Raw genomic sequence first — 57671 nt, forward strand, 5'->3', positions numbered from 1 at the left:
GCGGCGGGCGGAGGAGCGGCGGCGGGCGGAGGAGCGCGACGCCGCCGAGCAGGCCGAGGCCGAGCGCCGGTACGTCCTCGACTCGATCACCGCCGCGTTCGAGGACATGGGGTACGAGGTCCACGCCGGGTTCGAGACGCTGACGGCCGAGGACGGCACGGTGACGCTGACGAAGGGCGCCTGGCCCGACCACAGCGTCCGGATGCGGGTGGACGACGCCGCGCACGTCCGCGCGTCGATGGTGCGGGAGCGGCCCGCCGAGAGCGAGGACGACCGGCGGGTGGACGTCGAGCGGGAGCGGGAATGGTGCGAGGCGTTCGAGGCCGCGCGGGCGCGCCTGGCGGACGCCGGGATCCGCTCGGACGTGGCCTGGCGGCTGGAGCCCGGGGTGCGTGAGCTGCCCGTCTCCGCGCGGCCACGGCAGACTAGGGGGCGTGCCGGGCAACGCGAACGGCACCGCGAGCGTCATAACTGAGATGCCGGGGGCGTCGGAATGGAGTGGGTCGCACCAAATGACCGGAGCGGACCAGGTCCTTCCTCCATGGGGGAGCACAGATGAGCATTGAATCGCCGACCCTCGGGGGGCGGCTGCAGGGCTGGCCGCCGTTCGTCCGGGAGCTGGACGCGACGCTCTCCGTGCACTCCCAGTACGTCCTGTCGGGGAACCTGTACGACAGCTTCCTCACACCGCCGGCGGAGGGCGGGGCGCCCACGGGGCTGCTGCCGCTGCGCGCCCTGCTGTGGGAGGCGCTGCGCACCAGCGGCGCGTCGTTCATGGCCGTGTACGACCCGGTGGACGGCCTGCAGGTCATGCCGGGGGACGACGACTCGATGCAGGCCGCCGAGCGCCTGCTCGGCAAGATCAAGCCGGACGAGAAGCCGTCGCTGGAGGGCCTGACCCGGCTGCTGGCCGCGGTGGCCCGGCCGAAGGAGGACGTCCGCGCCGCCTTCGTGATCGACTCCGCGTCGCGGATCGCCCGCACCCCGACCGACCTGGAGCCGGCCGAGCGCGACTTCTTCCGGTTCTGCGCGAAGCTGTCGCGCACCGCCCGGCCCGTCCGGGTGACGGGGGCCCGGCCGAAGCCGCTCTACAACCCCGTGCTGTGGCTGGTGGAGCGGCCCGGCGACCTGCCGCCGTGGCTGACGGCCGACAACGAGAACGTCCGCGAGATCACGATCCCGCGCCCGCACCTCGGCGACCGGCAGGAGACGGCGCGGCTGCTGGCCCGTGCGTTCGGGGTCACCGACGTCGGCGGCGACGAGGCCGCCGCCGCCGCGTGCGACGCGTTCGCCGAGCAGGCCGACGGCCTCACCCTGCAGTCGATGATCGAGGTGACCCGGCTGGCGAAGGAGCGGGGCGTCGGCCTCACCGACCTGCCGGACGCCGTCCGCACCTACAAGCTCGGCGTGCTCGACAACCCGTGGAGCCGCGGCCATCTGCGCCGCCGGGTGCTGGAGGGCGAGAAGCGCGTCCCCGAGCGGGTGATCGGGCAGCCGCAGGCCGTCACCAAGACCCTGGACATACTGAAGCGGGCGGTGCTCGGCCTGTCCGGCGCGCAGGCGACCCGGTCCGGCAGCCGGCCGCGCGGCGTGCTGTTCTTCGCGGGCCCGACCGGCACCGGCAAGACCGAGCTGGCGAAGGCGATCACCGAGCTGGTGTTCGGGGACGAGTCGGCCTACCTCCGCTTCGACATGAGCGAGTTCTCCGGCGAGGGGTCCGGCGACCGGCTGATCGGGTCGCCGCCCGGCTACGTCGGGCACGAGGCGGGCGGCGAGCTGACCAACGCCGTCCGCGAGGACCCGTTCCGGGTGATCCTCTTCGACGAGATCGAGAAGGCGCACCCGCGGATCCTGGACAAGTTCCTGCAGATCCTGGAGGACGGCCGGCTCACCGACGGGCGCGGCAACACCGTCCACTTCTCCGAGTCCATCCTGATCTTCACGTCCAACCTCGGGATGTACGTCCCGGGCCGCGATCTCACGACGCGGGACGCGTCCCCGTACTCGGCGCCCGACCGTGTGCAGAACATCACACCCGGAATGTCGTACGACGAGGTCGAGCAGCGCATCAAGGGCGCGGTCGCCGACCATTTCACCGAGGTCCTCAACCGGCCGGAGCTGCTCAACCGGTTCGGCGACAACATCGTCGTGTTCGACTTCATCTCCGCCGAGGCCGCGCACAAGATCTTCGACCTGCAGTTCGCGAACATCTGCCGCCGGGTCACCGAAGAGCACCGGCTCTCCCTCGCGGTGAAGGGCGACGCGCTGACGACGCTGCGCGCGTGGTGCACGGAGGAGCTCGACAAGGGCGGCCGCGGCATCGGCATGGCGCTGGAGTCCCACTTCGTCAACCCGCTGGCGCGCGCGCTGTTCGACCGCGAGCTCGTCCCGGACGAGAAGGTCACCGTGACGGGCATCCGGCGCGAGGGAAGCATCGTCCATCTGGACCTCCAGTGACCGGCCCGGCCCCGGCCCTGCTGCTCGCCAAGGCGCACTACCCCGTGACCACTCTCGGCCCCGGGACGCGCGCCGGCATCTGGACGCAGGGCTGCACGCTGCACTGCCCCGGCTGCCTGTCCAGGGACACCTGGGACGCCGACCCGCGCCGCGCGGTGCCCGTCGCGACCGTTTTAGGATGGCTCGCGTCCCTGCCCGGACCGGTGGACGGAGTGACCATTTCCGGTGGTGAGCCGTTCGAGCAGCCGGCCGCGCTGGCGGCCCTGCTGCGCGGAGTCCGAGCGTGGCGGGACGAACCCGGCCGTGAGACGATTGAGTTGGACATATTGGTTTACAGCGGATATGCCTACTCGCGGCTCTCCCGCAGCGGTGAGACGCGCGAGATCCTGGACATGTGCGACGCCGTGATCACGGGGCCGTACGTCGACCGGTTGAATCCCGGGGGGCGACACTCGGGGGACGGCTCCCTACTCTGGAGGGGGTCGGCCAACCAGCGTGTCGTGCCGCTGTCCCCGCTGGGGCGCGAGCGGTACGGGGCAGTGGCCGGTGTCGGCGAGACTGGAGAAGGAACAGGGCCCCGAGTACAGGTGTCCGTGGACGAAGGGCCGGAGGGAAGGCGGGTGTACTACATCGGGATCCCGCGAAGGGGTGACATGGAGCACCTGACGTCGAGGCTCGACCGCGCCGGCGTGCGCTCGGGGGATGTGTCATGGCGACCTTGAACTGTCCTGTCTGCGGTGAGCCGCACCAGCAGGGCGATCTGCTCTGCATGAACTGCGGGGCCAACCTGGCGCGCGGCGGTGGCGCCCACCGGCAGGGGCCGGGCGGGTACGACGACCAGCAGCCGCCGCGGACGCCCCCGCCGCCGGGGCCGGGCGGCCAGTACGGCGGCCAGCAGGACCAGTACGGCGGCCAGCAGTACGGCCAGCCGCAGCAGCCCCACGACCCGTACGGGCAGCAGGCCCCGCAGCACCAGCAGCCGGGCCCGCCCGGCCAGCAGCAGGACCCGTGGGGCGCGCCGCAGCCGCAGCAGCAGCCCGACGCCTGGGGGGCGCCCATGCCCCCGCAGGGGCAGGACCAGCACGGCCAGCCCGGGCAGTACGGCCAGCCCCCGCACGGCTCACCCCAGCACGGCTCTCCCCAGCACGGCTCTCCCCAGCACGGCTCACCCCAGCACGGGGGCCAGCCGCCGATGCAGCAGCATCAGCAGCAGCCCGCGGACCAGTGGGGGCCGCCCCAGCCGCAGCAGGACCAGTGGGGCGCGCCGCCGCAGCGCGAGCAGCAGTACCAGCCGCCCCAGGACCAGTACGGCGCACCCCCGCAGGACCAGTACGGGTCCCCGCAGCAGGACCAGTACGGGTCTCCGCAGCCTGATCAGTACGGTGCCCCCCAGCAGGACCAGTACGGTGCGCCGCAGGATCAGTACGGCGCCCCCCGCGACCAGTACGGCGCTCCGCAGCCCCCGGCCGACCACCAGTTCGGCCAGCCGCCCCAGTACGGGCAGCCGCAGCACGGCCCGCCCCAGCACGGCGGCGGCCAGCACGGCGGCCCGCAGCACGGCGGCCAGCCGCCGCTGCCGCCGCACGGCCGCGAGGCGACGCTGCTGCCGCCCGACCACAACCAGGGCCAGCGTCCCGCCCCCGACAGCACGGCGTTCATGTGCCCGTACTGCGAGGCGGTGCTGAGCAATCCGGGCGCGGCGCAGTGCGACTCCTGCCTGCGCCCGCTGCCCAAGCAGGGCACACCCGTCCTGCGCGTGCAGTTCCCGACCGGCGAGCTGAAGGTCTCCGTCGGCCAGCACCTCGTGCTCGGCCGGGACGCGGGCCAGTCGCCGGTGGCGGCCACGTTCACGCAGTACGACAACGTGTCGCGGCGCCACTCGACGGTCTGGCTCGACCCGTCCGGGACGGCCTGGGTGCGGGACGAGGGCTCCACCAACGGGACGTTCGTCAACGGCGAGCGGCTCCCCCGCGGCGTCGAGGCGCCCCTCCGCGACGGCGACCAGCTCCGCCTGGCCGCCGACGTGACCGGGACCGTCCAGCTGAAGTGACAGGCGCGTAAGAAGGCGGCCCCGCGGTTCCCACCGGAACCGCGGGGCCGCCTCTTTCGCACGGCGGCGAGGCCGCTACCCGGCGCGCTTGGTGCGGGCGCGCATGCGCTCGCGCTCCTTGGCGTCCAGCACGACCTTGCGGATGCGGACGTTCGCCGGGGTCACCTCGACGCACTCGTCCTCGCGGCAGAACTCCAGCGCCTCCTCCAGCGACAGGATGCGCGGCGGGGTGAGCCGCTCCAGCTCGTCGCCGGTGGACGACCGCATGTTCGTGAGCTTCTTCTCCTTGGTGATGTTGACGTCCATGTCGTCGGCGCGGGAGTTCTCCCCGACGATCATGCCCTCGTACACCTCGGTGGTCGGCCCGACGAAGAACGTGCCGCGCTCCTGCAGGTTCGTGATCGCGTACGCGGTGGCGGCGCCGGCGCGGTCGGCGACCAGCGAGCCGGACGGCCGGGTGCGCAGCTCGCCGAACCAGGGCTCGTAGGCCTCGAACACGTGGTGCGCCATGCCGGTGCCGCGCGTCTCGGTCATGAACTCGGTGCGGAACCCGATCAGGCCGCGGGCCGGGACGAGGAACTCCATCCGGACCCAGCCGGTGCCGTGGTTCGTCATGTGCTCCATGCGGCCCTTGCGGACCGCCATCAGCTGCGTGACGGCGCCGAGGTGCTCCTCGGGGATGTCGATGGTGAGCCGCTCGACCGGCTCGTGCTTCTTGCCGTCGATCGTCTTCGCGACGACCTGCGGCTTGCCGACGGTCAGCTCGTAGCCCTCGCGGCGCATGTTCTCGACGAGGATCGCGAGGGCCAGCTCGCCGCGGCCCTGCACCTCCCAGGCGTCCGGGCGCTCGGTCGGCAGCACCTTGATCGACACGTTGCCGACCAGCTCCCGGTCGATGCGGTCCTTCACCATGCGGGCGGTGACCTTGGTGCCCTTCTCGCGGCCGGCCATCGGCCCGGTGTTGGTGCCGATCGTCATCGAGATCGCGGGCTCGTCCACCGTGATCAGCGGCAGCGGGCGCGGGTCGTCGGGGTCGGCGATGGTGTCGCCGATCATGATGTCCGGGATGCCGGCGATCGCGATGATGTCGCCCGGGCCCGCGTCGTCGGCGGGCTTGCGGGTGAGCGCGTCCGTCATCAGCAGCTCGGTGATCTTCACCTTCTCGATGCTGCCGTCGTGCCGGCACCAGGCGACCTGCTGGCCCTTCTTGATCGTCCCGGCGTGCACCCGGCACAGCGCGATCCGGCCGAGGTAGCTGGAGGCGTCCAGGTTCGTGACGTGCGCCTGCAGCGGCGCGTCCGGGTCGTAGGACGGCGCCGGGATCGTGTCGGTGATGACCGTGAACAGCGGCTCCAGATCGGCCGAGTTCGGCATCTCCCCGTCGGCGGGCTTGTCGAGCGAGGCCCGACCGGCCCGGCCCGACGCGTACACGATCGGGAAGTCGATCTGGTCCTCGTCGGCGTCGAGGTCCATGAACAGCTCGTACGTCTCGTCCACGACCTCGTCGATGCGCGCGTCGGGACGGTCGGTCTTGTTCACGACCAGGATCACCGGCAGCCGCGCGGCGAGCGCCTTGCGCAGCACGAACCGGGTCTGCGGCAGCGGGCCCTCGCTGGCGTCCACGAGCAGGACGACGCCGTCCACCATGGACAGCCCGCGCTCGACCTCGCCGCCGAAGTCGGCGTGGCCGGGCGTGTCGATGATGTTGATCGTCATCCCGTTGTGCCGGACGGCCGTGTTCTTCGCGAGAATCGTGATGCCCTTCTCGCGCTCGAGGTCGTTGGAGTCCATGACCCGGTCGTCGACGTCCTGGTTCTCGCGGAAGGCCCCGGACTGCCAGAGCATGGCGTCGACCAGCGTCGTCTTTCCGTGGTCGACGTGGGCGACGATCGCGACGTTCCGGAGGTCGTCGCGCGTGGAGATGGGCATGCGGGTTACCTTGTGTGAGATTTCAGGGAGACGCTGCGGAACCACGGCAGCACTCCATTCTACGCGCCGCGGCGCACCCCCCATCCCGAGCGCGTCCGCCCCACCTGTCACAGGGGTTCACACGGGCCCCGATTCGCATACTTTGCCGATCCTTTGTAATCTGCCCGAGATCCGGTCGTCCGAAGTCCCACCCCCCGGGGCTGCGTCCGGAACGCCGAATCTCCCGCCCGCCGGGAGAACCGGGGACCCACATCCCTGGGGTGAATCGGCGCCCGCCGCGGGCGCGCGCCGTAGGGCGACTCCTGGCCCGAACCCGTCAGCTAACCCGGTAGGCGCGCGAGGAGAGGAGAACACCGGCTTGGCACCGGACCCCCACCGGCGGCGCCGCGTCGCGCCCGCCGCCACCGCGGCCACCATGCTCCTGATCGGCCTCGGCGCCACCGCGCCCGTCGCCGCGCACGCCGCTGGACCGTTCCGGCTCGCCGCGGCCGCGACCGCGCCGACCCCCACCCCCACCACGGAGCAGGGCCTGCGCAAGAGCCTCGACGCGCTGAACGAAGAGGCCGAGATCCTCACCGAGAAGTTCAACAAGGCGCGGGTGGACTGGAAGGCGGCGCGGAAGGCCGAGCAGGACGCCACCAAGAACGCGGAGACGCTGCGCGCCCAGGCCGCCCCCGCCCGCGAGCAGCTCGGGCGGATGGCCGCCGCCACCTACATGGCCGGCGCCCCCGACGCGATCTTCGGTGCCGACGGCTCCCCCGAGGGGCTGTCCGAACGCGCCTACCTGACCCAGAACCAGGCCACCGCCGTCCAGGCGCTGAAGAAGCAGATCGACCAGGCCGAGGCCGCGCAGCGCACCGCCGAGGCCAAGACCGCGCAGGTCCAGAAGGCCTGGGAGGACGCCAAGAAGGCGCGCGCGGACGCCAAGGCCAAGGTCACCGAGGTGATGAAGCGCCTCGACAAGCTGACCACCACGAGCGCCCGCGACCCCCGCACCGGCCTCAGCGCGAAGATCAAGGGCTCCGGCCTGCCCGCCAAGATGGCCCGCAAGGCCTACGGCAAGATCGGCTCCCCGTACGTGTGGGCCGCCGCCGGCCCGAGCAGCTTCGACTGCTCCGGCCTCGTCGTCTGGGCCTACGCCCAGGTCGGCAAGCCCGGCCTCCCGCACTACACCGGCGACCTGTACCAGCTCGGCACCAAGGTGTCCCGCGGCGAGCTCCGCTCCGGCGACCTGGTCTACTTCGGCAGCAACCTCCACCACATGGGCATCTACCTCAGCGACGGCAAGTACCTGCACGCCCCGCAGACCGGTGACGTGGTGAAGATCTCCAAGCTCTCCGACCGCTCCGACTACGCGGGCGCCAACCGCATCTCCTGACCGGCCCGCCCACGCGGCCCCTCAGTCGTCGGGGGCTTCCTGCGGCGCGGCAGGAAGCCCCTGGCGTTTTTTCTGTATTTTTCTCCTCCTTCGGGCCTGGCGGCCCTCCATCGTCGAAAAACACGGTGCGATCGCTGCATCGCATCCGACTCGCCTAGCGGCTCGCTGCGCGATCAGGTTCTCGCTTCGCTCGAACCTGCCTCCGGTCGCGATCGCGACGCCTGAGGTCGCTGCGTGGTCGCGGCGGTGGCTGATGTCTCCGAAACGGGCCCCCGCTCCCCGATGGCGAAGCCCTCGCCAGCGATGGCGTCAGACTGAGGATGACGAGCTCGTTGCGTGGCTGCCGGCGGTTGCCAATGGCCCCGGGACCGGTCCCCGGCTCCCCGATGGCGACGTCCTCGCAGGCGAGGGCGTCGGACTGAAGTTGCTGCGTGGTAGCGGTAGTGGCTGATGCCCCAGGACGGGTTCCCCGCTCCTGGATGTTGGGGTCGTTGCTAGTCGCTGTGGTGGCCGGTGTTGTGGGGACGGGGGCTGCCGGCTCCTAGATGTTGAGGCCCTCTTGGGCGAGGGTGTCTATTACCGGGCGGTCGCCTGGGAGCCAGTCGACTTCGTAGAGTTCGTGTGGGGCCAGCCAGCGTAGGGCCAGGTGTTCTAGGGGGCGGGGTTCTCCTACGGTGATCTCGGCCGTCCAGATGCGGAGGACGGCCTTGTCGCTCAGGCGCCAGTCGGCGCCTATGCGGCGGTGCAGGCGGACTTTGATCGCCAGCTCCTCGTGGCACTCGCGGACCAGGGCGTCCTCGTCCGATTCGCCCGGGTCGACCTTGCCGCCCGGCAGCTCCCAGCCGCCCGCCATGTGCGGTGGCTCGGCGCGCTGCGCGCTCAGCAATCGTCCGTCCGCGATGATCGCCGCGCCCACGACCACGAGCTCGATCGCGATCAGCCCCTCTCCGTCACGGCGGCCCGCGGGCCGCCATTGCCGCGCGCGGCGTCGACCAGCCGCACCGCGTCCTGGACGATCTCCTCCAGGTGGCCGCCGTGCGCGCCGCGCCAGTAGACCTGCCCGCAGTCGGCGCACCGGCCGTAGACGTCGTAGCTGCGGCGCGTTCCCGCCTCCAGGCCGCTCTCGACCTCGCTCTTGTCGACCGGGACCAGCTCGCCGTTGCAGGCCGTGCAGCGCGTCCACGGGTGCAGGACGGGCGCGAACCGGTCGAGGAGGTCGCGGAGCTGGTCGTCCGGCCGGGAGCCGCGGACGTAGGCGCCGAACCATAGCGCGCGGCGGCGCAGGAGGCCGCGGTCCTGGGTGAGCAGGACGCGGCGCTCCGCGTTGGCCTGGACGACGAGCGCAGGATCGTCCATGTCGTTGTGGTAGGCCGTGTCCAGGCCGAGGAGGCGCATGCGGCGGGCGAGCGTGCCGAGGTGGACGTCCAGCAGGAAGCGCGGCGCGTCCTGGCCCGGGTCGAGCGGGACGGGCTGGGGGCGCGGCACCGCCGCCACGTCGGCCTCGTCGCCCGGCTCGGGGCGGACGGACGGTTCGACGCGCTCGCCGCCGAGCGTCATCGGGCCCGCCTCGGGCAGCGGCACGCCGAGCGACTCCACGAGATGCCCGAGCGTCGACGTCCCGTCGCACGGCACCCGATTCGCGGTCTCCCGCCGGGTCGCGGGCAGGAACATCAGCAGCTCGTCGGCGACGCGGATCGTCATCTCGGACTCCACGCCGATCAGCATGCCACGCCCCACCGACGTTCCCCGACGCATTAACGGCGGGTCAGGGGCGGCGCGCGGCCAGTTCGCCGACCTTCTTCTTGAAGTCGGGGCGCGCGAGCGGGCGGGTCACGCCGATCCAGTCCGACCGCTTGTAGGTCTTCACGCCGATCGCGGGGACGCATGTCGAGCAGCTCGCCACGATCATCTTGCCCTTGCCGATGACCATCCCGACATGGCCGGGGTTGTCCGAGGACGTCCCCGGGCCGGAGTTGAAGAACACCAGGTCGCCGGGCTGCTCCTTGCCCTTGGCGATCTTCACGCCGAACGGCCACTGCTGGAACGTGGTGCGCGGGAGGTTCAGGCCCACCTGCCGGTAGGCGGCCTGGATGAGGCTGGAGCAGTCCCACGCGTCCGGGCCGTTGGCGCCGAACACGTACGGCTTGCCGCGCTGCGCCATCGCGAACTGGATGATCTGCTCGACGAGGTCGCCGATGTTCGCGGGGAGTTCGTTGTCCTCGCAGTTGATGCCGTTCGCCTGGACGACCTTGAACTCGCCTCCGGCGTAGCGCTTCGCCCAGTCGAGGACGAGGTCGACGTAGTCCGACGAGTGGTTGTACTGGAAGATCGCCGTCCTCATCCGCTGCGGGGCGCCGTTGTGCTTGAGGTAGGCGGCCGCCGAGGGGATCGCGTCGGCCGGGTCGTAGCGGTCCTTCTTGCCGTCCTTGTTGCCGTCGACGCCGAACGCCTTGAACGTCGCGGCGAGGAACTGCATCGGCCCGCCGGCGCCCGCGTAGTTCTCCCCGCTGCTGACGCCGGCGAGCGTCGACCGGCCGTGGTCGGTCTCGACCTTGCCGATGCCGGCCAGCACGTTCCACGGGATGCCGTACTTCTTGCCGGCCTCCTCGTAGAGCTTCAGGTAGTTCGCGGGGACGGCCTTCGCGTCGTTCGCCGCGGCGGGCTGCGCGTCGGCGCCGGCGACGTCCACGCAGTTCCCGCCGCCGCCGATCCCGCCGCCGAACATGAACTGGCTCGCGCCGAACAGGATCGGGACGAACACCAGCGCGACGAACAGCGTCGCGGCGGCGCCGAGGCCGCCGGCGAACAGCAAGCGGCGCGGGCTCATCCGGTGTCACCCGCCTGACCGGCGTCCGCGGGCGCGAACGAGTACACCTTGAGCGAGCCGCCGTCGCGCGCGACGGTCACGGCGTACTGCTTGCTCTCGGTGCTGTCCTTGCCGCCCTTGGTGAGCTGCCGGCGGCCGGTCACCAGGAAGATGATCGAGTTGTTCTCGATGGTGCGCACCTGGTCGATGGACGCCGAGCCCTGCGCGACGACCTGCTCGCGGCGGCGCTCCTCCACGAGGCCGGGCGTGGCCGCGTCCTGGCCGAGCTGCTGGGTCAGGTCGTCGGTGGCCAGGCCGGACAGGCGGCCCATGTAGGTCTCGGGGGGCTCGTCGTAGCGGTACGTCCCGTACGCGGCGACGAACCGCTGGGCCAGGTCCGCCGCCGTGGCGAACTCCTGCCGGGAGAACGGCAGCAGCCGGTAGATGTCGAAGTCGCCCGGGTTCACGGCGTTCTGGATGCCGGGCGGCGGGGACTGCGGGCCCGGCGGGCCCGCCGTGGGCGTCGCGCTCGGCCTCGCTTCCCTGGCCCTGTCGTCGCCGTGGTCGGGCGAGGCGACGGTCAGGTAGACGCCGACGACGGCGAGCACCACGACGAGCCCCGCGAACAGCAGCTTGCGCCGGCGGTCGTTCAGGTTCACCGGTCGTCCCCGTCCGGCTCACCGGACGGACGGTCGACCGGCCGCAGCCAGAACGGGATCGGCGGACCCTCCTCGGAGCCGCGCCGGCCCCACAGCGGCGGGGGCTGCCGCCGCCCGCCCGGGCCCTGCGCGGGCGGGTTCCCGTTCCCGTTGGACGAGCCGCCGCCGGAACCGCCGCGCTGCCTGGGGACGTTCGCCGCAGGCGACCCGCCGCCGGACCCGCCGGAGCCTCCGCCCGAACCGCCGGAGCCGCCCGAACCGCCGCCGGAGCGGCCTCGGCCGCGTTCCACCGAACCGCCCGAGCGTCCGGCGCCGCCGAACCAGCCGCCGCCACCACCGGAGCCGCCGCCGTTACCGCCACCGGAACCGCCGGAGCCGCCCGAGCCGCCACCGCTGACGCCGCCGCCGTTGCCGCCGCGTCCCGACCAGGTGGTCGGCCGGACGGTGCCCGTGCCCGGCCCCGTGCCGGACGACGGTTTCCCGCCGCCGCCCGCGGCCCCGGCGCCCGAACCGCCGCCGCCCTTCGCCACCGAGACGCCGCCCGGCCGGTCGGCCGCGGCCGTCCCGCCGTCCGTGCGCCGGTCGCTGAGCGCGCCCGCGCGGGTCGGCAGGTTGAGCGGCGGCGCGCCGCGCCTGGTCCGTCCCTGCGAGGCGGCCGCGGCACCGCCCGCGCCGCGCGGCTTCGCGGCCAGGACCGGCGCCTCCTCCGGAGACGGGCCCTCGCCCGCCCCGGCGACCGCGCGCCGGTCCGCGACGGCGACCGCGGTGCCGGGAGCGGCATCGCCCTGCGTCGCGGGCGCCACGCCCTCAGAGGCGGCCTCGCGCTTCGCCCACCGGGCCAGCCGGTAACCGGCGGCGCCGGGCACGACGGCGCCCGCGACCCCGGTGGTGCTCCGGCGCGCCTCCGCGACCGACTTGTTGAGCTGCGCCTCGCTCTTCTCCCGCGACCCGACCGCCGAGTAGCCGACGGCGGAGAACAGGTGCTGGAACGGCTTGCGGTAGATGAACGCCGCGAACGTCACGAGCGCGATGAGCAGGACCTGCAGGCCCCACGGCAGCGTCTCGCCGAGGATGAGGCTGTAGGCCCACAGCAGCAGCGACAGCACGCCGATCAGCGCCGCCTGTTTGAGCAGCATCGACAGCAGCAGTTCCAGCCATCGGATGGCGATGACCCGTCCGATACCGGGATGTATCCCGATCCCGAGGAAGATCGGCCCCGCGACGAGCAGCAGCAGGAACGCGATCTTCACGACGATCAGCGCGATCGCGATGACCATGATGAGCAGCCCGGCGACCAGCGCCGCGAACAGGCCGCCGAACGCGACCGCCAGCCGGTTCTGCCAGTTCTTGCCCTGGTACAGGGCATAGGTCTGCGGGTAGTTGTCCTTGATGTTCTTGGTGACGTCCTTGTAGGCGTCGGCCTTCTTGCCGAGGTCGACCTTGTTATCGCCGTACGTCTCCGGCAGGTCGACCGCCTGCGACCAGAGCAGCTTGTCGGCGTTCTCCTTGACGATCTTGGCGTTGGGGTCGGTCGTGCCGAACTCTCCCTGCAGCCACGGCTTGCAGACCAGCGCCACCCACAGCCCGTTGGCGTTGCGGGTCGTCGCGTCGAGGTTCTGCGAGGTCGCCGGATCGGGCTTGCCGTCCGGCCTCGGTATGCACGTCCCGCCCTTGGTGTCGCTCTGCGGCAGCGCCGCGTTGAACGCGGCGCCGGTCGCCTCCGACGTCTTCGTCCCGAGCGTGGTGAAGTCGGCGGGACGCGCGACCAGCCACATGAGCGCCACCATCGCGGCGACCATCCAGATCACGCCCTCGGTGACCTTGCTCGCCCGCTTGCGGACCAGCCCCCACCAGGCGAGCCACATCGCGCTGAGGATGACCAGCCACGACCAGTAGCGCGCGTTGAACGTCTTGCCGATGTTGATGATGACGCCGTCGACGGTGTCCTTGAGCCAGCCGAGCAGCGAGTCGGACGCGGCGGCCTGGTAGACGCTGATCGTCGTCCGGTCGATCGCCCGGACGATGGTGAACGTGGTGTTGGCGAGGGCGTTGCCCATCAGCGCCATCGCGTCCGAGCAGTCCATGTCGACCGCGTACCAGGTCTGCCCGGCCATGCCGTAGCGGTCGTAGTAGGTCAGCTGATCGACGGACGTCTTCTGCAGCTTCTCGCTCGGGTAGTCGGGCGGCTTGATCATGCCGTCCGTCCCGGACCCGTACTGCTCGGGGGCGGGGCTGTCGGCCGGTCGGCACGGGCTGTTCGGGGAGAACGGACCCGCGCTCGCCATCGGCGAGAGGACGACGACGAAGATCGCCGCCACCAGCATCACGAGGACCGAGCGGCGGGTGCGCGGAAGCGGCCGGCGGCGCCGGCGGCGGCCGGGGCCGTCCAGGACCGCGCGGTCGAGCCCTTCGCCGGGCGAGCGCTGCAGGCGCGCGTTCGTCCGGTCGCGGGGACCCCTCATCGACTGACCTCCTCGACCTCGGCCCCCGCGACGGTGAGTTCGGACGCGCCCGGACGGGACCGGGTCGGGTTGGTGTCCAGCCAACGCTGCAGTTCCTCGGAGATCAGGTCGACGCCGATGCGCCCCGCTCGGCCGTCGAGGTCACGGAAGATGCATTCGCCGTTGCCGAGGTTGCGCAGCACGGCCTTGTGCTCGTCGGACGCCTCGACGCCGAGCAGCGACATGACGTTGCCGACCTCGACCCGTTCGGTGGAACGGAACGAGAACACCGACGACAGGCAGTTCGTCACCTGTTCGTTCAGCAGGTCCCCCGCGTTCTGGGAGACCAAGATCAAGGCGGTGTTCCGGGATCGTCCCATGCGGGACACCTCCGGCACCAGCTTCGCGCCCTCGGGTGTCGAGGTGATCGCCCACGCCTCGTCCAGGAAGATCGCCTTCGGCACCCGGCGGTCGAGGCCGTGCATGAGCCGCCGCGCGAACTGCGACACCAGGTACATCAGCGCCACCGACAGCCGCTGCTCGTAGGAGTAGTCCTCCCGCGAGATCGTGACGTCGGGCAGGGTGAGGCCGCCGAGCGTGAACACGGTCGTCCAGCCCTGCGTGTCGATGCGCTCCCCGCCGGACGGGTCGAAGCACAGCCGTGCGAGCCGCATCTCCGACATCGAGCGGAGCACCGCGCCGAGGTTCTTGGACGCGGGGTCCTCCGACGCCTCCAGATGGTCGACGACCCGGCCGAGCGACGGCCGCTCCGCGTTGGCGACCGCGCCGACCGCCTGGATCATCGCGGACTCGCGCTCCTCCGACATCCGCGGCAGCAGCAGCCGCAGCGTCTCGGTCGCCATCGTCTTCATCGTGGCGAGGTCGTCGCCGAACGAGAACGGGTCGAGCAGGCCCGGCGCCGCCGACCCGAGCGGCAGGATCCGCGCCTTCCTCCCCCGCGCCTTCAGCAGCTGGACCAGCGACTCGGCGTCGCCCTTCGGGTCGATCGCCGCGATCGTCACGCCGCGCAGCGCCATCTGGTAGATCAGCAGCAGGGCGAGGGTGGTCTTGCCGCCGCCCGGCTCCCCGGTGATCGCCACCGCGGTCGGACGGTTGCGGGCCGCGGCGACCAGCGGGTCGAAGTGCACGATGGACCGGGCCCGGCCGAGCGTCTCGCCGATGTAGGGGCCGATCCAGCCCTCCTGCTCGTCGTCCGGACGGTCGCCGAGGTCGACGGTCGCGATGGGCATGCCGCCCGCGATCGTCCGCAGCGGCTGCCGCTGCGCGTAGGCGTTGAGCCGGATCTGGTCGCCGGGCAGCGACTCCAGGAACAGGGAGAACTGGTCGCCGGTCGAGTTGACGACGTCGATGCCGATGTCGCGGTAGTGCTCCACGACCGCGTCCACCCGCCGGGCGAGCAACTCCTCGGTCGGCGCGGACACGATCAGCCGGTGCCACCCGTACACGAACGGCAGCCGCTCCTTGGTGATGCCGTGCTCCAGCATCCGGGCGGCGTCGATCTGCTCCGCGAGTGCGATCGGCGCCTCCGCGCCCGCCTCCCGGATGTGCTGGTCCATGTCGCGGGCGTGCGCGAGCTTCCGGGAGACGTCCTTGGACGCCTTCGCCGGCGGGATCAGCTTCAACCGCGCGCTGATCTCCACCGGGAACGGGAGCGCGTCGGAGTAGTGGAACCAGGGCTCGCCGTCAGGGAACGGCATCATGTCCGGGAACCGGGCGAACGACAGGTACGCGACATACGACTCGGCTGTGGCGCCGCCGCCCGCGCCCGTGAAGTTGGGCTGCTCGATCCGCAGGTAGGAGCGCCCGTTGTGGATGGCGCCCTCGACGAGCGACTCGATCTCGCCCTTGCCCCACGTCCGGCGCGCGACGGCGGACGGCGGCGGATCGGCCAGCGACCCCGTCACCGCGTGCTGGAACAGCCACGCGACCTCGGTCGAGGTGGCGTGCCGGGCGTAGAGCGCGGACCCGCCGAGCGCGCGTCCGACCCGTTCGGCCTGCTCCGTCCAGCGCGCGATCTCCTTCTTGTCGATCGCGTCGTCGTGCACACCGAGCACGTTCTCGCTGCGCTTGTAGAAGCCCATCAGCTGCGACAGCACGCCGCCCGACAGGTGCGCGCCCATGCCGCGCGGCCCGAGCCGTACCCCGAGGTAGACCTCCTTGGTCCAGAAGTCCTTCGCCCAGACGTGCGCGTAGGTCTCCTCCAGGTACTCGCGCCATCCGGGGCCGCCGTCGGACGTCCGGTCGAGGGCGAGCGCCCATTCCGCGGCCGGGTACGTCCGGTGCGCGATCCGCAGGTGGACCTCGGCGTCCTGCATCCGGATGCCCGCGAGCGCGATCGTGATGTTGGTGGCGAGCGCCTCGCGCTCCTCACCGGTGGTGAACTCGTACGACACCGTCGGCAGGCGGAAGTACGCCCAGGCGGCGTTGTCGGTGAACAGCACCCGGTCGTCGAAGTACCGGACGGCCAGCCGGCTGGACTTGCTCATGCCGCCCTCCCGCCGTCGGTTCCGACCCGTGCGCGCCCGTCCCCGGCGGACCTCCGGGGCGGGGAAGCGCTCATCGATTCTCCCGTCGCGCGGGCGGCCGCGCAGGGCTGCCCGGGAGAGTCTTTGCGGTCCGGACGGTCATGAACGTCAGGCGCGTCCGCCAGGGACGCCGCGTCCACTGCGGTCTCCGCTCGATGCCCGCGAGGGGCGCTCATCGGGTGGCCTCCTGCTCCTGCTGAAGCTCCTGGTAACGCTCGGGCATGACGGTGAAGCCGCCGGCGACCACACCGGCGAGGGCGAGATAGGCGCGCCGCGTCGGCGTCCGCAGCGATTTCAGTTCGTTGCGGGGCGCCCGGTCCATGCTCAGGTGATCGTCCCACGGGATGCGGACGAGGGCCCGGCACCGCCCGCGCGCCACGGCCTCGGCCTGCTCGACGTCGTCCATGCTGCGGCGGCTCACCCCGTTGATGACGGTCACCGCGCGGGACCGCAGTTCCTCGTAGCCGTGACCGTCCAGCCACTCGAAGGTCATCGCGACCGCGCGCGGCGCGTCCGCGCTGGCCGGCGCGACCAGCACGATCTGGTCGGCGTACGGCAGCACCCGGGCGACGACCGCGGCGGCGGCGTCCAGCAGCGTCACCGAGTAGAACTTGTCGATGGTCCGGATGGCCAGCGCGTAGTCGCGGTCATCGAGCGCCTGCAGCGGGTTCTTGCCCGCCGCGATGACATCGAGCCCCGACTTGGCCTGCGACGTGTACCGCCTCATGGCCGTGAGGCTGCCGACCTGGTCGGCCCGCGTGATGAGCCCGGTGAGCGTCTCATTGGTGTCACTGCGCGTCCGGCGCGCCAGCGCACCCGGCCCGGGATTCACGTCGATCGCGACGACGGGCTCCCCATTGTGCTGCGCGAACGTGTGCCCCAGCATCAACGCGGTGACGGTCTGCCCGGCACCCCCGGTGCACCCGAGCACGACGACATGACGCGTTCCATGGAACGGCTGCTGCAGCCGCTGCTGGTACTCGGCGTCGACCTCGCCGTGCCCGCCCCCGACCGCGTGGATGAGCCGTCGCAGCCCACCGGTCGTGACCTCGTGCTCCGGCCCGGGCGGCGTGATCGCGGGCCCGGACGGCGGCGGCGCGGGCGGCGGCGGCAGCGGCCGCGGCCGGACGGGCGACGCCGGCTGCGACCGGACCTCCCGCGGCGGCGCCTGCTCCTCCACGGGCGGCGCGGGCTCGGGCACTGCCGGCGCGACCCCCTCGCCCGCAGGCCGCATCGGCCTGGACAACCCTTCCGACCAGGGCTTGGGCGGCTCCCGCCGCGGCGCCGGCGGCTGCGCCCCGAACGCCCCGGGCACCATCGGCACGTCCGGCCGCGTAGCAGGCGGCGGCGCCCAAGGCGGCGGCACCGGCGGCCCGGCGACCCGCCGATCCCCAAGCTCCCCAGCCGCCCCGCCCGCAGCAGCCGGACGCTCCACGCGCCCCTCGGACGGCTCACCAGAAGCCTGCGCGCCGGCTGGCAGCGCCGACGCCGCCGGACGCCGGCCCCTCACCTGCCCCGGCGGAGTCTCGGCACCGCGAGGACCCGAAGCGCTACCGGCAACAGGCACAGCAGCCGGGTCGCCCGGGGTCTGCGCGGGCGACGCCGGACGCTGGCCCCTCACCTGCTGCGGCTGACCCTCCGCAGGCCCAGAACCCCGACCGGCCACCCGCACATCAGACGAATCACCCGACGGAACACGCGACTCCCGAAGCGCCTCGCGCTCCGGCGCGGCGCCCGCAGAACGCTCGGCACCCGCGGCAGGTACGCGACCGGACGCCTCGTCAGAGTTGGGCGCGGACGCCTCGTCCGCCACACGCGACTCAGATGGCCCACCGGCAGCCCGCGCGGCCGCCGGCTCTGCCGGGGCCGGCGGACGCTGACCGCTCGCGTGATCCGGCGGAGCCTCCGCTCCACGAGAACTCGGAGCACTGCCGGCAACGCGAACGTCAGCCGGATCGCCCGGGGTCTGCTCGGCCGGCGACACCGGATGCCTACTGCTCACCTGCTGCGGCGGAGTCTCCGCAGGCTCGGAACCCCGTGAGGCCCGACCCGCCAACTGCGCATCGGCCGAGTCACCTGTCGGAACGCGCGGCTCCCGAAGCGCCTCGCGCTCTGGCGCGGCGCCCGCAGAACGCTCGGCGCCCGCAGCAGGTACGCGACCGGAGGCCTCGTCAGAGCTGGGCGCGGACGCTCCGTCCGCGACGCGGGCCTCGGACGGACTGCCGGGGGTCTGTGCGCTCGTCTGCTGTGGCTGGTCCGGCGCGGTCTCTGCGGTGCGGGACGCAGGGCTACCGGCAACGCGCACGTCGGACGAGTCACCCGACGTGTGCGCGGCGGGCGGCTGGGCTGGACGCTGTGCGCTCGACTGGTGCGGCTGACCCGGTGCTGGCTCCGTACCCCGAGAAGCCGAGGGGGTGTCGGCGCGGGCGGCGGGTGTTGGTGGGGTGGGGGGTGGGGCCGCCCATGACGGTGGGGGGGTCTGTGGGCGGGTGGGGGGTTCGGGGGACGCGGGGGCGTTGGCTATTTCCTCGGCGGCTCGGCGGATGGCGGCCGGGTTCTGCTGGGGGATGTCGGGGCGGGTGGCGGGGGCGGCCTGCCAGAACTCGGCGGGGGCGCCCGGGCGGCGGACGCCGGAGGCCAGGGCGCGCTTGCCGGAGCCCGCGGGGGTCTCCAGGCGGGGGGTCGCCGGGGGGCGTTCCGTCTCGGCGGGGATGGGCAGGACGTCGTCCTCGTGGGAGATGTCGCGGGTGGTGCGGCGCCAGGGCTTGGGGGGCGCGGACGCGGTCTGGGCGGCGTAGTCGACCAGGGGCGGGGGCGCCGCGGCCGCCGCGGGGCGGGGCAGGCGGGCGGGGAGGGGGGTCGGCGCGGGCTCCCGGCGGCGCTTGCGGTGGGCCTTGACGGCGGCGCGCTCCATCGCGGCGGGGGCCTCGGCGCGGCGCCACACGCGGGCGACGATCACCACTTCGCGGGGCTCGCGGATGGGGGTGAGGCGGCACCAGGTGCGCGGCTCGGCGAGGTAGCGGGTCTGCGAGAGCAGCAGCTCGGTGAGGCGCTTGCCCTCGATGACCGGGCGCGTCGCGAGCCAGGTCAGGACGCCGGGCGGGACGATGTAGAGGACGTGCCACGGCGACTCGAAGGGGATGCCGACGAGCCTGAGCAGGAGGATCCACGGCACGAACACGCCGAGGAACACGCCGATCTGGACGAGCGGCAGCGGCATCGGAAGCCGCAGGTCGTACAGCTTGTAGAGCCGCTTCTCGATGCGCCAGATGTTCGTGTACGTGGGTAGATCCACGCCCTACTCCCCTAACTGCGCTCCAGGACGTTCAGGAGACGTCCACACCGAGGGCCTTGGCGATCGCCTTGGCCGTCGTCTCGATGATGTTCGGCACGTAGAAGACCACTCCGATTCCGATCGCCAGCACGATGAATTGGACGAAGCGCGTGATCTCGCGGGTGAACAGGAAGAAGATCGCCACAATGGAGACGATCACGAGGAACAGCGGGCCGAATATCTGGCGGAGCCAGTCGGCGAGCTGGTCGGTTTTGAGTTCGTCGTCCGCCAGGATTTCGTACGGAATCGACGCCATGAGGTGTTGCAGCATCGACTGACTACCTTCCTTGGTCGGCGGATTCGGGGGTTGGACGGTTCAATTCGCGGCCTCTCATGACGCGTCTGGTTCGGTGGTGCCGCGAATGTCGCGCACGAGCCAGGTCGTGCCCTTCTTGACCATGGCGAGCTGGTAGGTCTGCTCCAGCTCACCGCCGCCGCCCCCGGCGAGCTGCCACACCACCGTCGCGGTGACGGTGCGCTCGCCGCCGGGGCCCTTCGGCGCAACGACCTCCTTGACCTGCACGAACGTGACGGAGTTGGCGAGGCCGGCGATGGTCGTCCCGTCGGAGAAGCGCGACAGCGCCTCCTGGTTGCCGGTCGCGTACTCCTGGAAGAAGGTGCCGAGGAAGGGCTTGAGCTCGTTCTCCAGCGCGGTGTCGCGGTCGTCGACGCCGCCCTGCGGGAGCTGGGCCTTGGTCGGTGGGGGAAGAAGTGCGGGGCGGGCGGACACGACCAGGGAGCCGCTCGTGTCGGCGTACACGGGAACGGCGAGCCGCAGCCACCGGTCGGCGGTGCGGGCGAGCAGCGTCACGGTCGCGTTGTGGGCGTCGCGTGCGTCCACTCCGGCGACCTGGACGGACTGCACCTGCATCTTCCCGACGCTGTTCCAGCCGAATTGCGCGTCGGCGCCGTCGGGCAGGAAGGTGCGCAATTGCGCCTCGCGGGCGGGGGCGTTCTTCTGGTCGTAGTTCAGATAGACGTTGGCGAACTGGAGGGCGAACGCGCCCGCGGCGCTGCTGGGGAACGCGGCGCTCTTCGGCGGCTTGGACGAGGCGGTGCTCCCGCCGCCGGAGGCGGTGTCGTCGGCGGTGAAGCGCTCGAACGGGGCGCGGACGCCGTTGACGAGGATGACGATGATCAGCGCCCACAGCACGGCGCGGCCGACCCACACCCACCAGCGGCCGCCGGAGCCGCCCCAGCGGCCGCCGCGCGACCGGCCGCGGCCGTGCGGGCCGTCTCGCTCGGGCAGGTCCCACGACGGGTCGGCGGAGGACGCGAGCGCCCGGCCGGGCGCCGCGGTCTCCTCGACTACGGCGGTGTCACGGCCGCGTCCCGCGGCCGACCTGCGAGCCATCCTGCCTCCGCTCGCGCCTCGCCCCCGGTCGGCGCGCTCCTGTGCTGCCTGGTCGTGTTCCGGTGGCTTTTCCGAACCCACCTCGGGCCCAGGGTAACCACGGGCGTCAATTGTTCCAGCGCATCGCAGCGAAGCACAGCCCCGGCACGCGGTTGTGGATAATGCAATCCACCTCAGCAGGAACGGGGAAGATTGCCAAACGGTGACGATCCCCTATCCAAGGCTCCGAAGAGTGCGCAGGTCCAGGTTTCGGACAAGCGGCACGACTCGGTTGTTGCTTGGTGACCTGGTGGCCGCGACGGCCGTCGACTGTTCCCGAAAGAAACCGACAATGTGCCACATTCGCGACATCGCACACTAAAACGCCCAGCTCAGTGGCCCCATGGGTCCCGAAGCGACCCGCTGTTGCCAAAATCACACTGGTCACGGCCGTTGTCAGACGCCGGAACGGCCCGCCGGCGGGGCGGTCAGACGTTGAAGCGGAACTCCACGACGTCGCCGTCCTGCATCACGTACTCCTTGCCCTCCATGCGGACCCGTCCGGCGGTGCGGGCGGCGGCCATGGAGCCGGCCTCGACCAGGTCGCCGAAGGAGACGATCTCGGCCTTGATGAAGCCGCGCTGGAAGTCGGTGTGGATGACGCCGGCGGCCTCCGGCGCGGTGGCGCCCTTGCGGATCGTCCAGGCCCGTGCCTCCTTGGGCCCTGCCGTCAGGTAGGTCTGCAGGCCGAGGGTGCCGAACCCGATCCGGACGAGCTGCGAGAGGCCCGACTCCTCCTGGCCCATGCCCTGGAGCAGTTCGAGGGCCTCGTCGTCCGGCAGCTCGATCAGCTCGGCCTCGATCTTGGCGTCCAGGAAGATCGCCTCGGCGGGGGCCACCAGGTCGCGCAGGCGCGCGCGCAGCGCCTCGTCGGTCAGCTCGCTCTCGTCGAGGTTGAAGACGTAGAGGAACGGCTTCGCGGTGAGCAGGTGCAGCTCGCGCAGCAGCACGAGGTCGATGCCGGCCCCGTCCGCGCCCGCGAAGAGCGTGACGCCGTCGTTCAGCAGCTTCTGCGCGGCGTTGACGGCGTCGACGACGGCGAGCTTGTCCTTGTCCTTCTTGGTGCGCGCCTCCTTGTCGAGGCGCGGCAGGGCCTTCTCGATCGTCTGGAGGTCGGCCAGGATCAGCTCGGTGTTGATCGTCTCGATGTCGCGGGACGGGGCGACGTCGCCGTCCACGTGCGTGACGTCCGGGTCCTCGAACGCGCGGATGACCTGGCAGATCGCGTTGGTCTCGCGGATGTTGGCGAGGAACTTGTTGCCGAGGCCCTGCCCCTCGGACGCGCCCTTGACGATGCCCGCGATGTCGACGAACTCCATCGTCGCCGGGATGATCTTCTGCGAGCCGAAGATCTCCGCCAGCGCGTGCAGGCGCGGGTCGGGCACCCCGACCACGCCGACGTTGGGCTCGATGGTCGCGAACGGGTAGTTGGCGGCCAGCGCGTCGTTCTTGGTCAGCGCGTTGAACAGGGTGGACTTGCCGACGTTGGGCAGCCCGACGATTCCGATGGAGAGGCTCACGGCGGTCAAGTCTATGAGCGCCCGGGGACCCCTCGGACGGCCGCGCGGACCGCCGCGAAACTCCGCCCGTTCCGCCGGATGTCCGGAACGCGGCGTCCGCCGGGCATCGGCGCGTCGCGGACGCGGTTCGCCGCCGCGCTGCCACGATGAGCGGATGGACCTCGCGCTGCTCGCCGGCCTGCTCCTCGGCGCCGTCTTCGGCGCCGTCGCCGGGTACGCGCTGGCCACGAGCCGGCAGGGCGCGCTGATCGCGCGGGCGCGGGCGGCCGAGGAGAAGCTCGCCTACGCCGAGGACCGGATGGCCGAGCACTTCGAGAACCTGTCCGCGAAGGCGCTGGACGCCAGCAACCAGCGGTTCCTGGAGCTGGCGGACGCGCGGCTCAAGGCGGCCGGGGCCGAGGCGGCGGGCGACCTGCAGCGCCGCCAGCAGGCCGTCGAGCATCTGGTCGCGCCGCTCAAGGAGACCCTCGCCAAGGTCGAGGAGCAGCTCCGCGAGGTGGAGACGGGCCGCCGCGAGTCGCACGCGATGCTGGCCAAGCAGGTCGACTTCGTCCGGCAGAGCTCCGACCAGCTGCGCCGCGAGACCCAGTCGCTCGTCCGGGCGCTGCAGCGGCCCGAGGCGCGCGGGCGGTGGGGCGAGCTGCAGCTCCGCCGGGTCGTGGAGCTGGCGGGCATGACGCACCACTGCGACTTCGACGAGCAGGCGAGCGCCTTCACGGCCGACGGCACGGTGCGTCCCGACATGGTGGTGCGGCTGGCGGGCGGCAAGAGCATCGTGGTCGACTCCAAGGTCTCCCTGGCCGCCTACCTCCAGGCCGCCGAGAGCGGCGACCCGGTCCGGCTGGACGCGCACGCACGCCATCTGCGCGACCACGTCGACCGGCTGGCGGCCAAGTCGTACTGGCAGGCGTTCAGCCCCGCGCCGGAGTTCGTGGTCCTGTTCATCCCCGGCGAGGCGTTCCTCGCCCCGGCGCTCGACCGCGATCCCGGCCTGCTGGAGTACGCGATGCGCCGCCGGGTGCACATCGCCACGCCGACCACGCTCATCACCATGCTGCGGACGGCGTCCTACGCGTGGCAGCAGGCCGCCCTCTCCCGCAACGCCCGCGCGGTCTTCGAGCTGGGCAAGGAGCTGTACGAGCGGCTCGGCACGATGGGCCAGCACGTCGACGAACTGGGCCGCGCGCTGACCGGTGCCATCAAGTCCTACAACCGGACGGTCGGATCGCTGGAGACCCGCGTGCTGGTCAGCGCGCGCAAGCTGAACGAGCTCGGCGTGGTCGACGACCGCCTCGACGGCCCACGTCCCGTGGAGGAAAGCCCCCGCGCGCTCTCCGCAGCCGAACTCACCGCGGACGACCCCCTCCCGGGCGGCCGGCAGGACGGGGAGGAACTCCGGCCCGCCCCGGGCGCGGAAGCGGTAGGTTTCGGCTCAGAGGCCATCCCCGAGCAGACCGGCCGGCGCGACCGCCCCGAGCGGAGCGGACCGGGGAGTGCGGGGGATCCCTCCCCCACGGCGAAGGGGTGGCGATGAGTTCATCGACGGCACGCGGTGCGCCCGGCGGCGCCTCGCCGGCTCCGGGGGGTTCTGTGGGACGTCAGCACGGCGCCGCCCCGCCGCGCCCGCGCTCGCGCGCCGCGGGGAGCCCGGTCACGCTGACCGGGCGGGGAGGCATCGTCGTCATGTTCGCCGCCGGGGTCGTCTGCGGGCTGCTGTCGCGCTGGTTCGACGTGCCGCTGCTCGCCGGCGCCGGGTTCGCGATCGGCTGCGCGCTGGCCGCGTTCGCGACGCGTCCCGCCGACCTGCTGACGCTCGTCGTCAGCCCGCCGCTGGTGTTCTTCGCCGCCACCGTCACGGTCGTGTTCGCGACCACGCTCGGCAACGGCTCGCTGCTGCGCGGCCTCACCGTCGGCGTCCTGACCGCGCTGGCGGCCACCGCGCCGTGGCTGTTCTTCGGCACGCTGCTGGTGCTGGTGATCTGCCTGGCGCGGGGCCTCATGACCAACGTCCGCGAGCTGCGCGACAAGCTCGTCGGGGTGCGTCTCTTCGAGAAGGAGGAGAACGAGAACCCCGTCCGGTGGGACGAGGCCCCGGCCGCGGCGGGGGATCGCCGCCTCCACCACGGCGAGGTCGACTGACCCCGCCGCGCCCGGAGCGGTCAGACCGGCGTGATGCGGAGGTCCTTGCGGAGTTCCTTGGGCAGGGAGAAGCGCATGCGCTCCTGGACGGACTCGATCTCCTCCGCCTCGCCGAAGCCCCGCTCGGCGAGCCAGGCCAGGACCTCCTGGACCAGCTCGTCCGGGACGGACGCGCCGCTGGTGACGCCGACGGTGGTGACGCCCTCCAGCCAGGCCGGGTCGATCTGCTCGGCGTAGTCGACGAGGTGGGCGTCGTCGGCGCCGTGCTCCTTGGCGACCTCGACCAGCCGCACGGAGTTGGAGGAGTTCGTGGAGCCGACGACGATGACGAGCTGGGACTGCGCCGCCATCTCCTTCACGGCGACCTGCCGGTTCTGGGTGGCGTAGCAGATGTCGTCGGACGGCGGGTCCATCAGCTTGGGGAACCGCTCGCGGAGCTTCTCGACGGTGGCGACGGTCTCGTCCACCGACAGCGTGGTCTGCGACAGCCACGCCACCTTCTCGGGGTCGCGGACCCGGACGTTGGCGACGTCGTCGGGCCCGTCGACGAGGTGGATGTGGTCGGGCGCCTCACCGGTGGTGCCGATGACCTCCTCGTGGCCCTCGTGGCCGATCAGCAGGATGTCGTAGTCCTGCGCGGCGAACCGCACGGCCTCCTTGTGGACCTTGGTGACCAGCGGGCAGGTGGCGTCGATGGTGCGCAGGTCGAGGCCCTTGGCCTCCTCGTGCACGACGGGCGCCACGCCGTGCGCGGAGAACACGACGATCGACCCCTCGGGGACCTCCTCGGTCTCGTCCACGAAGATCGCGCCGCGCTCCTCCAGCGTCTTCACGACGTGGACGTTGTGCACGATCTGCTTGCGGACGTAGATCGGCGCCCCGTACTTCTCCAGGGCGATCTCGACCGTCTGGACGGCCCGGTCGACGCCTGCGCAGTAACCACGCGGCTTGGCGAGCAGGACACGGCGCTGGCTGTTGGCGGTCATGGCTCTATCGTACGAGTGACCGGGGCATAGGAGTGACCGGGCTGTGACCGACTCCATGCCGTTTTTGGACAGAAATCCATTAACCCGGGGAGACCCTCATCGCACCCATGGGGCAGAGTGGTCCTCACGAGACGAGGCAGGAAGAGGAAGAGTCGATGACGAAATCGCCGCGCCGCCTCAAGGAGCAGGTCCGGGACACGGTGGGCGAGCAGGTCCGCGATCTCCCGCTGCACGCCGTCCGGCTGGCCATGTTCGGCGTCGGCCGGGCGCTGCTGCTGGGCGACCGGCTCACCCGGGACTACAAGGAGATCACCGAGGGCGGCGGCGTCAAGCCGGTGATCGGGCGGCTGCGCGACGACGTCCAGACCACGGCCGAGAAGGTCGTTGGGCGCGTGGTCGAGCGGGTCCGCGGTGAGGAGGCCGAGCCCGAGCCGGAGCCCGTCCGCCGGACCCGGCCCGCGGGCCGGGCGTCCGCCGCGCGCACCGCCGGTGAGGAGATCTCCGTCGGCAAGCCCGGCGCCGAGCCGCGGCACACGCCGAAGCACGCGCGGCCCGGGGTGCCGCCGAAGCCCGCCAAGCCGGGCGCGCTGGGCCGCAGGCACGCCAAGCCGGCGGACGAGCGCGCCGACACGGGGGCGCCGGTGGCCCGGCCCGCGCCGAAGCCGGTGCCGTCCGAGCCGAAGCCGGAGCCCGCGCCGCAGGCCCGGCCCGCCCCGAGCCCGAAGCCCGCCGACGCCGGGAAGCCCGCCGAGGCCGGGAAGCCCGCGAAGAAGCCCGCGCCCGCGAAGAAGGCGGAGCCGGAGCCGGCCGCGGAGGCCGCGCCGGCCGAGGCATCGGACGAGGCGACGGAGAAGGCGGTCGCGCAGGACGAGAAGGCGTTCGAGCCGAAGCCGGAGAACAAGCCGGCCGCTCCGGCGGAGGCCGCGCACATCGCCGAGGACCTGCCGGTCCCGAACTACGACACGGCGACGCTGCCGCAGCTGCGGGCGCGCCTGCGCGGCCTGTCCGTCGAGCAGGTGAAGCTGCTGCGCGAGTACGAGCGCAAGCACGCCGGCCGCGAGGACGTCATCCGCATGTACGAGCGCCGCATCGCCAAGCTCAACGGCCTCGGCTGACGCCCCGCCGCGACGGAGGAGCCCCCGGCCCGGCCGGGGGCTTCCGCGTGTCAGGACCCGCCGAGGAGCTTGTCGAGGGCGGGCAGGGCCGCCGCGACCAGTGCGCGCTCCGCGTCCGTCAGGTTCGCGAGCCGCTCGGTGAGGAACGCGAGCCGGCGCTCCCGTCCCTCGGCCAGCCGGTCGCGGCCCGCCGCGGTGAGCCGGGCCGTGACGACGCGGGCGTCGGCGCCGTCCCGGCCGCGGGTGATCAGCCCGTCGCGCTCCAGCCGGTTGATCTGCGCGGTCATGGTCGGCAGCCGGACGCCGTGCTCGGCGGCCAGCTCGGTCATCCGGCGCGGCCCGTGCTCCAGCGAGCCGAGCACGGACAGCTGCTGCGGCGTGACCGGCTGGTCGGCGCTCACCTGCCGCAGCATCAGCACGACATGGCGCAGGCGCAGGTTGAGCTGCTCGGCGAGCTCGCGTTCGGATGCGGTCACGTTCACTCTCCTCAAGGTCGTAGTCAGTAGTGTTCCTGCATGGCGATGGAGACCACGGCCGAATCCCCGGTTCCGGTGCGGACGGTCCTGCAGGCGGTGAGCGGCTGGATCGGCAGGCTCGGCCGGATCTGGGTCGAGGGGCAGATCACCGATCTCAACGCCCGCGGCGGGACGGTCTACATGACGCTCCGCGACCCGGTGGCGAACATGTCGGTGCGGGTCGTCGGGCCGCGCGCGGTATTCGAGGCCGCCGGGCCGGCGGTGACCGACGGCGCCCGCGTCGTGGTGCACGCCAAGCCGGACTTCTGGATCAACCGGGGGACGTTCTCGCTGAGCGTGCTGGAGATCCGCCCGGTCGGGGTCGGCGAGCTGCTGGCCCGGCTGGAGCGGCTGAAGCAGGTGCTGGCGTCGGAGGGGCTGTTCCGGCCGGAGCGCAAGCGGCCGCTGCCGTTCCTGCCCGGGAAGATCGGGCTGATCTGCGGCCGCGACTCCGACGCCGAGCACGACGTCCTGCAGAACGCCCGGCGGCGCTGGCCCGCGGTCGCGTTCCGGGTGGAGAACACCGCGGTGCAGGGCTCGTACGCGGTCGGCGAGGTGATGGAGGCGCTGCGGGCGCTGGACGCCGATCCCGAGATCGATGTGATCATCATCGCGCGGGGCGGCGGCGCGATGGAAGACCTGCTGCCGTTCTCCGACGAGGCGCTCGTCCGGGCGGTGTCGGCGGCCCGCACCCCGGTGGTCAGCGCGATCGGGCACGAGCAGGACTCCCCCATCCTGGACCTGGTCGCGGACGTGCGCGCCTCGACCCCGACGGACGCGGCGAAGAAGGCCGTCCCCGACGTGCGGGAGCAGCTGCAACTCGTCCGGCAGCTGCGCGACCGGGGGCGGCGCTGCCTGGCGGGGGCCGTCGACCGGGAGCTGGCGTGGCTGAAGGCGGTGCGGTCGCGGCCCGCGCTGGCCGACCCGGTGCGGGAGATCGAGCGGCAGTCCGAGCAGGTCGCGGCGCTGCGGGACCGGACGCGCCGGTGCCTGTCCGGGGCGCTGGACCGGGCCGGCGACGAGCTGTCGCACACCCGCGCCCGGCTGCTGGCCCTCTCCCCCGCCGCGACGCTGGAGCGCGGCTACGCGATCGTCCAGCGGGAGGACGGGTCGGTCGTGCGCGCGTCCGCGGCCGTCGAGGACGGGGAGCATCTGCACGTGCGGCTGTCCGACGGGCGCCTGGACGTGGCCGTGACCGGCCGTGAGGGGTCTTAAGGTGGGGCAGGTGGCGGACGACAAGGGGACGGCGGAGAAGCCGTCGTACGAGCAGGCACGGGACGAGCTGACCGAGGTCGTCAAGCGGCTGGAGGCGGGCGGGCTCACGCTGGAGGAGTCGCTCGGCCTGTGGGAGCGGGGCGAGAAGCTCGCCGCGGTGTGCGAGGAGTGGCTGGAGGGCGCCCGCGCCCGGCTCGCCGCCGCCCTCGACCGGCCGGGGAACGGGGACGCGGCCCCGTTCTGACGGTCAGGAGGCCGGTGTCGCCGCCGGCGAGGGCGCGAGCGTCGCGCCCTCCCTGCTCTGCGGCTTGAGCGACGCCGCCAGGACGGCCAGCTCCTGGTAGGACGCGGTACCGGTCACCACGAGGCTCACGCCGTCCGGCAGGGTGCGGGCGAGGGTGTTCGCCTTCTTGTCCTTGCGGTGGTACTTCGTCCAAGTGACGCCGCCGACCTGCTGCGTCCCGACGGGCGTGCTGCTGTTCGCCATGCGCGGGATGTACTCGGACGCCTTCTCGTTGCTCTGCTCCAGCGCCGCGTACTCGTCGCTCGGCGTCACGAACCCGAGGTGCCAGGAGACGGGGTCCTCGCCGCCCGACTTCAGCCCGTTCAGCCGGGAGCTGTTCGGGCGCCAGTCGGCGGGCAGGCCCACGGGCGCGTACACGGTGAAGGGCGCGTCGCTGCGCATCGCCCACAGCTGCGAGCTGTAGTCGACGGTCGGCAGGACCTCCTTGTCGCCGCGCGGCGACACGACGTAGATCGCCAGCACCAGCAGCAGGCACGCGGCCATCGCGAGCGTGAAGCCGCCGAGCCCCGTGGTCAGCCGCTTGTGCACGCCGGGGCTGACCTCGACGATCGGCCGCCCGGACGCGTCCCGCCGGGCCGGGGTCTCCTGCTCGCGCGCGGTCTCCGCGCCGTCCTCGGCGTGCGCCTCGGGCTCCGCGGGCTCCGCGGCGGTGGAAGGGGTCTTGTCGGTCACCCCTCCAGGATCCCCCACGGTCAGCGCTGCTCCGTACGGGGGTTGCGGATCGTGCCGACGATGCCCATGATCTCCTCGGCGTGGCGGCGGGCGGCGTCCTCGTCGTCCATCAGCGAGATCTCCGAGACCGCGCCCGCCATCGCGCCGGTGAGCACGGTGACGAGGGCCTCGTCGACGCCGCCGCCGGGGGTGTGGAACAGCGCGGCGTTGCGGCGCGCCCACTTGTTGAGCCGCTGCCGCATGACGCGGTCGAACCCGGGCGGGCCGTCGCCGGAGATGAACAGCCGGGCGACGTCGCGCTCGTCGAGGCAGCCGTTCAGGTAGGCGCCCGCGCCGGCGATGAACTGCCGCATGGGGTCGGTCTCGCCGGCCTCCCGGACGGCGTTGATCGCCTCGCGGGTGCGCTCCTGCTGGCGGCCCTGGAAGTCCTCGAACAGCGTGAGGTACAGGTCCGCCTTGCCGTTGAAGTGGTGGTAGAGGCTGCCGACGCTGGCGCCCGCCTTGGCGACGATGTCGGTGACCGCGGCCTGGGCGAACCCCGACGCACAGAAGACGTCCCTGGCCGCGGTCAGCAGTGCGCCGCGCGTGGCGGCCCCGCGGTCGGAGGTCCGGGCGGGCGCCTCGGCCGGGCGCTGCGCACCCCCGTCGCGGGCCACCTCGCCGGACGAGACGTCGATGTCGCTGCTCATGGTGCCTGAGATTACGCCCTCTCCCATGGGGAAACGATCCCTTGCCCGCGTGACCGTCAAATCAGGGCGCCGCGCGGGGCTGGTACCGCGGGTGCCGGTACGATCCGTGCGTTCGGCTGGTCTGGTCCAATTTGTGGCCCGCCGTCCGGTCCACGGAGAATCCGAGGCACCACCGAACGAAGGGGCTGCCCCGTCATGTCCGATGAGACCACCGTTTCCTCCCCGCTGGCGACCGAGCCGGAGGCCCCCGACCGCAACCTGGCGATGGAACTCGTCCGGGTGACCGAGGCCGCCGCGATGGCCGCGGCCCGCTGGGTGGGCCGGGGCGACAAGAACGGCGCCGACGGGGCGGCGGTGAACGCCATGCGCCAGCTGATCAACACGGTGTCCATGCAGGGCGTCGTCGTGATCGGCGAGGGCGAGAAGGACCACGCGCCGATGCTGTTCAACGGCGAGGAGGTCGGCGACGGCTCCGGCGCCGAGTGCGACGTCGCGGTCGACCCCGTGGACGGGACGCGGCTGACCGCGCTCGGCATGAACAACGCGATCGCGGTCCTGTCGGTGGCACCGCGCGGGTCGATGTTCGACCCGTCCGCCGTGTTCTACATGGAGAAGCTGGTGACCGGCCCGGAGGCGGCGGACGTCGTCGACATCGAGCGGCCGATCGCCGACAACATCCGCGCGATCGCCCGCGCGAAGGGGTCCTCGCCGCACGACGTGACCGTCTGCATCCTGGACCGGCCGCGCCACGAGGGCATCGTGAAGGAGGTCCGCGAGGCCGGGGCGCGGATCAAGTTCATCCTGGACGGCGACGTGGCCGGCGCGATCATGGCGTCCCGTCCGGGCACCGGCGTGGACCTGCTGCTCGGCATCGGCGGCACCCCGGAGGGCATCATCGCGGCGTGCGCGATCAAGGCGCTGGGCGGGGTGATCCAGGGCCGGCTGTGGCCGCAGGACGACGCGGAGAAGCAGAAGGCGAAGGACGCCGGGCACGACCTCGGCCGGGTGCTGACCACCGACGACCTGGTGACGTCCGACGACGTGTTCTTCGCCGCGACCGGGATCACCGACGGGGAGCTGGTCGACGGCGTCCGCTACAGCAAGGGGACGGCGGTGACGCACTCGCTGGTGATGCGCTCGCGCAGCGGGACGATCCGGACGATCTCCAGCGAGCACCAGCTGAGCAAGCTGCGCGCCTACAGCGCGATCAACTTCGACACGGCGGTCTAGCGGCCCCGGCCGAGCCGGCCGCGGACGCGGGCGCGCAGCGACCGCCTCGGCGCGCGGGCGCGCACCGAGCCGAAGATCATCGTGCCGCCGACCTCGACCGTGGGCCCGTCCTGCGCGGGACGGGCCCGCAGGTCGCGGGTGCTGAGGATGGTGCGGCCGGTGACGCTGACGCCGACGCCGTCGGGGACGATCAGCCGGATCCGGCCGCCGAGGACGAGCGTGTCGACCACGACGTGGCGGCGCTGCATGACGGCTTCGCGGAGGTCGAGTTCGACCGTTCCGAACAGGGCGAGCAGCGGCAGCTTCACCGGGACGACCCAGCGGCCCTCCCGCCGGGTGCGGCCGAAGAACACCGAGACAGGGCGGTCGTCGACGAGGATGGGCTGGGCCTCCTCGGGGCTGAGGTCGCGGGTGAGGCCGGTGAGCTCGCCGAGGGTGCGGGCGGCGTAGACGCGGGAGGTGCGCTCGGAGTGCTCCTCCATGGTGAGCCGCCCGTCCGCGAGGGCCTCGCCGAGCACGGCGGCGACGCGCTCCCGGTCGGCGTCGGACGCGCGGAGGTCGCGCACGCTGGTGGCCTTGCCGGCCGGGCGATGGGGGACGTCCACCCCTAGAGGTTAACCTCCGGCGGGCGCTCGGCCTGCGGGAAAACCGTTGGGGCCGCGGCGGCCCCCGTCCCTAGGGTGAGGGGTATGACCTTGCAACGTGCCCAGATCGCGGCCGCCCGGGACGGGGCGGGGACGGCGGCGATCAGCCTGCGCGGCGTCGTGAAGCGGTTCGGCGGCTTCACCGCCGTGGACGGGCTGGACCTGGAGGTCCCGACCGGGGTCTGCCTGGGGCTGCTGGGCCCGAACGGCGCCGGGAAGTCGACGACGATGAAGATGCTGACCGCGCAGGCGATCGCCACCGAGGGCAGCATCGAGGTGCTCGGCTTCAGCGTCCCCCGGGAGTCCAAGCGCGCGCGGGCCGCGATGGGGGTCGTCCCGCAGCAGGACAACCTCGACGAGGAGCTGACCGCGCGGGAGAACCTGGAGGTGTTCGCGCACCTGTACCGGGTGCCGCGCAAGGACCGGCGCAGGGCCGTGGACGACGCGCTCGCGATCGCGCACCTGACCGAGCGGCAGCGCACGAAGGTGGACGACCTGTCGGGCGGCATGCGGCGGCGCCTGCTGATCGCCCGCGGGCTGGTGCACCGGCCCGCGCTCGTCCTGCTGGACGAGCCGACCGTGGGCCTCGACCCGCAGGTGCGGGCGGAGCTGTGGGGGCTGATCGACGGGCTGCGGGCCGCGGGCACGACCGTGCTGATGTCGACGCACTACATCGAGGAGGCCGAGCGGCTGGCCGACGAGTGCGCGCTGATGTCGCACGGCAGGGTCATCGCGCGGGGGTCGCCGTCCGAGCTGGTGGCCGAGTACGCGGGCGAGCGGGTCGTCGAGCACCACGGCCCGCCGGACCGGCTGGCGGAGGTGGAGCGGCTGGCACGGGCCGCGGGCCTGCCGACGCGCCGCACCGGCCCGTCGGTGTCGGTGCTGAAGGCCGAGACGATCCCGCCCTCGCTGGAGGACGAGCTGGGCCCGGACGGCGTGCGCCGCGCCGCGAGCCTGGAGGACGTGTTCGTGGTGCTGACCGGGGAGCGCGTCGAATGAGCGCAGCGGACGCGGAGCGGGCGCCGCAGCTCCGGCGGTTCGAGTTCGCGCCGGTGCGGGGCATCTGGCGGCACGAGCTGGCCCTCTACAAGCGGTACTGGATGTCGCAGTCGTTCGCGTCGATGGTGGAGCCGACGTTCTACCTGCTGGCGTTCGGCTACGGGTTCGGCTCGATGGTCGCGGTGGTCGCCGGGTTCCGGTACCTGGACTTCGTCGCGACCGGCGTCGTCGGGACGGCGGCGCTGTTCACGTCGATCTTCCCGGGCATGTTCAACGCCTACATCAGGCGCGTGTTCCAGCACACCTACGACGCGATGCTGGCGGCGCCCGTGGACGTCCACGAGCTGGTGACGGCCGAGGCGCTGTGGATCGCGGCCAAGTCGGCGGTGTACTCGTGCACGCCGCTGATCGTGGCGCTGTTCTTCGGCCTCGACCCCGCGTTCGGCATGCTGCTGGTGCCGTTCGTGACGTTCTTCACCGCGCTCGGCTTCGGCCTGTTCGGCATGTGGACGTCCTCGGTGGTGCCGTCGATCAACTCGTTCGACTACGTGATCACCGGCGTGGTGACCCCGCTGTTCCTGATCGCCGGGACGTTCTTCCCGGTGGACGCGCTGCCGGGCTGGGCGCAGAAGGCGTCCTACCTGAACCCGCTCTACCACTGCGTGGAGCTGGTCCGGGACGCGGTGTTCGGGCTGGACCCGCTGGCCGATCTCGGCCATCTGGGCGCGCTGGTCGCCTTCGCCGCGCTGATGTGGCTCATCGCCGTCCGGGGCATGCGCAGGCGCCTCGTCGATTGACGATTGACCCGGCACGTACGCTGTCCCTACGCTGACGCGAATCTTCTTCACGTTGCCAGAGAGGTCGGGCCGCATGACCCAGGGCACCACCGCGCGGGACCGCCAGGCCCGGTTCGCCGCGTACACGGCGTTCGCCGTCCAGGGGCTGTGCTTCGCCTCGCTGGTCACGCAGGTGCCGCAACTGCAGAAGGCGCACCACCTGAGCGACGCCACGCTGTCGCTGGTGCTGCTCATGGTGCCGCTGGTCGCCGGGGTGGGGAGCGTCGCGTCCGGCGCCCTGTTCCAGCGGCTCGGCAGCGGCCCGGTGCTGCGCGTCGCCCAGCCGGCCGTGGCCGTCATGATCGCGCTGATCGGCCTCACCGGCGACAACGACATCGCGCTGTACGCCGCGGTCGCGCTGTTCGGCCTGTTCGTCGGCGCGGTGGACGCCTCGATGAACGCGCAGGCGGTCGCGGTCGAGCGCCGCTACGGGCTCAGCCTGATCACCGGCTTCTACGCGGTGTGGAGCGTCGCGGGCATCCTCGGCGGGCTCTGGGCGTCGCTGTCCAACAAGATCGACCTGCCGCTGTCCGCCTGCTTCGCGATCGCCGCCGCCGCGGGGATCGCCGGCTCCCTCGCCACCGGGCACCGCCTGTACCGCCGCGCTGAGGAGGGCGGCGGGCCGACCGCCGAGGAGCTGAAGGCCGCCGGGCGCAGCGTCCCGTGGCGCCCGATCCTCGTCGTCGGCGCCGCGATGGCGGTGGCCTACCTCGCCGACGCGGCGATCTCCAACTACGGCGCCAAGTACCTGGACGACGAACTGTCCGCGAGCGACTGGGTCGCCCCCCTCGGCTACGTCGCCTACCAGATCACGATGGTGATCAGCCGCGGCGTCGCCGACTTCGCCGTCCGCCGCTCGGGCGCCGTCCAGGTGGTGCGGATCGGCGGCCTGGTCGGCATCGTCGGCATGGCCGGGGTCGTCGCGGCCCCGAACGCGGCCTTCGCGATCGCCGCGTTCGCCGTGGCCGGCCTCGGCCTCAGCGTGATCGCCCCGGTCTCCTTCACCGCCGCCGCCCGGGTCGACCCCACGGGCCTGGGCGTGGCCGTGTCCCGCGTGAACATCTTCAACTACGTGGGCTTCGTCCTGGGCGCCGCCGTGGTGGGCGCCATCGCCCCCATGAGCTCCGACCACGGCCTACGCCTGGCCTTCATAGTCCCCACGGCCCTGATCCTGGTCGTCTTCGCAACAGCCAAGGGCTTCGCCCCGAAACCACTACCAGGCGCCGACCCAAACGCCCCCGCCATGGAACGCCCCACAGTCTGACCCCCAACCACCAGAGGACGTTCCAACACCCACCAGACCAAGAGTCGGACGCGCGGAGAACGCCCTAACCCCCACGGTCCGAACCTCAACCACCGGAGCACGGGCAGGCACGCGGAGGGCGCTCTAGCGCCCGGAGCGGGCCTGCCCGCCGAGCCGGGCGACCGCAGCGACACCGCCAAACCCGCACGGTCACAACAAACCCGCACAGTGGCGTGAGGATCGACCGGCTCGTGACGGGGGTTCCAGGGGGTCGCCCCCCTGGGCCAACACAGCTCGCAACGGGGGTTCCAGGGGGTCGCCCCCCTGGGCCAACACAGCTCGTGACGGGGGTTCCAGGGGGTCGCCCCCCTGGGAGATCACGCGTCTTCCAGTGACCTGATGGCCTTCTCGCCTTCGGCTTGGGCCTGTTCCGGGGTCATGTCCGTCAGGGCTCGGCTGAGGGCGACCTCGGCGGCGTCGGCGGCGGCCCGGAGGGTCACGGCGTGCTCCTGTGCCCGTTCGAGGTCGCCCAAGCCGATGCAGTCGAAGGCCACCTGCGCGTCGTGGCCGGCCATCTTCAGCTGCCGTGCGGCCTCATCCAGACTCATCCATACCTCCTACACCGGGGATGCGAGTTCTACCCATCGGCACCGTGGGTAACCGCTTGACCCAGCAGTTCCGCGGCCTTGACCAGGCGGGTCTCGCTCAGGCCCGCGTAGCCGAGGACGAGCGCGGGGGGCGCGTCCGCGGCGCGTCCGGCCGACCAGAGGGAACGGGCGCCGGTGACGGCGACGCCCATCCGGGCGGCGCCGGCCACGACCGCGTCCTCGTCGCATCCGGGCGGTAGTTCCACGTAGAGGTGGATGCCCGCTGAGACGCCGTGAACCCTCGCGGCGGGCAGGTGGGCGGCGAGGGCTGCGGTGAGGGCGTCCCGCCGGGCCCGGTAGCGGCGCCGCATGGTGCGCAGGTGCCGGTCGTACCCGCCGGTGCGGAGGAACTCGGTGAGCGCGTGCTGCTCGACGACGGGGGCGCCGAGGTCGGTGCGGGAGCGGTGGTCGCGCAGCCGCGCGGCGAGGGCCGGCGGGGCGACGGCCCAGCCGAGCCGCAGCGCGGGCGCGAGGGACTTGCTCACCGAGCCGAGCAGGACGACGCGGTCGGGGTCGACGCCCTGGAGGCAGCCGACGGGGTCGCGGTCGTAGCGGAACTCGGCGTCGTAGTCGTCCTCCAGGATCAGGCCGTCGACGTCCCGCGCCCAGGCGATCAGGGCGGCGCGGCGGGCGGCGGACAGCACCACGCCGGTCGGGTACTGGTGCGCGGGCGTGACGAGGACGGCGCGGGCGCCGCTGCGGGCGAGCGCCGCGACGTCCAGGCCCTCGTCGTCGACGGGGACGCGGGCGAGCCGCAGCCCGGCGGACTCCATCATCGGCAGCTGCCGGGCGCTCGTCGGGTCCTCGACGGCGAGCGCCGGGTTGCCGCCCTGCGCGCGCAGCAGCGCGAGGAGGGCGGACAGCCCGTGCGCCACCCCGTTCATGATCACGACCCGGCCGGGGTCGGCGTGCGCGGCGCGGACCCGGCCGAGGTAGCCGGCGAGCTCCGCGCGCAGGGCCGGGACGCCGCCGGGGTCGGGGTAGCCGAGCGCGTCGTGCGGCAGGGTGCGCAGCGCGGCGCGGGCGGCGGCGATCCAGCGTTCGCGGGGGAAGGCGGCGAGGTCGGGGCGGCCGGGGGTGAGGTCGTGGGACGCCGGGGGCGCGGGGTCGCCGTCCAGCCGGTCCGGCGCGCCGGGACGCGGGGCCGGCTCGCCGGGCGGCGCGGTGTCCCCGTCGGGGCGGGCGAGCGGCGCGATCCGGGTGCCGTCGCCGCGCCGCGCGATGAGGAAGCCCTCGGCGGTCAGCTGCTCGTAGGCGGTGACGACGACGCCGCGGGAGACGTCCAGGTCGCGCGCCAGGTCGCGGCTCGACGGCAGCCGGGTCCCGGCGGTCAGCCGGCCGGAGCGAACGGCCGCGCGGAAGCCCGCGGCGATCTGCGCCGCCAGCCTGCCGGCGGACCGGTCCAAGGGAAGGTGAAGGTCGGTCACACCACACTCAGCGCCGGGAGGTGGCGGGAGCGTCACGAAGGTCGCATTGGTCCACGATTCAGCGTAGCCAATGGCCCTGGGAGATGAGCCAATGCGCTTCTAGCGTTTCCTCCATGAACGGCTCTCAGCGACGCGGCACGGCCGGTGCCGGCACCGCGATGTTCCTGGTCGGCACGCTCACGGCGGTGTCGGCGACGATCGCGTCCTATCCCCTGTTCGGCGGCCAGGCGGTCCGGTACGCGGTCGCCGCGGCCGTCCTGCTGGCCGTCGCCCGGTTCGCCGGCGGACCCGCGGCGCGCCCGTCGCCGCGCGACTGGCTGCTGCTGGCCGCGCTGGCGGCGACGGGGCTGGTGGCGTTCAACGTCTGCATCGTCGAGGCGACCCGGGACACGAGCCCGGCCACGATCGGCACGGTGATCGCGGCGTCCCCGGTCGTCCTGGCGCTGGCGGGGCCGCTGCTGGAGCGGCGCCGCCCGGCCCCGCCGGTCGTGGCGGCGGCCTGCGTGGTCGCGGCCGGGGCGGCGCTGGCCAACGGCCTCGGCGGCGGGAGCGTCCGCGGGCTGCTGTTCTCGCTCGGCGCGCTCGCCGGGGAGGTGTGCTTCTCGCTGCTGGCCGTCCCGCTGCTGCCCCGGCTCGGCCCGCTGCGGGTCTCCGCGTACTCGGCCGCGCTCGCCGCCCCGATGCTGCTGGCCGTCGGCGTCGCCGCGGACGGGGCGGCGGTGCTGCGCGTCCCGACCGGTGCCGAGCTGGCGGGCTTCGCCTACCTGTCCGCGGTCGTCACCGTGATCGCGTTCCTGCTCTGGTACGACGCGATCGGGCGGCTCGGCGCCGACCGCGCGGGGCTGTTCGCGGGGCTGATCCCGGTCAGCGCGGTCGTCACGACGGTCGCGCTCGGCCTCGACCGGCCGGGACCGGCGGATCTCGCGGGCGCCGCGCTGGTCGCGGCGGGCGTCGCGGTCGGGCTGCGGGCCCGGGTCGCCCCCCGTGAACCGGCCGTTCCCGAGCCCGTAACCTGTGAGGCGGCCCCCATCGGAATCGCGCGAGGATCTGCCTGAGATGCCTGAGTTCTCCTACACCGACCTGCTGCCGCTCGGCCCGGACGAGACCGACTACCGGCTGCTGACCTCCGACGGCGTGTCCGCCTTCGAGGCGAACGGGCGGACGTTCCTGCAGGTCGAGCCGGAGGCGCTGCGGCTGCTCACCGAGACCGCGATGCGCGACATCGCGCACCTGCTCCGCCCGGCGCACCTCGCGCAGCTCCGCCGCATCCTGGACGACCCCGAGGCGTCCCCCAACGACCGGTTCGTCGCGCTGGACCTGCTGAAGAACGCGGGCATCGCCTCCGGCGGCGTCCTGCCCATGTGCCAGGACACCGGCACCGCGATCGTGATGGGCAAGCGCGGCCAGCACGTCCTGACCGACGGCAACGACGAGGAGCACATCTCGCGCGGCGTGTACGACGCGTACACGAAGCTGAACCTGCGCTACTCACAGATGGCGCCGGTGTCGATGTGGGACGAGAAGAACACCGGCAGCAACCTGCCCGCGCAGATCGAGCTGTACGCGGCGCCGGGCGACGCCTACAAGTTCCTGTTCATGGCCAAGGGCGGCGGCAGCGCGAACAAGTCGTTCCTGTACCAGGAGACCAAGGCCGTCCTGAACCCGAAGCGGATGATGTCCTTCCTGGAGGAGAAGATCCGCTCGCTGGGCACGGCCGCGTGCCCGCCGTACCACCTGGCCATCGTGGTCGGCGGGACGTCCGCCGAGTACGCGCTGAAGACGGCCAAGTACGCCTCGGCCCACTACCTGGACACGATGCCGACGGAGGGCTCCCCGCTCGGCCACGGCTTCCGCGACCTGGAACTGGAGCTCCAGGTGTTCGAGCTGACGCAGAAGCTCGGGATCGGCGCGCAGTTCGGCGGCAAGTACTTCTGCCACGACGTGCGGGTGATCCGGCTGCCGCGGCACGGCGCGTCCTGCCCGGTGGCGATCGCGGTGTCGTGCAGCGCCGACCGGCAGGCCCTCGCCAAGATCACCGCGGAGGGCGTGTTCCTGGAGCGGCTGGAGACCGACCCGGCCCAGTACCTGCCCGACACGACCGACGAGCACCTGAACGACGAGGTCGTCCGGATCGATCTGAACCGCCCGATGGACGAGATCCGCGCCGAGCTGACCCGCTACCCGGTGAAGACGCGGCTGTCGCTGACCGGCCCGCTCGTCGTGGCCCGCGACATCGCGCACGCCAAGATCAAGGAGCGGCTGGACGCCGGCGAGCCGATGCCGCAGTACCTGCGCGACCACGCCGTCTACTACGCGGGGCCCGCCAAGACGCCGGAGGGCTACGCGTCCGGGTCGTTCGGCCCGACCACCGCCGGCCGGATGGACTCCTACGTCGAGCAGTTCCAGGCCGCCGGAGGCTCGCTGGTCATGCTCGCCAAGGGCAACCGGTCCAAGCAGGTCACCGACGCCTGCAAGGAGCACGGCGGGTTCTACCTCGGCTCCATCGGCGGACCGGCCGCGCGGCTCGCCCAGGACTGCATCAAGAAGGTCGAGGTTCTGGAATACCCGGAACTCGGGATGGAGGCCGTCTGGAAGATCGAGGTCGAGGACTTCCCGGCGTTCATCGTGGTCGACGACAAGGGCGAGGACTTCTTCGCCGACACCACCGGTCCCGTCCTCACCATCGGCAGGCGCTGACACCCGGCGGGGCGTCCTGCGGGGGCGTCCCGCCGGGCGTCCCGCCGGGCGTCCGAGGGGGCGTCCCGCGGGCCTCCGAGGGGCCCGCAGGGCGCCCATGGCCGTTGTTTCTCGTCGGTAGGTCACAGTATTGGGCCAAATATTTGGTTCCTGCTGAGGTCTCCCCGATGACCGCCTGGCCACTCCGGTATCTTTTCCGCCATGTCACAGTCAGAGCGCCTCGTTCTAGCGACGCGCTACCGGCTGGTCTCGGAAATAGGTCAGGGTGCCAACGGCACCGTCTGGAGAGGGCATGACGAGCTCCTCGATCGCGCGGTGGCGATCAAGGAGCTGCGGCTCCCCGAGGACCTCTCCGAGGACGACCGGGTGGTCTTCTACCGCCGTACCCTCCGGGAGGCGCGCGCGCCCGCGCAGCTGCGCACGCACTCCATCGTCGAGGTGTACGACGTCGTCATCGAGCAGGGCCGCCCCTGGATCGTGATGGAGATGATCGAGGCGCCCAGCCTCGAGCAGCTGATCGAGCGCTCCGGTCCGCTGCCGCCCGAACGCGTCGCGCACATCGGCCGCGCCCTGCTCGACGCGCTCAACGTCGCGCACAAGGCCGGGATAGTCCACCGCGACCTGAAGCCCAGCAACGTGCTGCTGGACGGCGACCGGGTCGTGCTGACCGACTTCGGCCTCGCGTTCTCCTCCGGCTCGGCGAGCCTGACGAAGACGGGCCACTTCATGGGCTCGCCCGCGTACGTGGCGCCCGAGGTCGCCGCCGGGGAGAAGGCCACCCCGCGGTCCGACCTGTGGTCGCTCGGCGCGACGCTGTACGCCGCGCTGGAGGGCCGCCCGCCGTTCGAGCGCGAGAACGTGATGGCGACGCTGTCCGCGCTGGCGAACGAGTCGACCCCGTCACCGCAGAACGCGGGCGCGCTCGCGCCCGTCATCACCGGGCTGCTGGAGAAGAACCCGACCCGCCGGCTCAGCCACGCGCGCGCCGTCGACCGGCTGGAGCGGGCGCTCGCCGGGCCGCGGTCCGGGCGCCGCCCGCCGACGCCCCGCTACCGGCTGATGGCGGTGATCGCGCTCATCGGCGCGACCGTCGCCTCCTGCGGGATCGGCGCGACCGCCCTCATCGTCGGGATGATGAAGGAGAGCCCCGGGCCCTCCCCCACCGCCGCCGCCACGTCCTCCGGCCCGGCGAACCCTCCGCGGGCCGCCGTGCCGCCCGGGGTCGAGTCCAGCACGCTGGTCGTGCGGGCCCGCAACGACGAGTGCAAGATCTTCGTCTCGGTGCCCGGCGACACGATCACGGTGCTCACCGACGAGAGCCTGCACACCGGCGACCTGCGGCAGTACGACCAGCCGCGCCTCAACGCCGTGGTCTACGACGCCTCCGCCTGCGACGTGTGGGTGAACGGCAAGGAGGAGCCGGCCGGCAAGCCGAAGGAGCGCAAGAACTACACCCTGAACAAGGAGTGAGCCGGAACCGGGAGTGAGAATGCCCACCCCGGGGAATGCGGGAGTCCTGCGGCGGGCTGGCATGAGGGACGGCCGAAGATCGCAGCGGGAGGCTTCCATGTCCGAGCAGGGGTTCCGGGTCGAGCACGACTCCATGGGCGAGGTGCGGGTGCCGGCGGCGGCCAAGTGGCGGGCGCAGACGCAGCGCGCGGTGGAGAACTTCCCGGTCTCCGGCCGGCCGCTGGAGGCCGCGCACATCGCCGCGCTCGGCCAGATCAAGGCCGCGGCGGCGACGGTGAACGCCGAGCTCGGCGTCCTCGACGCCGACATCGCCGGCGCGGTCGCCGAGGCCGCCCGGGAGGTCGCGGACGGCCGGTGGAACGACCAGTTCCCGATCGACGTGTTCCAGACCGGGTCCGGGACGTCGTCCAACATGAACGCGAACGAGGTCGTCGCGACGCTGGCGGAGGAGCGGCTCGGGCGCCCCGTCCACCCCAACGACCACGTGAACGCCTCCCAGTCGTCCAACGACGTGTTCCCGTCGTCGATCCACATCGCGGCGACCGGGGCCGTCCTGAACGACCTGGTGCCCGCGCTGCGGCATCTGGAGGCGGCGCTGGCGCGCAAGGCCGCGGAGTTCGCGACCACCGTGAAGTCGGGCCGCACGCACCTGATGGACGCGACGCCGGTGACGCTCGGCCAGGAGTTCGGCGGCTACGCGGCGCAGATCGGGCACGGCGTGGAGCGGCTGGAGTCCGTCCTGCCGCGGCTCGCGGAGCTGCCGCTCGGCGGCACGGCGGTCGGCACCGGCATCAACACCCCCGAGGGCTTCGCCGCCCGCGTCATCGCGGAGATCGCGCGGGTCACCGGGCTGCCGCTGACCGAGGCCCGCGACCACTTCGAGGCGCAGGGCGCGCGGGACGGCCTGGTGGAGGCGAGCGGCGCGCTGCGCACCGTCGCGGTGAGCCTCACCAAGATCGTCAACGATCTGCGCTGGATGGGCTCCGGCCCGCGCGCCGGGCTCGCCGAGATCCGGCTGCCGGACCTGCAGCCCGGCTCGTCGATCATGCCGGGGAAGGTGAACCCGGTGATCCCCGAGGCGGTGGCGCAGGTCGCCGCGCAGGTCATCGGGAACGACGCGGCGGTCGCGTTCGGCGGCGCGTCCGGCAACTTCGAGCTGAACGTGATGCTGCCGATGCTGGCCCGCAACCTGCTGGAGTCGATCACCCTGCTGGCGAACGCGTCCCGGCTGCTCGCGGACCGCTGCGTGGACGGCATCGAGGCCGACGCGGACCGCATGCGCGAGTACGCCGAGTCCTCGCCGTCGATCGTGACGCCGCTGAACCGCTACATCGGCTACGAGGAGGCGGCGAAGGTCGCCAAGCAGGCGCTGGAGGAGCGCCGGACGATCCGCGAGGTCGTGCTCGAACGCGGTTACGTGGACGACGGGAGGCTGACCGTCGAGCAGCTCGACGAGGCGCTCGACGTGCTGCGGATGACCGGTTCGTCCGGCAAGTGAGGCTTGTACGCGTCCCAGCGGCCCGCAGGGGCGCCGGGACGCGCCGGGCCGGGATCAGTACCAGCCGGCCGACTGGAAGTGCGACCAGCCGCCGCAGGGCGTCTTGTAGCGGTCCTTGATGTAGCCGAGGCCCCACTTGATCTGCGTGGTGGCGTTGTTCTGCCAGTCGGGGCCCGCGCTCGCCATCTTGGAGCCGGGCAGCGCCTGCGGGATCCCGTACGCGCCGGACGGGTTGGCCGCGTGGGTGTTCCAGCCGCTCTCCCGGTCCCAGAGCTTGACCAGGCAGCCGAACTCGCCGTCGCCGGTGAAGCCGAAGCTCGGCATGAGCCTCTTGGCGATCTCCTGCGCCTCGCCCTTCGGCACCGGGTCGCCGACCGGGCCGCCGCCGCTGCCGGTGTCCTTCTTCGGCTCCGGCTTCTTGGTCGGGATCGGCGCGCCCTTGGGGCGGAGGGCCGGGCCCTTGCCGTCGTCCTCGCGCGTCACGCGGGAGGCGCGTTCCAGGGCCAGCTCGCGGCGCTGCTGCTCCAGGACCTTCGGGTCGACCTTGGGCGCGGCATCGGCAAGCTGCCGGGACGGCTTGACGGTGGCGGCCGAGTCGCCGCCGTCGCCGGAGCCGCCGGTCAGCGCGAACGCGGCGACCGCGCCGCCGCCGATCACGACGGCCGCGCCCGCGGCGACCGCGGCGATCCGCAGGCCGGTGCGCCGGCCGGAGCCGCCGGCCCCGCCCCGCCGCGCGCCCTGCGGCGCGGGCCGGCCGGACCCGATCTCGTCGTGCGGCTCCCCGGCGGAGACGCCGGTGCGCAGGGGTTCCGGCATGTCCGGCCGCATGGCCTGGAAGCCGAGCGTGTCGCCGGCCGGGGCGCCGGCGCGGGTGCGGTCGGTGCCGGCGACCCGCACATCGTCCTCGTGGGGCACCTGCTGCACGGCGACGGCCGGCTGCGGCGCGGTCACCGGGGGCGCGCCCTCGCGCGCCGGGGCCGGGCCGGGGGCCGGGGCCGGCGCCCCGAAGGCGGCCATCGCGTCGGCGACGGGGGCCGGGAGGTCGAAGTTCTGTCGATCGTCTCGCCTAGGGGACCCGGGACGGTCTCCGTACAAGGCGGTCCTTCCGACGGTCGCACGCGCATGGGCACGCGCACGAGCTGTTTCCACCCTTGGCCCTGCGGACCGCCGGGACGTCGCGCGGCTCCGGGCCCGGACCGGCGCCGCGTCCGGTGCGCGTCGTACTGGGGGGCCGCGCTCCGGCCTGGCACCGCTCGGGGGTGCTTACGGGGAGACACAATGCCGGAGCCTGCGGGCCGCTTCGCAACCGAAACGAGACAAATGCGGCCGGTGGGATCGTTGTCAACTCCCCGGACGAACCACCGAAACCCCTGACGGGCCTGGGCATCTCCCGCAAAGTGGCGGGCGTTGTGACCTTAATCACACTTCAACGGTCCGGGGTTTGGTGATCACGTTCCGTAGGGAATGGATGCACGTGTTCTGAGACAAGAAACCCCGGCGGGCCGCACCAGGCCCACCGGGGTTTCGACGTGCTCCCGTCCGCCCGCTACGCGCCCACGTCACCGAGCATGTCGGTGACCAGCTCGGCGATCGGCGACCGCTCCGACCGGGTCAGCGTCACGTGCGCGAAGAGCGGGTGCCCCTTCAAACGTTCCACCACGGCCGCGACCCCGTCGTGCCGCCCCACCCGCAGGTTGTCGCGCTGCGCGACGTCGTGGGTCAGCACGACCCGCGACCCGGCGCCGATCCGCGACAGGACGGTCAGCAGCACGCCGCGCTCCAGCGACTGCGCCTCGTCCACGATGACGAACGCGTCGTGCAGCGAGCGGCCCCGGATGTGGGTGAGCGGCAGGACCTCCAGCATGTCGCGGTCGACGACCTCCTCGATGACCTCGGGAGTCGTCACCGCCGACAGCGTGTCGTAGACGGCCTGCGCCCACGGCGACATCTTCTCGTTCTCCGAGCCGGGCAGGTAGCCGAGGTCCTGGCCGCCGACCGCGTACAGCGGGCGGAACACCACGACCTTGCGGTGCCGGCGCCGCTCCATGACGGCCTCCAGGCCCGCGCACAGCGCGAGCGCCGACTTGCCCGTGCCGGCCCGCCCGCCGAGCGAGACGATGCCGACGTCCTCGTCCATGAGCAGGTCGAGCGCGATCCGCTGCTCGGCGGACCGGCCGCGCAGCCCGAACACCTCCCGGTCGCCGCGCACCAGCTTCACCGACTTGTCCGGCAGCGTCCGGCCGAGCGCGGACCCGCGCTCCGACAGCAGCCGCAGGCCGGTGTGGCAGGGCAGGTCCCTGGCCTCCTCCAGGTCCGTGCGCCCCGTCTCGTACAGCTCCTCGACCGGCCCGGCGGGCACCTCCAGCTCACGCATGCCGGTCCAGCCCGACTCGACGACGGCGAGCTCCGCCCGGTACTCCTCGGCGGCGAGCCCGACCGCGGACGCCTTCACCCGCATCGGCAGGTCCTTGGAGACGAGCACGACGTCCCGCCCCTCGTGGGCCAGCCAGCCGGCCACCGACAGGATCCGGGTGTCGTTGTCGCCGAGCCGGAAGCCGTCCGGCAGGACGCTCGGGTCGGAGTGGTTCAGCTCGACGCGGAGCGTGCCGCCCTGGTCGCCGTGCGGCCCCTGCACGGACACGGCCTCGTCCAGCCGGCCGTGCCGCAGCCGCAGGTCGTCCAGCGTGCGCAGCGCCTGCCGGGCGAAGTACCCGAGCTCTGGATGGTGGCGCTTGGCCTCCAGCTCGGAGATGACGACGATGGGGAGTACGACCTCGTGCTCGGCGAACCGGGTCAGCGCCCCGGGGTCGGCGAGCAGGACGCTGGTGTCGAGGACGTACGTGCGCCGTTCCGGAACGGAGGTTCCGGAGGTGTTCCCGGACGTGCCGGGACGGCGCGGGGAGGATGTGGCCACTCGATCTCCCTGACTATGGGGAACCTACCGGTGGCGCGCAGGTCCGCCCGCGAGGGGGCGGTGGTCCGCGGAGGACGGTCAGGTACCGTAGCGCCGGTGCCGCGCGGCGTAGGAGCGCATGGCCCGGAGGAAGTCGACCTTGCGGAAGTCCGGCCAGTGGACCTCGCAGAAGTAGAACTCCGAGTGGGCGCTCTGCCAGAGCATGAAGCCGGAGAGACGCTGCTCCCCCGAGGTGCGGATGACCAGGTCCGGGTCCGGCTGGCCGCGCGTGTAGAGATGCTCCGCGATGTGCTCCACGTCGAGGGACTCGGCGAGTTCCTCGATGCTGGTGCCCCGGCTCGCCTGCTCGATGAGCAGTGAGCGCACCGCATCAGCGATCTCACGCCTACCTCCATACCCAACCGCGACGTTCACAATCAGGCCGGGAGCGCCGGATGTGGCCTCACCCGCATCTTTCAGGACGCGGGCGGTCTTATCGGGCAGCAGGTCGAGGGCGCCGACGGGCTTGACGTTCCAGCCGTCGGCGGCGAGCTTGCGGACGGTGTTCTCGATGATCTCCAGCAGCGGGTCGAGTTCGGCGGCGGGCCGGTTCAGGTTGTCGGTGGACAGCAGCCACAGCGTGACGACCTCGACCCCGGCCTCGGCGCTCCACTGCAGCAGTTCGGAGATCTTCTGGGCGCCGCGCTGGTGCCCGGTGTTGACGTCGGCCAGGCCCATCGACCTGGCCCAACGCCGGTTACCGTCCAGTATGACGCCGACGTGCCGGGGGGTGACGTCGGTGGGCAGGTCGGCCTCGACCCGGCGCTCGTACATCCGGTAGACGACGTCGCGGACCGCCGCGTACGGGCGGCTGCGGCGCAGGGCGGGCACCAGCCGGCCGCCCTCGGCGGGACGGCGGCGCGCCCCCTCGCTGCGCCCTCCGCGCGGCTTCCCGATGCGCGGCATTCCCGTACGCCGAACCCCCATATGGGCTTCCCTTCGAGCGACCCCCTCCCTCCCGGGAGGACGCTCAATTATGGCGCGGCCGCTGCACTCATCCCGCCGTTTCGATGAGGTCAGGGTAGTGCGGGACCGGGCCTGGAAGGGACGGTCGGCCTGCTCCGGCCGCGGGGTCCGGCCGGCCGGGTTCCGTCAGCGCGGGTCAGGCCTTGGGGCCGGCAGCGCGGGCGCGCTCGACGTGCCGCAGGGCGGTGCGCAGCTCGGCGAGCCAGGCGTCGGTGTTCTTGCCGACGAGCCGGACGCACCAGGCGAGCGCGTCGCTGCGGCTGCGCGCGACGCCGGCGTCCACGAGGGTGTCCAGGACGCGCCGCTCGGGCTGCCGCAGCCGGGTCATGACCGGCACCGACAGGTGGGTGAACATCTCCTGCTCGCCGTCGCACTCGATGCCCCAGGAGACCTTGTAGCCGAAGCGCTGCTCGGCCTCGCGGGCGATGCCGATGCGCCGCTCGCGGGTCTCCTCGCGGAAGCGCTGGACGTGCCCGGCGATCACTCCGGCCCGCTCCGCGCCCGACACCGCCTCGGCCGCCGCCGGCACCGGCAGCCGGCCGATGACGCTGGCCTCCTCGCGGTCGAGGACGACCTCGGGCGGGCCGTCGAACCACTCGACCGGAAGCCGCCCGGAGAACCAGCCGCGCAGCTCCTCGGCCGCTTCGCTCGTAGTCATGTAATCAAAATTACAGCTCTTCAGGTGATGCGCGCCAGCCCATCGGCCGGTTTGACATGAGCCATCTTTTGATAGTTACTCTCATTTCATAGGCACTGTCATTTGGAGGCTCCAACCATGACGTCCGGACACACCCGGCGCTGGCTCGGGCTCGGCGCGCTGTCGCTGTGCATGCTGGCGCTCGGGTTCGACATGACGATCCTCAACGTGGCGCTGACCACGCTGTCGGAGGACCTGCACGCGAGCATCGGCGAGCTGCAGTGGATCGTCGACTCCTACCTGGTCGTCTTCGCGGCCGTCCTGCTCCCCGCCGGGCTGCTCGGCGACCGGCTCGGCCGCAAGCGGATGCTGCTGGCCGGCCTCGCCGTCTTCGGCGCCGCCTCGCTCGCCGGGGCGCTGGCGGGCGGCACCGGCGGCGTCATCGCGGCGCGCGCGTTCATGGGGCTCGGCGCGGCGGTCGTCCTGCCGCTGTCCATGTCGATGCTGCCGGCGGTCTTCCCGCCGGAGGAGCGGACCCGGGCCGTCGCGGTCTGGTCGGCGGCCAACGCGCTCGGGCTGCCGCTCGGCCCGCTGCTCGGCGGCTGGCTGCTGGAGCACTACTGGTGGGGCTCGATCTTCCTGATCAACGTCCCGGTGGTGGTGATCGGCGGCCTCGCGGTCGCGTTCCTGCTGCCCGAGACCCGCGACCCGGCGGCGCCGCGCGTCGACCTGGCCGGCACCGCCCTGTCGATGGGCGGCCTCGTCGCGCTGGTGTACGGGGTGATCGAGGCGCCGGCCCGCGGCTGGACCGACCCCCTCGTCGGCGCCGTGTTCGTCCTCGCCGCGCTCCTGCTCACCGGGTTCGTGCTGTGGGAGCGCCGGGCGGCCGAGCCCATGCTGGACATGGCGCTGTTCCGCGACCGGTCGTTCACCTGGGCGATGGTCGCCGCCGTCACCGCGAACCTCATGCTGGGCGGGATCCTGTTCGTCCTGCCGCAGTACCTGGAGGCCGTCCAGGGCGCCGACGTCTTCGACACCGGGCTGAGGCTGATCCCGATGCTGCTCGGCCTGATGGCCGGCGCGCTCGCCACCGACCGGGTCGCGGGCCGCACCGGGCACAAGCCCGTCATCGTCGCGGGCCTGCTGGTGCTGACCGCCGGCTTCGGCTGGGGCGCGCTCACCGCGGCCGGCGACGGCTACGCGGCCACCGTCCCGTGGCTGGTCGTCATCGGCATCGGCTCGGGCCTCACGATGATCCCCGCGATGGACGCGGTGCTCGCCGCGCTCCCCGCCGACCAGGCCGGACGCGGCTCGGGGCTCGTCCAGACCCTGCGCCAGACCGGCGGGACGCTCGGCGTCGCCGGCCTCGGCAGCCTCCTCGCCGCCGTCTACCGCGACCGCGTCTCCACCGGCCACCTGCCCGCCGACGCGGCGGGCGCCGCCCGCGACTCCATCGGCGGCGCCGTCCGGGTCGCCGCCCGGCTGGACGACGGCGCGCTGCTCGCCTCCGCGCGGGGCGCCTACGTCCACGGCATGGACGCGGTGCTCGCCGCCTGCGGGGCCGCCGCGCTCGCCGCCGCCGTCCTGCTGTGGCTGTTCATGCCGCGCCGCGCCGCCGCGGGTGCGGTACCCGCCGCCGATGACCGAGAATCGACGCATGAGCACGTCGTCCCCTGAGCACGCGATCGAACGGCTGGAAGACCGGCTCTCCCGCCTCCCGCTGCGGGAGCGCAAGAAGCTGCGGACCCGGAGGGCGATCCAGGACCACGCCCTCCGGCTGTTCGGCGAGCAGGGGTACGACGAGACGACGGTCGAGCAGATCGCGGCGGCGGCGGAGATCTCGCCGAGCACGTTCTTCCGCTACTTCCCCACCAAGGAAGACGTCGTCGTCACCGACGAGTACGACCCGATCATGGCGCAGATCATCCGCGACCAGCCGCCCGAGGTGTCGGCGATCGAGGCGCTGCGCGCCATGCTGCGCGAGATCCTCCCGCAGCTGTACGCCGACGACCTGGAGGCCCTCCGGACGCGGATGCGGCTCACCGCGACCGTCCCCGCCGTCCGGGGCCGCACGTTCGAGTCGATGCGGAGCACCTTCGACCTGATGAGCGGGGCCATCGGCGAACGGACGGGCCGCGCCGCCGACGACCCCGACGTGGAGGCGTTCAGCTGGGCCGTCCTCGGCGTCATGCAGGCCGCCATGAACCGCCTGATCGAGGACAAGGTCACCTACGAGGACCTCCCGGCCCTCCTGGACCACTACCTGGAGTTCCTGGCCCGCGGCTGCCCGCTGTAGGAGGGCCGGAGTCAGCCGATGGCGGCGGCCACCTTGGCGGCGGTCTTCGGGCTCACCCGGACGGCGCCGCGCATGTTGCGGGTGTAGACCTTCTGGACCTGCACCACGGTGCCCGTCCGGGGGGCGGCGATCATCTTGCCGTTGCCCAGGTACAGGGCGATGTGCGAGATGTAGCCGGGGGCGGTCGGGTCGTTCGCCCAGATGAGCATGTCGCCCGGCTCGGCCTTGCTGTAGGGGATCACCCAGCCGGCGCGGGCCTGGTCGGCGGCGACGCGCGGCAGCCTGATGCCCGCCTTGGCGAACGCGTACTGCATCAGGCCGGAGCAGTCGTAGCCGCCCTCGGCCTCGGACTCGCCGCCCCACACGTACGGCCAGCCGAGCCGCGTGTACGCCGCCCTGATCACCGTCTGCACCTGCCGCGCGGTCATGACCTGGCCGTTGGAGGCGGGCAGGTTCCCGCTCTTCGGGAAGTCGATCTCCGGGTTGACCGCGACGGCCTTGGCCTGCTCGGGCAGCACCTTGCGGAGCTTCTTGATGAACGCCTTCGGCTCGGTCTTCGGGACGCTGATCAGCATCGCGTTGCCGCTCGGCATCCCGAGCGCCTGCGCGGTGGAGTGCGAGATGACCGCGTCGACGTCGCTGATGCCCATCGTCGCGTACGCGCCGACCCGCAGCTGCGACTGCCGGTGCTTGCCGCCGACGGGGACCTGGCTGCCGAGCTCGACGCCGCCGTCGCTGCCCATCGTGAACGAGATCGCGACGTCGCCGCCCGCGAGGTTGCGCCAGAGCGCGTCCGACTTGGCGGTCGGCTTCGGCGTGTAGTTGCGGAACGTGGACGGGTTCACGCCCATCAGCCCGACCCGCTTGCCCGCGACCATGCCCTGCACGGCGTCCACGACCTCGACGCCCCGGACGCCCTTGGCGCCGCGGACCCGCTGGACGACGTCCGCGGGCAGCGTCGTCGGCGCCGCCACGAGGACGTGCGGGGTGAGCCGCCTGCCGAGCGGCGCGACCGCCGTGGGCGACAGGTCCGTGCTGCCGGACGCGGCGACGTACCGGGCGCGCTGCTGCTGCGTCCGCGGCGGGGCGGCGGGCGCGTCGTCGTGCGCGACGAGCACCGCGATGTTGGCGGCGAGGGTGGTCAGCACCGAAACGCCGATGATCGTCGGTAGGACCCGGCGGTTCGGCTTTCCCACTGCTGCACTCCTCGAAGGTCGCCCTGCGTCCCGGCCGGCCTGCCGGCCCCGGGTCACGACTATGACCCAGGCGGGCGGCCACCGTCCAGATACCCGGCCCACCACCCGGCACCCTCGCCCGTCCGGCCCCATCGGGTCAGTTCCGGCCCGGCTACTCCTTGGTAACACCAAGCGGGAACGAGAGCAAGGTCACGCTGCCATAAAAGTAGACCATCAGTCCAATTGTCCACGTAGTTCGCGGGTCAGATCGGACGTGGTCGTCACGGGCAGCCGGCACACGAACCCGCGGCACACGTACGCGGCCGGGACCTCGTCCACCAGGCCGCGCCCCTCCAGCAGCGGGACGCCCTCGGCGTCCGGCGGGCCGACGCTCACCACCGCGCCGGGCGCGACGGCCATGAGGGCCGTCCGGTGCAGCGCCCGCGTGCGCCGGTCGTCCGGGTCGCCGACCACCGCGATCTCGACCGGCCCGGTCGCGTGCGCCTCCGCCACGGCCAGCCCCCACCCGGCGAACCGGGCGTGCTCGCCGGCGAGCGTCCCGGCCGGGGCCAGCGCCGCCTCGGCGGCCTGCCGGTGCCAGTCGGACGCGGTGAGCGCCGCGAACGACAGCAGCGCCCCCGCCGCCGCGAACTGCCCGGACGGGGTCGCGTTGTCGGTCGGGTCCTGCGGCCGCCGGAACAGCCGCTCCGCGTCGTCGGCCGTGTCGTAGAAGCCGCCCTGCCCGTCCGCGAACCGTTCGAGGACGGTGTTCAGCAGCTCGCCGGCCATCCGCAGGTGGTGCGGGTCCCCGGTGACGCCGTGCAGGGCGATCAGGCCCTCGGCCACGTCGGCGTAGTCCTCCAGGACGCCGGAGTTGGCGCCCGCCGCCCCGTCCTTGGACGTCCGCGCCAGGCGCCCGTCGCGCTCGTGCACGTCCACCAGCAGCCGCGCCACCTCCTCGGCCGCCCGGACGAGGTCGGGCCGGTCGAACAGGGCGCCGCACTCGGCCAGCGCGGCGATGGCGAGCCCGTTCCACGCCGCCACGACCTTGTCGTCCCGCGCCGGGGGGATCCGGTGCGCGCGCGCCGACAGCAGGGCCGTCCGCACGCGCTCGTACCGGTCGGCGTCGTCGGGGTCGCTCAGGAGCTGCAGGACCGACGTCCCGTGCTCGAACGTGCCCGTCACCTCGAAGAGGCCCTCGGCGAAGGCGCCGTCGTCCTCGCCGAGCACCTCCCGGAGCTGCGCGGGCGTCCACACGTAGTACTTGCCCTCGACGCCCTCGCTGTCGGCGTCCAGCGCCGAGGCGAGGCCGCCCTCGTTCGTGCGCAGGTCGCGCAGCATCCAGTCGCAGGTCTCCAGCGCGATCCGCCGCGCGAACGGCGTCCCGGTGAGCCGCCACCAGTGCGCGTAGACCCGCGCCAGCAGGGCGTTGTCGTAGAGCATCTTCTCGAAGTGCGGGACGACCCACTGCGCGTCCACGGAGTACCGTGCGAACCCGCCGCCCAGCTGGTCGTACATCCCTCCGCGTGCCATCGCCTCAAGGGTCTGCGACGCCATCGCGAGAGACTCCTCGTCACCCGTCCGCGCATGGTGCCGCAGCAGGAACTCCAGCACCATCGACGGCGGGAACTTGGGCGCGCCCCCGAACCCGCCGCGCACCGCGTCATAGGAGCCGGCGAGCACCTCCACCGCCTGCGCGAGCGCCTGCTCACCCGGCACCTCCGTGCCCGCCAGCCCGGAACCCCGCGAGCTGAGCGCCGCGACGACCTGCTGCCCCTGCCCCACGACATCGTCGCGCTGCTCCGTCCACGCCTTGTGGACGGCCCGCAGCAGCGCCTGGAACTGCGCGCGCGGGAAGTAGGTCCCGCAGTAGAACGGATGCCCGTCCGGCGTCATGAACACCGTCATCGGCCACCCGCCCTGGCCCGTCATGGCCTGGGTCGCCTCCATGTAGACGGCATCGATGTCCGGCCGCTCTTCGCGGTCCACCTTGATGTTCACGAACAACTCGTTCATGACCCGCGCGGTCTCACCGTCCTCAAAGGACTGATGAGCCATCACATGACACCAATGGCAGGCGGCATATCCGACGGAGAGGAGGACGGGGACATCCCGCCGCCGCGCCTCGGCGAACGCCTCGTCGCTCCACTCCCACCAGTCCACCGGGTTCCCGGCGTGCTGGAGCAGGTACGGGCTGGTCGCGTCCTTGAGCCGGTTCATGCTCCCGATCCTGCCCGATCGGATCCCCGCCTCACTCCCCTGCACCGCCACTAGGCGGACAGGTCGGCGAGGGCGGGTTCTATGGCGCGGTGGAAGGTGGGGTAGGCGTAGATCATGTCGCGGAGGGCGGCGGTGGGGGTTTCGGTGTGGACGGCTACGGCCAGGAAGCCCAGGACTTCGCCGGCGGACGGGCCGACGGCCGTGGCGCCGACCAGGGTGCCCCATTCGGTGTTCTCGACCAGCTTGATGAAGCCGTCGTTGCCGGCCTTGTGGATCCAGCCGCGGGCCGACTCGGGGATCTGCGACATGCCGGTGCGGACGGGGAGGTTCTGGTCGCGGGCCTGGGCCTCGGTCAGGCCGACCGAGGCGATCTCCGGGTCGGTGAAGGTGACGCGCGGGACGGCGCGGTAGGCGGCGGGCGACCCCTCCTCGCCGAGGATGTCGCGGACGGCGACGGCCGCCTGGTACATGGAGACGTGCGTGAACGCGCCCATGCCGGTGATGTCGCCGATCGCCCACACGCCGTCGGCGGCGCGCATGTGTCCGTCCACGGAGAGGCTGCGGGCGTTCTCGTCCAGGCCGACCCGGTCGAGGCCGATGCCCTTGAGGTTGGGGCGGCGGCCGGTCGCGACCAGGAGGCGGTCGGCGGTGAGGGACTCGTCGCCGAGGCGCAGGGTGAACCGGTCGTTCTCGTGGGCGACGGCGGTGACGCTCGCGCCGGTCCGGACGGTGATGCCCTCGCGCTCGAAGACCGTCCGGATCAGGGCGCTCGACTCGGGCTCCTCGTTGGCGAGGAGGCGGTCGCCCGCCTCGACGATGGTGACCCGGCTGCCGAAGCGGGCGAAGACCTGCGTCATCTCCGCGCCGACGACCCCGCCGCCGAGGACGAGGATCGAGCCGGGGACCTCGGTGGCCTGGACGGCTTCGCGGTTCGTCCAGAACGGGGTGCCGGCCAGACCCTCGATGGGCGGCGCCGCCGGCGCCGTGCCGGTGTTGAGCAGGATGCCCCGGCGGGCGCGGAAGACCTGGTCGCCGACGGTCACCTCGTCCGGGGCGGTGATGCGGCCCTCGCCGCGCACGAGCCGCGCGCCCTTGCCGGTGAGGCGGTCGGCGGCGACCTTGTCGTCCCAGGAGTCGGTGGCCTCGTCCCGGATGCGGGTCGCGACCGTCCCCCAGTCCGGGGTGACGGTCGCCCGCCCCGCCATCCCGGGGATGCGGCGGGCCTCTTCGAGCATCCCGGCGGCGCGCACCATCATCTTGGTGGGGACGCACGCGTAGTAGGGGCATTCGCCGCCGACCAGCCGGGACTCCACGGCGACGACCGACAGGCCCGCCTCCGCCAGCCTCCCGGCCGCGTCCTCTCCCCCGGGGCCCGTACCGATCACCACGACATCGCACTCGTCAGCCATGCCGTCAATCCTGCCCCTCTTGGAGTCCGGTTAGGCGGCGCGGCGGCATCGGGATCCGGTCGAGATCGTGGACGAGGGTGATGTCTCCGCCGAACACGGCGGACGCCTCGTCCACGTAGCGGTGCTCCTCCTCGGCGGGGTACCGCTCGGAGAAGTGGGTGAGGACCAGGTGGCGGACGCCCGCCTCGGCCGCGACCGCGCCCGCCTGCGCCGCCGTGAGGTGGCCGTACTCGGCGGCCAGGTCGGCGTCCTGGTGGAGGAACGTCGACTCGATGACCAGCATGTCCACGCCGCCTGCCAGTTCGTGGACGCCGTCGCAGAGCCGGGTGTCCATGATGAACGCGACCTTCTGCCCCGGACGGGGCACGCTGCATTCGTCGAGGGTGACCGTGCGGCCGTCCGGCGCGGTGATCCGGCCCTCGTCCTGGAGCCGCCGGATCATCGGCCCCCGGACGCCCCGCGCGGCGAGTCCGGCGGGCAGCATCGTCCGGCCGTCCGGCTCCTCCAGCCGGTACCCGTACGCCTCGACCGGGTGCGACAGCCGCCGCGCGACCAGGGTGAACGGGGCGTCGCCGGTGTCGAGCGGCATCCGCTCGCCGGAGACCGGGCGCTCGCGGATCACGTCGGTGTCGCGGAAGGCGGCGGCGTGCCGCAGCCGCCCCCAGTACTGCGCGCCGCTCGCCGGGAACGCGGCGTCCACCGTGTGCTCGACGCCGTCGCGCGCGATGCGCTGGACGATCCCGGGCACGCCGAGGCAGTGGTCGCCGTGGAAGTGCGTCACGCAGATCCAGGTCACGTCGTGCGCGGAGACGCCGGCCCGCGACATCTGCCGCTGCGTCCCCTCGCCGGGGTCGAACAGGACCCCGTGGCCGTCCCAGCGCAGCAGGTAGCCGTTATGGTTGCGGGCCTTGGTGGGCACCGCGCTGGCGGACCCGAGGACGATCAGATCGCGAACCGACATCCCCCCATGCTGCCGGGTGCGGAGCCGGGCAAGCGCTTGGTTATTCTGTGCGCGATACAGACGACTCAGGGAGGCCCCCTTGGCCGGGAGCAAGCGCGACAAGATCAAGATGACGCCGGACGAGGTGGACGCCTACCTGGCCGACAACTTCAAGGTGCAGATCGCGACCATCGGCAAGGACGGCGAGCCGCACCTGGTCACCATGTTCTACGCCCTGCTCGACGGGAAGATCGCCTTCACCACCTACAAGGCGTCGCAGAAGGTGCTGAACCTGCGCCGCAACCCCACGATGACCTGCCTCGTCGAGGACGGTACGGAGTACAGCAAGCTGCGCGGCGTCGCCCTCTACGGCCGCGGCGTCATCATCGAGGACCCCGCGACCCGCAGCAAGGTCGGCATGGTCGTCGGCTCCCGCATGGCGGGCCTGCCCGTCCCGGAGATGGGCGAGCCGATCGACCCGGTCATCGCCGAGGGCATCGAGCAGGCCCTCGCCAAGCGCGTCCTCATCGTCATGGAGCCCGACCGAATCGTCAGCTGGGACCACGGCAAGATCTGACCCCCGAGCCCCCGGCCACCGGAGCACGGGGCGGGCGGCCGGAGGGCGCTCCAGCGCCCGAAGGTCGCCCGCCCCGTCGAGCCGGGCGACCGCAGCGACACGCGGCGACCCGCGCGGTCACCGTGGCGAGAACCGCGGCGTGAGGATCGACCGGCTCGTCACGGGGGTCCCAGGGGGTCGTCCCCCTGGGTCAGCACGGCCCGGAGCAGGGCGGCCGTTTCGGCGGCGTGGTCGGCTCGCTGGTGGGCGGCGTCGGCGATGTGGACGAACATGGCCGCCTGCTCGTCCGGTGTGCCGTCCTTGCGGAGGATCTCCAGGGCCTGGCCGAAGAAGTTGGTGGCCGCCACGGGGCGGTCCGCGCGCAGGTACGCCTCGCCGAGCGCGGTCAGGGCGCGGGCGCGCTCGTGGCCGTCCGGTTCGGGGAGGGCGGCGAACTCGTCGGGGAGCGGGCCGAGGAGCGCGATGGCGCGGTCGAGGTCGCCCGTCCCGGTCAGGGCGCGGGCGAGGTCGAGGCGGGCCCGCAGGATCTCGCGCCGGTCGCCGCCGGCCTCGGCGCGGTCGAGGTTCTCCCGCATGACGTCGGCGGCCTCGGACCAGCGTTCGCGGTCGAGGAGGGCCGCGCCCTGGAAGTCGTCGTCCGCCGCGGACGCGAGGGTGTGGTCGAGGAGGCGGCGGAGCGCGGCCTCGCTCTCGTCCCGACCGGCGTGCTCACGCGCCTTGTCGCGGACGTCGTCGGCGACACGGAACCGGTCGCCGGACGCGCTGACGAGGCCCCGCGCGGCCAGCGTCTCCAGCAGGTCGCGGGCCTCCGGCTCGGGGACGTCCGCGAGGGCGGCGGCCGCCGCGGGCCCGACGCCGCCGCCGGGCGGCAGGCTCAGCAGCCGGAGCAGGCGGGCCGCCGCCGGGGCGAGCCCCCGGTAGGCGTCCTCGAAGTTCGCGCGCACGACGAGGGTCCTCCCCGGCCGCGGCCCGATCGAACCGGGCCGGACGGGCTCAGGCGTCGTCCGCCGGGCTCTTCGCCGCCGCGGCGCTCCCGGCCTCCTGCGCGCGTTCCCACTCCTGCTGCTTCAGTTCCTCCTCGCTGGGCGCCTGGATCTTCTTCATCTGCTTGGTCATCGAGCGGATCAGGAAGAACGTCGCGGCCAGCAGGGCGAGGAAGACCACGAAGCCGAGGACGCCGGGACTGACCGTGTCATCGTTCAGCGGCAGGGCGTTGAGGGGAGGCATTACAGACACACCTTCTCCCGGATGCCGGCGAACAGGTCGTCCTCCGGCACCTCGGTGTCGACGAGGGACCTGGCCAAATGGTAGTCCTCGGTCGGCCATGCCTCGCGCTGGACGTCCATCGGGACGGCGAACCAGGCGCCGTTGGGGTCGATCTGGGTGGCGTGGGCGAGGAGGGCGCGGTCCCTGGTCTCGAAGTGGTCGGCGCAGGGGATGCGCGTGGTGACCTCCCACTTGGCGCGCCGGTCGCCCTCCTCCTCGAAGCGCTTCATCCAGTCGGTGTAGGGCGACTCCAGGCCGGCGTCCTGCATCGCGGTGTGGAGGGCGAGGATGCGGGCCTTGGTGAACGTCATGTGGTAGTAGAGCTTGAGCGGCTGCCAGGGCTCGCCGGCGTCCGGGTAGCGCTCCGGGTCGCCCGCGGCCTCGAACGCCTCC

The 57671-nt window shown here is 72.7% G+C and carries 50 protein-coding genes and 1 riboswitch (2 of these 51 only partly in view); of the genes, 21 read left to right on the plus strand and 29 right to left on the minus strand.

What is annotated here, in order from left to right; all coding sequences use genetic code 11:
• The 4 genes from ABFX46_RS05780 to ABFX46_RS05795 all read left to right on the plus strand — a co-directional run.
• On the plus strand, positions 1-475 hold the end of the coding sequence (locus tag ABFX46_RS05780; protein ID WP_346040290.1) for a response regulator receiver protein. The gene continues 653 nt to the left of window position 1, outside the view; the window shows 475 of its 1128 coding nt (coding positions 654-1128); the start codon falls outside the window, past its left edge; its stop codon occupies positions 473-475.
• An 80-nt stretch (positions 476-555) separates the two neighbouring features.
• Positions 556-2457 carry an AAA family ATPase gene (locus ABFX46_RS05785; RefSeq protein WP_346040291.1) on the plus strand — a complete coding sequence of 634 codons (1902 nt, stop codon included), beginning with the start codon at positions 556-558 and terminating at the stop codon, positions 2455-2457.
• 44 nt (positions 2458-2501) lie between these two features.
• A complete protein-coding gene (locus tag ABFX46_RS05790; protein ID WP_346040689.1) occupies positions 2502-3179 on the plus strand; it encodes a 4Fe-4S single cluster domain-containing protein in 678 nt (225 codons plus the stop codon).
• Complete coding sequence (locus ABFX46_RS05795) at positions 3167-4507, plus strand: FHA domain-containing protein (RefSeq protein WP_346040292.1); 1341 nt, start codon at positions 3167-3169, stop codon at positions 4505-4507. The genes ABFX46_RS05790 and ABFX46_RS05795 overlap by 13 nt, the downstream gene beginning before the upstream one ends.
• A 75-nt stretch (positions 4508-4582) precedes the next feature.
• Here the strand turns inward: ABFX46_RS05795 and typA are convergent, their stop codons facing one another.
• Positions 4583-6436, minus strand: coding sequence for a translational GTPase TypA (typA, locus tag ABFX46_RS05800; RefSeq protein ID WP_346040293.1), 1854 nt, complete (start codon positions 6434-6436; stop codon positions 4583-4585).
• A 202-nt stretch (positions 6437-6638) separates the two neighbouring features.
• Positions 6639-6787, plus strand: a riboswitch (cyclic di-AMP (ydaO/yuaA leader).
• Positions 6788-6794: 7 nt separating this feature from the next.
• Here typA and ABFX46_RS05805 point away from each other — a divergent pair.
• The gene (locus ABFX46_RS05805) at positions 6795-7814 is read left to right on the plus strand and encodes a C40 family peptidase (RefSeq protein ID WP_346040294.1); all 1020 of its coding nucleotides are present in this window, start codon (positions 6795-6797) and stop codon (positions 7812-7814) included.
• A 541-nt stretch (positions 7815-8355) separates the two neighbouring features.
• Here the strand turns inward: ABFX46_RS05805 and ABFX46_RS05810 are convergent.
• From ABFX46_RS05810 to ychF, 10 genes are all read right to left on the minus strand, one after another.
• Positions 8356-8730, minus strand: coding sequence for a (deoxy)nucleoside triphosphate pyrophosphohydrolase (locus ABFX46_RS05810; protein WP_346040295.1), 375 nt, complete (start codon positions 8728-8730; stop codon positions 8356-8358).
• A gap of 20 nt (positions 8731-8750) precedes the next feature.
• Positions 8751-9539, minus strand: a complete 789-nt coding sequence (locus tag ABFX46_RS05815; RefSeq protein WP_346040296.1) for a Mut7-C RNAse domain-containing protein — start codon at positions 9537-9539, stop codon at positions 8751-8753.
• 40 nt (positions 9540-9579) lie between these two features.
• The gene (locus ABFX46_RS05820; protein WP_346040297.1) at positions 9580-10641 is read right to left on the minus strand and encodes a C40 family peptidase; all 1062 of its coding nucleotides are present in this window, start codon (positions 10639-10641) and stop codon (positions 9580-9582) included.
• Positions 10638-11279, minus strand: coding sequence for a hypothetical protein (locus ABFX46_RS05825; RefSeq protein ID WP_346040298.1), 642 nt, complete (start codon positions 11277-11279; stop codon positions 10638-10640). Before ABFX46_RS05825 ends, ABFX46_RS05820 begins: the two co-directional genes overlap by 4 nt.
• Positions 11276-13741, minus strand: a complete 2466-nt coding sequence (locus ABFX46_RS05830; protein ID WP_346040299.1) for a type IV secretion system protein — start codon at positions 13739-13741, stop codon at positions 11276-11278. Before ABFX46_RS05830 ends, ABFX46_RS05825 begins: the two co-directional genes overlap by 4 nt.
• Positions 13738-16227: an ATP-binding protein gene (locus ABFX46_RS05835; RefSeq protein WP_346040300.1), complete on the minus strand. Its 2490-nt coding sequence runs from the start codon at positions 16225-16227 to the stop codon at positions 13738-13740. Before ABFX46_RS05835 ends, ABFX46_RS05830 begins: the two co-directional genes overlap by 4 nt.
• A gap of 211 nt (positions 16228-16438) precedes the next feature.
• A complete protein-coding gene (locus ABFX46_RS05840; RefSeq protein ID WP_346040301.1) occupies positions 16439-19561 on the minus strand; it encodes a TcpE family conjugal transfer membrane protein in 3123 nt (1040 codons plus the stop codon).
• Positions 19562-19592: 31 nt separating this feature from the next.
• Positions 19593-19871, minus strand: coding sequence for a hypothetical protein (locus ABFX46_RS05845; RefSeq protein ID WP_131943116.1), 279 nt, complete (start codon positions 19869-19871; stop codon positions 19593-19595).
• Positions 19872-19931: 60 nt separating this feature from the next.
• Entirely contained in the window at positions 19932-20954 is a 1023-nt protein-coding gene (locus ABFX46_RS05850; RefSeq protein WP_346040302.1) for a conjugal transfer protein, read from the minus strand.
• Positions 20955-21421: 467 nt separating this feature from the next.
• Positions 21422-22513 (minus strand): redox-regulated ATPase YchF, encoded by a 1092-nt coding sequence (ychF, locus tag ABFX46_RS05855; RefSeq protein WP_346040303.1) that lies wholly within the window; start codon positions 22511-22513, stop codon positions 21422-21424.
• A gap of 154 nt (positions 22514-22667) precedes the next feature.
• On the opposite strand from ychF, the gene ABFX46_RS05860 reads away from it, so the two are divergent.
• On the plus strand, positions 22668-24047 hold the full coding sequence (locus ABFX46_RS05860) for a DNA recombination protein RmuC (protein ID WP_346040304.1): 1380 nt from the start codon (positions 22668-22670) through the stop codon (positions 24045-24047).
• 56 nt (positions 24048-24103) lie between these two features.
• Entirely contained in the window at positions 24104-24652 is a 549-nt protein-coding gene (locus ABFX46_RS05865) for a DUF6542 domain-containing protein (protein ID WP_346040305.1), read from the plus strand.
• A gap of 20 nt (positions 24653-24672) precedes the next feature.
• Here ABFX46_RS05865 and ABFX46_RS05870 read toward each other — a convergent pair whose 3' ends face one another.
• Positions 24673-25638 (minus strand): 4-hydroxy-3-methylbut-2-enyl diphosphate reductase, encoded by a 966-nt coding sequence (locus ABFX46_RS05870; RefSeq protein WP_346040306.1) that lies wholly within the window; start codon positions 25636-25638, stop codon positions 24673-24675.
• A 155-nt stretch (positions 25639-25793) separates the two neighbouring features.
• Between ABFX46_RS05870 and ABFX46_RS05875 the strand changes: the two genes are divergently transcribed.
• Positions 25794-26753: a DUF8129 domain-containing protein gene (locus tag ABFX46_RS05875; RefSeq protein WP_346040307.1), complete on the plus strand. Its 960-nt coding sequence runs from the start codon at positions 25794-25796 to the stop codon at positions 26751-26753.
• Between the two features lie 50 nt (positions 26754-26803).
• Here the strand turns inward: ABFX46_RS05875 and ABFX46_RS05880 are convergent, their stop codons facing one another.
• Positions 26804-27229, minus strand: coding sequence for a MarR family winged helix-turn-helix transcriptional regulator (locus tag ABFX46_RS05880; RefSeq protein ID WP_346040308.1), 426 nt, complete (start codon positions 27227-27229; stop codon positions 26804-26806).
• A 39-nt stretch (positions 27230-27268) separates the two neighbouring features.
• Here ABFX46_RS05880 and xseA point away from each other — a divergent pair, with 39 nt between their 5' ends.
• A complete protein-coding gene (xseA, locus tag ABFX46_RS05885) occupies positions 27269-28483 on the plus strand; it encodes an exodeoxyribonuclease VII large subunit (protein ID WP_346040309.1) in 1215 nt (404 codons plus the stop codon).
• A 10-nt stretch (positions 28484-28493) separates the two neighbouring features.
• Positions 28494-28727, plus strand: a complete 234-nt coding sequence (locus ABFX46_RS05890) for an exodeoxyribonuclease VII small subunit (RefSeq protein WP_346040310.1) — start codon at positions 28494-28496, stop codon at positions 28725-28727.
• A 3-nt stretch (positions 28728-28730) separates the two neighbouring features.
• On the opposite strand, the gene ABFX46_RS05895 is transcribed toward ABFX46_RS05890, so the two are convergent.
• Positions 28731-29459: a DUF4245 domain-containing protein gene (locus ABFX46_RS05895; RefSeq protein ID WP_346040311.1), complete on the minus strand. Its 729-nt coding sequence runs from the start codon at positions 29457-29459 to the stop codon at positions 28731-28733.
• A gap of 20 nt (positions 29460-29479) precedes the next feature.
• Positions 29480-30148: a TetR/AcrR family transcriptional regulator gene (locus tag ABFX46_RS05900; protein ID WP_346040312.1), complete on the minus strand. Its 669-nt coding sequence runs from the start codon at positions 30146-30148 to the stop codon at positions 29480-29482.
• 195 nt (positions 30149-30343) lie between these two features.
• Here ABFX46_RS05900 and glpX point away from each other — a divergent pair, with 195 nt between their 5' ends.
• Positions 30344-31378 carry a class II fructose-bisphosphatase gene (gene glpX / locus ABFX46_RS05905; RefSeq protein ID WP_131943127.1) on the plus strand — a complete coding sequence of 345 codons (1035 nt, stop codon included), beginning with the start codon at positions 30344-30346 and terminating at the stop codon, positions 31376-31378.
• Here glpX and ABFX46_RS05910 read toward each other — a convergent pair.
• On the minus strand, positions 31375-31983 hold the full coding sequence (locus ABFX46_RS05910) for a DUF1707 SHOCT-like domain-containing protein (RefSeq protein WP_346040313.1): 609 nt from the start codon (positions 31981-31983) through the stop codon (positions 31375-31377). The genes glpX and ABFX46_RS05910 overlap by 4 nt on opposite strands.
• An 84-nt stretch (positions 31984-32067) precedes the next feature.
• Between ABFX46_RS05910 and ABFX46_RS05915 the strand changes: the two genes are divergently transcribed.
• From ABFX46_RS05915 to ABFX46_RS05925, 3 genes are all read left to right on the plus strand, one after another.
• On the plus strand, positions 32068-33021 hold the full coding sequence (locus ABFX46_RS05915; protein ID WP_346040314.1) for an ABC transporter ATP-binding protein: 954 nt from the start codon (positions 32068-32070) through the stop codon (positions 33019-33021).
• The gene (locus tag ABFX46_RS05920; protein ID WP_346040315.1) at positions 33018-33818 is read left to right on the plus strand and encodes an ABC transporter permease; all 801 of its coding nucleotides are present in this window, start codon (positions 33018-33020) and stop codon (positions 33816-33818) included. The genes ABFX46_RS05915 and ABFX46_RS05920 overlap by 4 nt, the downstream gene beginning before the upstream one ends.
• A gap of 73 nt (positions 33819-33891) precedes the next feature.
• Positions 33892-35121, plus strand: coding sequence for an MFS transporter (locus tag ABFX46_RS05925; protein WP_346040316.1), 1230 nt, complete (start codon positions 33892-33894; stop codon positions 35119-35121).
• A gap of 356 nt (positions 35122-35477) precedes the next feature.
• Here the strand turns inward: ABFX46_RS05925 and ABFX46_RS05930 are convergent, their stop codons facing one another.
• Together ABFX46_RS05930 and pdxR are read right to left on the minus strand one after the other, a co-directional pair.
• Positions 35478-35708 carry a hypothetical protein gene (locus tag ABFX46_RS05930; RefSeq protein ID WP_163061242.1) on the minus strand — a complete coding sequence of 77 codons (231 nt, stop codon included), beginning with the start codon at positions 35706-35708 and terminating at the stop codon, positions 35478-35480.
• Positions 35709-35737: 29 nt separating this feature from the next.
• A complete protein-coding gene (gene pdxR, locus ABFX46_RS05935; protein ID WP_346040317.1) occupies positions 35738-37174 on the minus strand; it encodes a MocR-like pyridoxine biosynthesis transcription factor PdxR in 1437 nt (478 codons plus the stop codon).
• A gap of 113 nt (positions 37175-37287) precedes the next feature.
• Between pdxR and ABFX46_RS05940 the strand changes: the two genes are divergently transcribed.
• The 4 genes from ABFX46_RS05940 to ABFX46_RS05955 all read left to right on the plus strand — a co-directional run bounded on the left by ABFX46_RS05940 (position 37288) and on the right by ABFX46_RS05955 (position 42839).
• Entirely contained in the window at positions 37288-38229 is a 942-nt protein-coding gene (locus ABFX46_RS05940) for an EamA family transporter (protein WP_346040318.1), read from the plus strand.
• A gap of 1 nt (position 38230) precedes the next feature.
• Complete coding sequence (locus ABFX46_RS05945; RefSeq protein ID WP_346040319.1) at positions 38231-39871, plus strand: fumarate hydratase; 1641 nt, start codon at positions 38231-38233, stop codon at positions 39869-39871.
• Positions 39872-40072: 201 nt separating this feature from the next.
• Entirely contained in the window at positions 40073-41341 is a 1269-nt protein-coding gene (locus tag ABFX46_RS05950) for a serine/threonine-protein kinase (RefSeq protein WP_346040320.1), read from the plus strand.
• A gap of 97 nt (positions 41342-41438) precedes the next feature.
• Complete coding sequence (locus ABFX46_RS05955; protein ID WP_346040321.1) at positions 41439-42839, plus strand: class II fumarate hydratase; 1401 nt, start codon at positions 41439-41441, stop codon at positions 42837-42839.
• Positions 42840-42893: 54 nt separating this feature from the next.
• On the opposite strand, the gene ABFX46_RS05960 is transcribed toward ABFX46_RS05955, so the two are convergent.
• From ABFX46_RS05960 to ABFX46_RS05975, 4 genes are all read right to left on the minus strand, one after another.
• Positions 42894-43790, minus strand: coding sequence for an aggregation-promoting factor C-terminal-like domain-containing protein (locus ABFX46_RS05960; RefSeq protein ID WP_346040322.1), 897 nt, complete (start codon positions 43788-43790; stop codon positions 42894-42896).
• Between the two features lie 595 nt (positions 43791-44385).
• Complete coding sequence (phoH2, locus tag ABFX46_RS05965; RefSeq protein ID WP_346040323.1) at positions 44386-45753, minus strand: RNA 5'-3' helicase PhoH2; 1368 nt, start codon at positions 45751-45753, stop codon at positions 44386-44388.
• Between the two features lie 78 nt (positions 45754-45831).
• Entirely contained in the window at positions 45832-46719 is an 888-nt protein-coding gene (locus ABFX46_RS05970) for an isoprenyl transferase (protein ID WP_346040324.1), read from the minus strand.
• A 175-nt stretch (positions 46720-46894) separates the two neighbouring features.
• A complete protein-coding gene (locus ABFX46_RS05975; protein ID WP_346040325.1) occupies positions 46895-47416 on the minus strand; it encodes a hypothetical protein in 522 nt (173 codons plus the stop codon).
• 117 nt (positions 47417-47533) lie between these two features.
• Between ABFX46_RS05975 and ABFX46_RS05980 the strand changes: the two genes are divergently transcribed.
• Complete coding sequence (locus ABFX46_RS05980) at positions 47534-49072, plus strand: DHA2 family efflux MFS transporter permease subunit (RefSeq protein WP_346040326.1); 1539 nt, start codon at positions 47534-47536, stop codon at positions 49070-49072.
• Positions 49053-49691, plus strand: a complete 639-nt coding sequence (locus tag ABFX46_RS05985; protein ID WP_346040327.1) for an acyl-CoA-like ligand-binding transcription factor — start codon at positions 49053-49055, stop codon at positions 49689-49691. Before ABFX46_RS05980 ends, ABFX46_RS05985 begins: the two co-directional genes overlap by 20 nt.
• Before the next feature lie 11 nt (positions 49692-49702).
• Here the strand turns inward: ABFX46_RS05985 and ABFX46_RS05990 are convergent, their stop codons facing one another.
• From ABFX46_RS05990 to ABFX46_RS06005, 4 genes are all read right to left on the minus strand, one after another.
• Positions 49703-50887 (minus strand): C40 family peptidase, encoded by a 1185-nt coding sequence (locus tag ABFX46_RS05990; protein ID WP_346040328.1) that lies wholly within the window; start codon positions 50885-50887, stop codon positions 49703-49705.
• 213 nt (positions 50888-51100) lie between these two features.
• Positions 51101-53086, minus strand: a complete 1986-nt coding sequence (locus ABFX46_RS05995; RefSeq protein ID WP_346040329.1) for a thioredoxin domain-containing protein — start codon at positions 53084-53086, stop codon at positions 51101-51103.
• Between the two features lie 50 nt (positions 53087-53136).
• The gene (locus ABFX46_RS06000) at positions 53137-54495 is read right to left on the minus strand and encodes a dihydrolipoyl dehydrogenase family protein (protein ID WP_346040330.1); all 1359 of its coding nucleotides are present in this window, start codon (positions 54493-54495) and stop codon (positions 53137-53139) included.
• Between the two features lie 4 nt (positions 54496-54499).
• Complete coding sequence (locus ABFX46_RS06005) at positions 54500-55456, minus strand: ribonuclease Z (protein WP_346040331.1); 957 nt, start codon at positions 55454-55456, stop codon at positions 54500-54502.
• A 79-nt stretch (positions 55457-55535) separates the two neighbouring features.
• Here ABFX46_RS06005 and ABFX46_RS06010 point away from each other — a divergent pair, with 79 nt between their 5' ends.
• Positions 55536-56012 carry a pyridoxamine 5'-phosphate oxidase family protein gene (locus ABFX46_RS06010; protein ID WP_346040332.1) on the plus strand — a complete coding sequence of 159 codons (477 nt, stop codon included), beginning with the start codon at positions 55536-55538 and terminating at the stop codon, positions 56010-56012.
• 158 nt (positions 56013-56170) lie between these two features.
• On the opposite strand, the gene ABFX46_RS06015 is transcribed toward ABFX46_RS06010, so the two are convergent.
• The 3 genes in view from ABFX46_RS06015 to mca are tightly spaced (at most 49 nt apart) and all read right to left on the minus strand, a layout consistent with a single transcriptional unit that may run on beyond the window.
• Positions 56171-56956 carry a tetratricopeptide repeat protein gene (locus tag ABFX46_RS06015; RefSeq protein ID WP_346040333.1) on the minus strand — a complete coding sequence of 262 codons (786 nt, stop codon included), beginning with the start codon at positions 56954-56956 and terminating at the stop codon, positions 56171-56173.
• A 49-nt stretch (positions 56957-57005) separates the two neighbouring features.
• Positions 57006-57239, minus strand: coding sequence for a hypothetical protein (locus tag ABFX46_RS06020; protein ID WP_346040334.1), 234 nt, complete (start codon positions 57237-57239; stop codon positions 57006-57008).
• On the minus strand, positions 57239-57671 hold the 3' portion of the coding sequence (mca, locus tag ABFX46_RS06025; RefSeq protein ID WP_346040690.1) for a mycothiol conjugate amidase Mca. It continues 431 nt past the right edge of the window; the window shows 433 of its 864 coding nt (coding positions 432-864); its start codon lies beyond the right edge, outside the window; it ends in the stop codon at positions 57239-57241. The genes ABFX46_RS06020 and mca overlap by 1 nt, the downstream gene beginning before the upstream one ends.

The organism is Actinomadura chokoriensis (assembly GCF_039529475.1).
GTDB classification, from domain to species: domain Bacteria; phylum Actinomycetota; class Actinomycetes; order Streptosporangiales; family Streptosporangiaceae; genus Spirillospora; species Spirillospora bangladeshensis.

Bases quoted from the DNA above. Each gene is read 5' to 3' on its own strand.
- ABFX46_RS05785 (WP_346040291.1), top strand. From the start codon at position 556: ATGAGCATTGAATCGCCGACCCTCGGGGGGCGGCTGCAGGGCTGGCCG.
- ABFX46_RS05795 (WP_346040292.1), top strand. From the start codon at position 3,167: ATGGCGACCTTGAACTGTCCTGTCTGCGGTGAGCCGCACCAGCAGGGC.
- typA (WP_346040293.1), bottom strand. From the start codon at position 6,436: ATGCCCATCTCCACGCGCGACGACCTCCGGAACGTCGCGATCGTCGCC.
- ABFX46_RS05815 (WP_346040296.1), bottom strand. From the start codon at position 9,539: ATGCTGATCGGCGTGGAGTCCGAGATGACGATCCGCGTCGCCGACGAG.
- ABFX46_RS05820 (WP_346040297.1), bottom strand. From the start codon at position 10,641: ATGAGCCCGCGCCGCTTGCTGTTCGCCGGCGGCCTCGGCGCCGCCGCG.
- ABFX46_RS05830 (WP_346040299.1), bottom strand. From the start codon at position 13,741: ATGAGGGGTCCCCGCGACCGGACGAACGCGCGCCTGCAGCGCTCGCCC.
- ABFX46_RS05835 (WP_346040300.1), bottom strand. From the start codon at position 16,227: ATGAGCAAGTCCAGCCGGCTGGCCGTCCGGTACTTCGACGACCGGGTG.
- ABFX46_RS05845 (WP_131943116.1), bottom strand. From the start codon at position 19,871: ATGCTGCAACACCTCATGGCGTCGATTCCGTACGAAATCCTGGCGGAC.
- ABFX46_RS05850 (WP_346040302.1), bottom strand. From the start codon at position 20,954: ATGGCTCGCAGGTCGGCCGCGGGACGCGGCCGTGACACCGCCGTAGTC.
- ABFX46_RS05860 (WP_346040304.1), top strand. From the start codon at position 22,668: ATGGACCTCGCGCTGCTCGCCGGCCTGCTCCTCGGCGCCGTCTTCGGC.
- ABFX46_RS05870 (WP_346040306.1), bottom strand. From the start codon at position 25,638: ATGACCGCCAACAGCCAGCGCCGTGTCCTGCTCGCCAAGCCGCGTGGT.
- ABFX46_RS05875 (WP_346040307.1), top strand. From the start codon at position 25,794: ATGACGAAATCGCCGCGCCGCCTCAAGGAGCAGGTCCGGGACACGGTG.
- xseA (WP_346040309.1), top strand. From the start codon at position 27,269: ATGGCGATGGAGACCACGGCCGAATCCCCGGTTCCGGTGCGGACGGTC.
- ABFX46_RS05900 (WP_346040312.1), bottom strand. From the start codon at position 30,148: ATGAGCAGCGACATCGACGTCTCGTCCGGCGAGGTGGCCCGCGACGGG.
- glpX (WP_131943127.1), top strand. From the start codon at position 30,344: ATGTCCGATGAGACCACCGTTTCCTCCCCGCTGGCGACCGAGCCGGAG.
- ABFX46_RS05915 (WP_346040314.1), top strand. From the start codon at position 32,068: ATGACCTTGCAACGTGCCCAGATCGCGGCCGCCCGGGACGGGGCGGGG.
- ABFX46_RS05920 (WP_346040315.1), top strand. From the start codon at position 33,018: ATGAGCGCAGCGGACGCGGAGCGGGCGCCGCAGCTCCGGCGGTTCGAG.
- ABFX46_RS05925 (WP_346040316.1), top strand. From the start codon at position 33,892: ATGACCCAGGGCACCACCGCGCGGGACCGCCAGGCCCGGTTCGCCGCG.
- ABFX46_RS05930 (WP_163061242.1), bottom strand. From the start codon at position 35,708: ATGAGTCTGGATGAGGCCGCACGGCAGCTGAAGATGGCCGGCCACGAC.
- ABFX46_RS05940 (WP_346040318.1), top strand. From the start codon at position 37,288: ATGAACGGCTCTCAGCGACGCGGCACGGCCGGTGCCGGCACCGCGATG.
- ABFX46_RS05945 (WP_346040319.1), top strand. From the start codon at position 38,231: ATGCCTGAGTTCTCCTACACCGACCTGCTGCCGCTCGGCCCGGACGAG.
- ABFX46_RS05950 (WP_346040320.1), top strand. From the start codon at position 40,073: ATGTCACAGTCAGAGCGCCTCGTTCTAGCGACGCGCTACCGGCTGGTC.
- ABFX46_RS05955 (WP_346040321.1), top strand. From the start codon at position 41,439: ATGTCCGAGCAGGGGTTCCGGGTCGAGCACGACTCCATGGGCGAGGTG.
- ABFX46_RS05970 (WP_346040324.1), bottom strand. From the start codon at position 46,719: ATGGGGGTTCGGCGTACGGGAATGCCGCGCATCGGGAAGCCGCGCGGA.
- ABFX46_RS05975 (WP_346040325.1), bottom strand. From the start codon at position 47,416: ATGACTACGAGCGAAGCGGCCGAGGAGCTGCGCGGCTGGTTCTCCGGG.
- ABFX46_RS05980 (WP_346040326.1), top strand. From the start codon at position 47,534: ATGACGTCCGGACACACCCGGCGCTGGCTCGGGCTCGGCGCGCTGTCG.
- ABFX46_RS05985 (WP_346040327.1), top strand. From the start codon at position 49,053: ATGAGCACGTCGTCCCCTGAGCACGCGATCGAACGGCTGGAAGACCGG.
- ABFX46_RS05995 (WP_346040329.1), bottom strand. From the start codon at position 53,086: ATGAACCGGCTCAAGGACGCGACCAGCCCGTACCTGCTCCAGCACGCC.
- ABFX46_RS06000 (WP_346040330.1), bottom strand. From the start codon at position 54,495: ATGGCTGACGAGTGCGATGTCGTGGTGATCGGTACGGGCCCCGGGGGA.
- ABFX46_RS06005 (WP_346040331.1), bottom strand. From the start codon at position 55,456: ATGTCGGTTCGCGATCTGATCGTCCTCGGGTCCGCCAGCGCGGTGCCC.
- ABFX46_RS06020 (WP_346040334.1), bottom strand. From the start codon at position 57,239: ATGCCTCCCCTCAACGCCCTGCCGCTGAACGATGACACGGTCAGTCCC.